Source organism: Actinoplanes sp. TFC3 (genome assembly GCF_001553785.1).
In the GTDB taxonomy this organism is placed as follows: Bacteria; Actinomycetota; Actinomycetes; order Mycobacteriales; family Micromonosporaceae; genus Actinoplanes.
The window spans coordinates 5,404,628-5,462,298 of sequence record NZ_LOJP01000001.1 but is presented as its reverse complement, the minus strand read 5'-3'; the positions used below and the strand labels follow the sequence as shown (position 1 = coordinate 5,462,298).

Below are 57,671 nucleotides of genomic sequence, written 5' to 3'. Positions count from 1 at the left end.
GTGAAGGTACGCGGGTTCCGGATCGAGCTCGGTGAGATCGAGGCGGCGCTCCGGCAGGACGACGTGGTGGACCAGTCGGTCGCCGTGGTGCGGGAGGACCGCCCGGGTGACAGACGGATCGTCGCCTACGTGGTTGCGGTCGCCGGCATCGTGGTCGATGCGGCGGCGCTCCGCGATCGTGTCGCGGTGAGGCTGCCGGACTACATGGTCCCGTCGGCCGTGGTGGTTCTGGAGGCGCTGCCGCTGACCGCCAACGGCAAGGTCGACCGCCGCCGGCTGCCGGCCCCGGTCTACCCCACCCTCGTCGGGCGGGCTCCGCGCACGGAGCAGGAAAGAGTGCTGTGCAGCCTGTTTGCCGAGGTCCTCGGGGTGGAACGGGTGTCCGTCGATGACGGCTTCTTCGACCTGGGTGGGCACTCCCTGCTCGCGACCCGGCTGATCCGCCGCATACACGCGGAACTGGGCACCGAGATCTCCGTGCGTGCCCTCTTCCAGGCCCCTACCGTCGCGGCTCTCAGCCGGCAGCTGCATCCGTCGTCGCTGCTTGATGCGCTGAGCCCACTGCTTCCCCTCCGGTCCGGCGGAAGCCGTCTCCCCATCTTCTGCGTCCACCCGGTTGGCGGTTTGAGCTGGTGCTACTCCGGACTGCTCCAGCATTTCGGCCCGGACTATCCGGTGTACGGGATCCAGGCCCGCGGGTTGAACGCCGGCGGCCCGCTCCCTCGGTCCATCGAGGAGATGGCAAGCGATTACGTGGACGACATCGTCGCGGTCCAGAATGCGGGCCCGTATCGCCTGGCCGGATGGTCGCTCGGCGGGACGATCGCCCATGCGGTGGCGCTGGAGCTGCAGAAACGCGGACACGGTGTGGAGTTCCTGGCGATGTTCGACTCCACCCCGTATCCCGTTGCCGAGCAGGAGGAATCCGAGAAGACCGAGGTGATGCTGAGGGGAATTCTGGAGGCGTTCGGTGTCGGGACGGACGGCTGGCTCGAGTCCGCCGGCATGGAACGGGTTGTCGAAGCTCTGCAGGAACCCATGAGCACGCTGGGATCCCTGCGCCGTGAACAGGTGGAGCGAATCCTTGAGGTGGCCCTCAACTCCGCACGGATCGGCGGCCTTCCTCGTCCGGCCGGCCGCGTGCGGGGAGACCTCCACTTTTATGCCGCGGTGGCCGATAACAAAGTCGCGCCCGCAGACGTCGTTGCGCGGTGGGCCGAGCATTTCACCGGTCAGGTGCAAGTGTACGAAATTGATTGCCGGCACGGGGAGATGATGTCCCCCGGTCCGCTGACGGAAATCGCTGAAACCCTCGTGGCCAGCGTGCACGACGTGGAGAGGGAACGGTTGTGAAGAATCCATTCGAGCGGGACGATATCCGCTACTACGCCCTGGTGAACGGCGAGGGTCAGTATTCGTTGTGGCCGACCACGAACGACGTTCCCGACGGCTGGAACGTGACGTACGGGCCGTCGGATCGGCAGTCCTGCGTGACATTCATCGACGACACGTGGACGGACATGCGTCCGCAGAGCCTGATCGACGCCATGGACAGCCCCGCTCCGTCGTCCTGAGCGAAATCTTTGTGGGTGTATCGCGTGTGTCCGGACAACATTAGGAGGTAGTCCGTGGGAAACATTCCGCCGCTGTCGGATCCGGGTATCGTTCCCGATCCGTACCCCGTCTATGCCCGCCTCGCGGAGCGTGAGCCGGTGCACTGGTGTGACAGTCTAAGCGCGTGGGCCATCACCAGATATGAGGACTGCACTGCCGCGCTGAGTGACCGCCGATTCAAGGCCGAGCGCATGGAAGAGATCCTCAGCGGCAAGTTCAACGGCCGGGAGTTGCCGGCGGAGAACATTTACCACCGGTTTACCAAGAACGTCATGATGTACACGGACGGCACGCGTCATGCCGCGCTGAGAAGGTCCACGACCGCGGGCTTCACCCATGAGGCCCACGGCCTTTACAGCAAGCTCATCGAGCGGGTGGCCCGCGACCTGGTGGCCGGCGTGCCGGAGGGCGTGACGGAGATCGATGCCGTCTCTGGACTAGCGGAGAAGCTTCCTGTGCAGGCCGCTGTCCACGCATTCGGGGTTCCCGAGGAGGACCTCGATGACGTGGTACCGAATGTGAACAGGGTGATGACCTACTGGTCGGGTCCCCAGGAGCAGCCGCTGGAGCTCGACCAACTGCTCGATCATCTCGCGGAGCTGCACGAGTATGCATTCGAGCTCGTCGCGGGTAAGCGGGGCAAGGTCGTCCCGGGCACCGTGATCGCCCGCCTGGCCGGCAGTTTCAGCGACCAGACCGAGGTCACGCCAGAGCAGACCGTCCACCAGCTGGTTTTGCTGCTGATCGCGCTGTTCGCCCCCACGACCCCGGGTTCCCTCGGCAGCGGCACGCTAGCGTTCGCCACCAGTCCCGGCCAGATCGCTCGCTTTCTGACGGATCCCGCGTGCGTGGACAACACCGCGAACGAGGTGGTGCGCTACAACGCGTCGAACCAGTTCACCTGGCGGGTCGCGACAACGGACGTGCACGTGCGAGGCGTCCGCATCAAGAGCGGACAACGTGTCGCTCTTTTCCTGGGCGCCGCCAACCGGGATCCGGCTGTGTTCGACGACCCGGACGAGTTCGACCTCGACCGGCCGAACAGTGGCAAGAACCTGTCGTTCGGATTCGGGCCGCACGCGTGCATCGGCCGGCAGATAGCCAGCCTCGAGATCAAATGGTTCTTCACCGCCCTGTTCTCCCGTTTCCCGGAGATCCGGCTGGCGGGTGTTCCGGAATGGAACAGCAACCTGGAATTCCGGTCCTTGCGCTCCCTTCCGCTGAGTCTCGGCTGACAGGGACGCACGCGGGGATGGGCGTCTCACAACCATCAGCAGGAAGGAACGGCAGGATGAAGATCAATCTGGTGAACATGCCTTTCGCTGACTGGGACCGGCCTTCGTTCGCCCTCAGCCAGCTGTCGGCGCTGGCCCGGCGGGAACTCGGTGACCGGGTCGAGGCGTCCGTCCACTCGCTGAACTTGGATTTCGCTCGGTACTTCGGCGCCGAGATGTACGAGGAGATCACCGGCCAGCTTCAACACCTGCTCACCGGGCTCGGCGAGTGGATGTTCCGTGGTCTGGCTTTCCCGAACGCTCCGGACAACCAGGGCGACTACTTCTCCCGTTACTACACCGGGCCTCGATGGAGTGGATTCCGGTCGAACATCCTGGACCTGCGGGCTGGGCTGCCGCAATTCCTCGACCGGATGTGCGACCGCTATTCTCTGGCCGACTCGGGCATCATCGGCTTCACGTCGATGTTCGCGCAGACCAACGCATCCATCGCGATGGCCCGCCTGGTGAAGCTTCGCAACCCGGCGGCGGTGGCGGTGCTCGGGGGCGCCAACTGTGAGGCGCCGATGGGCGCGGTCCTGGCCCGGAACGTGCCTGACATCGACGCCGTGTTCTCCGGGCCCGCCCTCCACACGTTCCCCGATTTCGTCCGGCTCTACCTGGATGAAGGGCTGGGCGCGGTCAACAACATCGTGGGAGTGGTCACCTCGGCGAACGCCGGTGACGCACGCCTGGCCGCGGGCGTAGGACGCGATCGCGACATCGACGACTTCTTCGAGCCGGACTTCGCCGACTACCTTGCGGCCTTCCAGAAGGTCCGCACCGAACTGAGCTCGGATCCGGAGATCAAGCCGGAGTTGATGTTCGAGACCTCTCGGGGCTGCTGGTGGGGTCAGCGCTCGCACTGCACCTTCTGCGGTCTGAACGGTCTCGGCATGGGCTACCGCGCGATGTCTCCGGAGGTGGCGCTGCGCCAGTTCGAGTGGCTCTCCACCCTCTACGGGCAGGCCAGAGGCTTCATGTGCACCGACAACATCTTGCCGAAGAACTTCCCCCGCGAGGTCTTCAAGCAGCTGCCGGCGCGCTCCGGCGGCCCCTCCATCTTCTACGAGGTGAAGCTGCCGCTGAGCAGTCAGGACATGGCCGCGATGGTGCGGGTGGGGGTGACCAGGGTGCAGCCCGGCGTCGAATCGCTCGCCACGGAGACCCTCAAGCTCATGGGCAAGGGGATCACGGCGTTCCTCAACATCCAGTTCCTGAAGAAATGCGTCCGGAACGGGATGAGCCCCGCCTGGAATCTGCTGATGGGATTTCCGGGGGAGCGCGAGGAGGTGTACCGCAAATACGTCGAGGATCTGCCGTTGCTGATGCACCTGCCTCCGCCGGGTGGTGCGTACCTGGTGCGGTTCGACCGGTACAGCCCGTACTTCACCGATCCTGCGAAGTACGGCCTGGAACTCAAGCCGATGGACTTCTACGAGAAGGCGTTTCCCTTCCCGGCGGAAGACCTCGATGAGCTGGCGTACTTCTTCACCGACCACGGGCCGGCTCCGTACCACGAGCTGGCGGTGGAATGGCTGGGCGAGGTGAACCTGCTCGTCGAGCAGTGGCGCGGCATGCGGGAGCAGACGGCCCGATCGGAGAAGCCGGTGCTCGAAGTGCAGCGCCGCGAGGACGGTTCACAGTGGATTGTCGACACTCGGTTCGGCTCGGCTCGCGAGGTCCCGGCCGACGAGGCGATGCTGCGTCTACTCAAGCGCCTGGCGGCGCCGGTCACCGAGGAAGCCGTGTTGCGCGCGGAGGGATCGAGTCCGGTTGCCGAAGAGCGGCTGAGGGTGCTCCGTGAGCACAACATGCTCTTCGAGGAGGGCGGGCGGATCATCAGCCTCGTCCTGCTCGACCTTCCCGAGGACGAGCCGACGGAGGATGACGGTCGTGTGCTACTCCAGGTGATGCCGACCGCCCCGGCACGGGCGTGATGTCGGCACCCGACGAGGGGGACGCGGTGTTGCGTCTGCATGCCGGTGAGAACCCGTACGGCGCCAGCCCTCGCGCGCTCGCGGTGCTGGCCGCGCAGGTGACGAGGGTGCACCGCTACCCCGACCGGCCGGACGCCGACCTGCTCGCTGCGCTGGCGCACCATCACCGTGTCGCACCCGAGCGCATCGCCCTCGGCAACGGCATCGACGAGGTAATCCTGCTCTTGGCGCTGGCTCTGGCCGATGAGGGGCAGCCGACAGTCGTCACCGCCGGCACGTTCCTGAGCTATACGGAGAGCCTGCGTGCCGCCCGTCGCCCCTTTGTCCCCTGTCCGCTCGAGGGATACCGGCAGCCCGTCGACGAGGTTGCCAAACACCTGCGCGATGGTGCCCCGCTGGCCTTCGTGTGCAACCCGCACAACCCGACCGGTGGGGTGCTGGACGCCCCTGAACTGACCGTGCTTCAAGACGCGGCTGCCGAGGGCGGCGGGTTGCTGGTCGTCGACGAGGCTTACGCCGAGTACGCCGGGCCGGACTTCACCTCCGCCGCGTCCAGGGCGGCCGAAGGATCCGGGGTCGCCGTGCTGCGTACCTTCTCAAAGGCGTACGGGCTGGCCGGGCTGCGGATCGGCTACCTGATCGCCGACCCGGCTGTCACTGCGGCGGTGGAGTGTGCTCGTGGCGCCCTGCCCTACAGCGTCAACCGGCTGGCCCAGCACGCCGCCCTCGCGGCCCTCGCCGACCAGCGGCACATGCGCGAGACAGCCGCGGCTGTTGTGGAGACACGCGAGCAATTCCGGAGCGAACTGCACGCCATCGGCCTGGAGTCGCCGCCCTCCCGCGGCAACTTCGTCCTGGTCAGGCTCGGTCCGCGAGCACCTCGGACCACTGCGCGCCTGGCGGCACTCGGCTGCCTCGTACGGGACACCGCCGACATGGGTCTGCCGGGGCACCTCCGGATCTCGATCGGCACTCCCGCGCAGATGCGCCGTGCCCTCGCCGCGCTGGCCCGGGCCGTGACCGCGGCCGACGGCCTCCGTCAGGAAGTCGGCTGACCGCCTGACGTCGCCGCCCGGAAGACGGCACCGACCGATGAAAGGAGACAGAGATGTCAGCTGCATCGCTTTTCAACGCGTACGTGACCACAGCCGCGGTGAGCGCGAGCTTCGAGATCGGGCTGCTCGATGAGGTGGCCCGGCACGGCAAGCTCGATGGTGACCAGTTCGCCGCGGATCGAGGCCTATACCCGCCGGCTGTGCACGCGGTCGTGACCACCCTGGCCGACGCCGGTGTCCTGCGTGTGGTGGAGACCGGGCCGGTGGTGCTGGCCGGTGGTCCGGCGTTCGACGACGTGTGGACCAACAAGGGCTACTTCCTGTGGCTGGTCGGCGGTTACGGCGAGATGCTCAGCCGGATGGCCCGCCTCACCACCGAGGCCACCCGAGCCGCCACCGACCCCGGGCACCGGGACGGCGGGGCGATAGCCCGTGCCGGCAAGGACTATGGCAGGCACTTCGTCGACCCCATCGTCGACCGGCTCTTCGGCGAGCACGACTTTGCCTTCCTGGCCGACCTGGGCTGCGGCAGCGCCAACCGCATCATCCGGCTCGCCACCACCTACCCGGACCGGCGCTTCCTCGGCATCGAACGCGACAGCGGGGCCATCGCGGTGGCTTGCCGGGCGGTGGCCGACGCCGGGCTGGCGGACCGCATCACGATCATCGAGGGCGATCTCCAGCGGCTGGCCGATCGCCCGGAGTTCGCTGAGGTCGACACGCTGATGTCGTTCTTCCTCGGTCACGATTTCTGGCCCCGCGACGCCTGCCTGCGCACGCTGGACGGCATCCGGCAGGCGTTCCCCAACGCCGGCACCTTCCTCCTCAGCGACACGTATGCCTCCCCCCGGCAGAGCACCGGCGACAAGCCGATCTTCACGCTCGGCTTCGAGGTGACCCACGCCCTGATGGGTCAGTACGTTCCCACCGCCGCGGAATGGTGCGCGCTTTTCGAAGAGTCCTCCTGGCGGTTGACCGGGCGCACCACGCTCGACATCGCCTACAGCGAGGTGTTCCACCTCGCGCCGGCTCCGTCCGGCCGCTGACCGCTCCCGCCGAACGATCACCTGCCAGAGGTGTGAGGGCTATGCGCAGAAAATCAGCAGTCGTGGCGAGCGTGGCCTCGGACTCGCATACGTGGAATCTCGTCTTCCTGCAGCTGGTGCTGGAAGAACTTGGGTGCGACGTCGTGAATCTGGGGGCAGCTCCACCCGATGACTTCCTGACAGCCGAATGCGCCCGGATCGCACCCGATCTGGTGGTGATCAGCAGTGTGAACGGGCATGGCTACCAGGATGGGCTGCGGGTTGCCGGCCAGCTGCGCAGCCACCTGGCGCACGCCTCCATCGTGATCGGCGGGAAACTCGGAATCTCCGGTGACCTGTCGCCGGCGGAAGTATCGTCCCTGATCGAGGCGGGGTTCGACGCGGTGTTCGACGATTCGGCAGAGCTGGCCGCCTTCACGTCGTTCGTGTGCGGGCTGCCCGTCCGGGTTGCTTCATGAGCTCCGCGCTGGACTCTGCCGGTCCCGTCCCCGCCGATTTCGGACGCTACGTGGCACAGACCAGCAGTGCGGGCAGACTTGTCGTGCAGCCCCGGATGGGTATGAGCGTGCCGAGCGTCATGCGCGAGGGACTCCTTGCGACAAAACGGGCTGCGGCCGTCACGGCGGGCACGATCACCCTGGACAGCTACACCCGGATGGGCCAGCATCACCTTGCCCGGCGGGCGCTGGCGGACGGGGTGGCGCTGAACGGCTATCCCCTGGTCGCGCACTCCCTGACCACCACGGAGAAAGTCCTGGCGGGGATTCCGGACGCCGGCTTCCAGGTCCAGGTCAGGCACGGCACCCCCAATCCACAGGACATCTTCCGCGTCATGGGCGCGGTCGGGCTGAACGCCAGCGAGGGAGGCCCGGTCTCCTACTGCCTGCCCTACAGCCGGACGCCGTTGACGGAGGCAGTCACCGGCTGGGAACGCTCCTGCGAGCTGCTGGCCGGGTCCAGTGCGCGCCCACACCTAGAGACCTTCGGCGGATGCATGATGGGCCAGCTGTGCCCGCCGGGCCTCCTCATCGCGATCAGCCTCCTGGAAGGACTATTCTTCGTCCGGCACGGGCTGCGCAGCATCTCGCTGAGCTACGCCCAGCAGACACACCCGGAACAGGACGCGGAGGCGATCCACACGCTGCGCCGGCTGGCGGGCACGTTGTTCCCCGACGTCGACTGGCACCTGGTGCTCTACACCTATATGGGGATGTATCCGCAGACCGCGGCGGGCGCACGGCGGCTGCTCGTCGACGCCGTCCAGTTGACCGTCCGGGCCGGCGTGGAACGGCTCATCGTCAAGACCGAGGCCGAGGCGAGCCGCATTCCGACCATCGCGGAGAACGTGGCAGCGCTGGAGCACGCTGACGCCGTCGCGCGCACTCACCGGCAGACCGGCCCGCCGCCGGCGGACACGGGCATCTACGCCGAAGCAGCCGCTCTCGTCGACGCCGTGAGGAACTTACATCCGGACGTGGGCCAGGCCCTGGTCATCGCTTTCCGGGCGGGCTACCTCGACGTGCCGTACTGCCTGCATCCCGACAACCAGGGCCGGACACGTGGCGCGCTGGCCGCGGACGGGCGCCTGGTGTGGTCCCGGGTGGGATCGATGCCCATCGCCCCGGACGTGGGGCGCCGGGAGGTGCGGATGACTTCTTCCGGCCTGCTTTCCTCACTGTCCTACGTCCGTCGCAAGTTTGACCACGGCGCACTTCCGGCTCCTGTGAGGAAGCGATGAGCGACAAGACCCGCGCCGGCCACCGGACCTACCCCGCGGTGCCGCCCGGCTCCGCCGCCGCAGCCGACGAGGCCGAGGCGGGGGAATTTCTTGATCTCCTGTACGCGGAGCTACCCGGCCAGCCGCACACCCTGATGGAACGGTTGCGCCAGGTGCGTGCCGAGATCCGGGACACGGGCACCTACACCCATACCGCGGATGAGCTGACCTTCGGCGCCCGCGTGGCCTGGCGCAACTCCAGCCGTTGTATCGGCCGCCTGTACTGGAACAGCCTGCGCGTGCTGGACCGACGCGACGCCACCACACCCCAGGCGGTCCATGCGCACCTGTGCGAGCACCTGCGCCAGGCCACCAACACCGGGCGGATCCGGCCTACCATCTCCGTCTTCGCGCCGGACACCCCTCGGCGGGCCGGCCCTCGGATGTGGAACGACCAGCTCATCCGCTACGCCGGCTACCCCCGTGAGGACGGCCGCGTCACCGGCGACCCGGGCTACGCCGGCTTCACCGACGTCGTACGCCGGCTCGGCTGGCAGGCTCCCGGCGGCCCCTTCGACGTTCTGCCCCTGGTCATCGACACCCCCGATGACAAACCGCAGCTCTTTGACGTCCCTCGTGAACTGGTCCTCGAAGTGGAGCTCACCCACCCTGAGCACTCCTGGTTCGCCGACCTGGGGCTGCGCTGGTACGCCGTGCCGGCCATCACCAACATGCGGCTGCGGATCGGCGGCATCGACTACCCCCTCGCGCCGTTCAACGGCTGGTACATGGGTACCGAGATCGGCGCCCGCAACCTCGTCGACACCGAACGCTACAACCTGCTGCCCGTGATCGCCGAACGCCTGGGCCTGGACACCAGAAGCGAGTCCACCCTGTGGCGGGACCGCGCTCTGGTCGAAATCAACGTTGCTGTCCTGCACTCCTTCACCGTCGCGGGAGTCAGGATCAGTGACCACCACACCGAATCGCGCCGCTTCCTCACCCACATCGCCAAGGAGGAACGTCAGGGCCGGACCGTGCCCGCCGACTGGAGCTGGATCGTGCCCCCGGTCTCTGGTGGCATCACCCCGGTCTTTCACCGCTATTACGATCAGGCGGACCTCCGCCCCAACTTCTATCTCGACGAGGACGCCCGGGCCCGGGGCCGCGGTAAGTGCCCCTACCCGCACTGAACACCTCACAGGCCGGCGTTGACCAAGGCCGTGTTTAAGACGTGCCGGTGGCAGTTGCCTGGTGGGGGTCACAGGCGGCGTGTCGGTGATCGAGAAGTAGGGAGGTCTCCGGTAGATCGCTCATCGACGAAGAAGAACATCTGCACGGAGACCTCGTGGAGGGCGTCAAGTCCGCCGGCGTGCAGCGGCAGTACTCCGGCACCGCCGGGCGCATCGAGAACTGCCAGCTCGGCGTTTTCCTCGCCTACGCCAGCAGCAAAGGACGGACCCTGATCGACCGCGAGCTCTATCTGCCGCAACGCTGGTGCGACAACCCCGCCCGGCGTACCGAAGCCGGTATCGGCGAACAAGTCAGGTTCGCGACCAAACCCGCACAAGGCCTGACCATGCTGAACCGCGCCCTGGACGCCGGCATGCCGGCGAAGTGGGTCACCGCCGACGAGGCCTACGGCAAGGACAGCAAGTTCCGTTTCGACCTGTAACCTGCAACGCAGGCAGGGCGCCTACGTGCTCGCCGTGGCCTGCAACCAGAAGATCCCCACCGAGACCGGCAGTTCCCGGGCCGATACCCTCGCCGTCCGCGTGCCGGACCCGGCCTGGAAGCAACTTAGGCTTAGACCGTGTGTCAGTTGGGGTTGTTGCTGGTCAGCAGGTTGAGCCGGGCTGCGCGTCGAAAACAGATCAGAGCACAGGCTAGGCGCAGGAATCCAAGGAAGTGGGAAGCCTTGCGCTCGTAGCGGCGGACCAGGCGCCGGAACCGGGTGGTCCATTCCAGGCAACGTTCGATGACGTAGCGGTGCCGGCCCAGGTGCTTCGACGACTCGATTCCCGGGCGAGCGATGCGCGGAACGATGTTGCGCTCATGCAGTAACTCACGGCATCCGGGATAGGCGTAGCCCTTGTCGCCGTGCAGCTTCGCCGGCCGTTTGCGTGGGCGGCCGGCGGGCTGACGGATCGGCCGGATGCCGTCGACCATGTCCTGCAGCATCTTGTGGTCGTTGAGGTTGGCGGCGGAGATGTCGACGTGCACGGGCAGCCCGCCGCGTTCGCTGATGGGGTGGATCTTGGAGCCGGGCTTGCCTCGGTCTACCGGGCTGGGCCCGGTCAGATTCCCCTTTCGAGCGCACGGATGTGCATGCTGTCGATACTCGCCCGCGACCAGTCGATCTGCCCGGCGACCCCGAGCACGTCGAGCGTTGCCTGGTGCAGGGCGGTCATCACCCCATGCTCGACCCATTCGGTGAACCGGCGGTGCGCCGTGCGCCAGTGCACGGGGAACGAGTGGGGAAGCTTGCGCCACGAGCAGCCGGCTTCCATGACGTACACGATCGCCGCGAGCATCGCCCGGTCGTCGGTGCGCCGCCGACCGCCGCCCTGATGCCTTTCCGGGTGCGGCGGCAGCAACGGCTGCGCGAGACGCCAGAACGCTTCCGGGCAGTACTTCTCGACGTCATCCACACTCGGTCAACGAATGACCTTGCGATTCAACGACCCCAACTGACACACGGTCTTAGCTGTGGCGACGGCGTCAAAGGTCCACGACTCTACGACTGGGCTGTGGCTACGTTGCCAGATACCGGCACCGCTGCACACGGCTATCGCCGTTGGCTGCTGATCCGGCGCGGCATCACCGATCCCACCGAGCTTGCCTACTACCTGTGCTACGGCCGGACAACACGGGCGGCGAGGAACTGATCCGCCTCGCCGGCACGAGGTGGGCGGTCGAGGAATGCTTCGAAATCGCGAAGAACGAGGTCGGCCTCGACGACTACCAAGTCCGCCGCTACGACGCCTGGTACCGCCACATCACCCTAGCCATGTGGGCCCACGCGTACCTCGCCGCCACCGCCGCAGCGTCAAGAGGGGCAGCGATCCCGAGCGGGACAAACTCGTCCTACCCCTCGGCGAGGTCCGACGTTTGCTGGCACACCTGATCACCAGCATCAGCCACGAAGATCATATCTGGCAGTGGTCAGGCTGGCGGCGCAGGCATCAATGCCGCGCCCGAACCAGCCACTACTAGCGCAGACTCCGAACCTGAAAGTGCGGCTGGAGTACTAGTCTGGTCTGGTGACTCACGCGGTCTATCCCGGAACCTTCGACCCCTTCACGCCGGGCCACTTCGATGTCGTCGGCCGGGCACGCCACATGTTCGATCACGTGACCGTGCTGGTCGCCGTCAACGGCAACAAGCAGCCGTCCCAGACGACCGATGCGCGAGCTACGGAGATCGAGCGCCTCCTGCCGGTGGAGTGGGAGAACGTCTCGGTGGCGGCCTGGCACGGGCTGACGGTGGACTACTGCAAACAGCACGGCTGCAGCGTGATCGTCCGAGGGGTCAGAAACTCGACCGACTGCCAGCGCGAGTTTGAGCTCGCCACGATGAACGAAACGCTGGGCTTGACGACCCTCTTCGTTCCTACCCGGCCGGCGCTGGCATCGATGTCGTCCACCGCGGTACGGGCTCTGCGCGCCTGAGCGGGGGCGGCCAGATTTTCTCGGCGTGGCCGGTTTGTCGACGACGGGCGAATGCTGGATTCGGCCGCCGTTGACACGGTTGACCGATCTCCTTTCTTGGCCAGTAGTTAGGCTCGTGCCTAACTGTCGCGACGAGCTCGACACCGTGCTCCGCGCTCTCGCGGATCCGACGCGCCGGGCCGTTGTGGGACGGCTGGCGAAGTCCCCAGCCGTCGTTTCCGAGTTCGCGGCGCCGTTCTCGATGACGTTGCCGTCGCTCATGCGGCACCTGCGCGTCCTGGAGAAGGCGGGCCTGGTCACGTCGGAGAAGCAGGGCGTATCCGCACGGTGAGCCTGCAGCCGGGCGCCCTGGACTTGGGACCCGGGGCGGTCGGCGAACATGATGCTCCGTATGAATCTCCTTCTACGACGGGTTCGGCGACAGGACCTTCCCGCGTTGACCGTCCTGCTGGATCAAATCGGCTATCCGACCACTGAGTCAGAGTTGGACGGACGACTCGACTACTGGCTGGAGGACCCCGCAAGCTGGCTGATCGGCGCCGAGGACGGCGGCGCCCTGATCGGCGTCGCGGCGCTGCACGTCCTGCCGATACTGGAAAAGACTGGGAAGTTCGGGCGGCTGCTCGCCCTTGTGGTCGAGGAGCAGTACCTCGGCCGGGGTGTCGGCCGGATGCCGGTGACGGCCATCGAGGACCAGGCGCGCGGTCGGCTGCCTCGCTATGGAGCTCAACAGCAGCCGTCACCGGACCGAGACCCATATCTTCTATCAACAACTCGGATATGAGGACGCCTGTGTCAAGAAGGCCCGGTTCTTAAAGAGCCTTACCGACGCATAGCTGCGAAACGGGCCAGCGAAGCTGGCGGTTCTCCGAGACCGACGCTCTCGTAGGCCTCGTCGGCAGGCATTGTGGGCCTGACCGATTCGACGGACAAGGTCGCTGTGTTGATCCTCAAGCTACCTTGAGGGCAGTCAGTGGCTGGACTTTGGTGCCGTTCTCGTAGGCGGCTGGGCTTTGGTAGCCGAGGCTGGAATGCCGGCGGCGGGTGTTGTACCAGCCTTAATGGCAACAGAGGACGCCCGTACCAGCCGTCGGCCTTTGAGCCTGGGAATCGAGATCGGCGCCTCGTTGTGGATCGTGATCGTCGCCTGACCCCTGCTAAATGTGAGGGTTTGACCTTGGAGTTCGTATGGGGCGGGCGGCGGTCACAGTGATCGACGAGGATGATCTTTGCGTGGTTCGCCGGCGGGCTGAGCCTTGGTTTGGTCGCAGGCCTGGAGCCTTGCGCGAGTGCGGGCGCCGCCGGTGGCGAGGTGAACGGCTCGTGAGATGTCGTGCGGCAAGCACTGTCCATTAGGGCGTCGCGCCTCGCTGTGGTCGAGACAGAGAGGAGCCGCGGTGGCGGCGGTGGCGTGTGGGATTGACTGGGCGCAGGATCATCACGATGTGGCGCTGGTCGACGAGAGTGGCGTGGTGGTGGCCTCGGTCAGGATCGGTGATGATGCGGCAGGGCTGAGTCAGGTACTGGCGCTGCTGGCCGAGCACGATCCGGTGGGCGGGAAGCTGCCCGTGGCGATTGAGACGAGTCAGGGTTTGCTGGTGACGGGTTTGCGTGCGGCTGGCCGGCAGGTGTTCGCGATCAACCCGTTCTCGGTGTCGCGTTATCGAGACCGTTACCGGTCCTCGCGGGGGAAGTCCGATGCGTTCGACGCGATGGTGCTGGCGAACATTCTGCGCACCGACGCTGAGGCGCACCGGCCGTTGCCGCAGGACAGCGAGTTGCTGCAGTCGCTGCGGGTGCTGACTCGGGCGCAGCAGGACGCGGCCTGGGACCAGGTGTCGGTGTACTCGCTCGAGTGCAGAGGTAAGTACGGCTGATCTTGCAGAGCGATGGATGCGCTGACGTGTCGTTCCTGCGGTTGGTGATGGTTCGATACGCTCGACGAGCCGGCGGCGTGGTCATGCCGTGGATCAGCTTTTCAGCGACTCATCATCCGGGAGACCTCATGAAGCCCTGGCATATCAGCGTTGTTGTGGTGGTCTTGCTGCTGGTTGTATTTGTCGGCTGGCTCGTCGCCTCTTATCGCAGAGGCCGTGATGGGCGTTGATGCTGGTCGGCGGCTGTGAGCCGCGGACGTTGCTGGGTGTTCAGGCGACGTTCTCGATCGCGGTTAGGCGGTTCTTGAGCCGGTAGCTGGGCCCGTTGATCGGGACGACGCCGCAGTGGTGCAGCAGCCGGTCGAGGATGGCGGTGGCCAGGACCTCATCGCCGAAGACCTGGCCCCATTCGCCGAAGCCTTTGTTTGAGGTGAGCAGCGTAGAGCCTTTTTCGTACCTTTTTGAGATGACCTGGAAAACCAGGTTGGCCTCGGGCCGTTCGAGGGGCTGGTAGCCGACTCCATCGATCACGAGGACGTGGGGGCGCAGGTAGGTGCGCAGTTTGCGGGTGAGCCAGCCGATCGCGTCGGCGGCTTTGAGCTGGCGGACCAGATCATCGAGGGTGGTGAAGTAGACGGTGAACCCGGCCCGGCAGGCGGCGACCGCGAGCGCGACGGCGATGTGGGTCTTGCCGACTCCGGGTGGTCCGAGCAGGGCGACGTTGGCTTTGGCCTGCACGAATACGAGGGTGGAGAGGTCGCGGACTTTGCGGGGGTCCAGGTCGGGTTGGTAGGCGAAGTCGTCGTCGTCGAGGGTCTTGTGGTGCGGCAGCTTCGACAGGCGCAGTCCGGCGCGGTAGCGGCGTTCATCTTTGACGGCGAGTTCCTCTTGCAGGATCAGGTCGAGGAAGTCGAGGTTGCCCATGGCGGCGGTGTCGGCGCGGCGGGCGAGCTCATGCAGCGTCTTGGCCAGGTGCGGCAGCCCGAGCTTGGTGGCGCTGGCTTCGATGCGGTTGCTGACCAGCTCAGTCACGAGAGAAGTCCTTCAGGTGTGGGCGGTTGGTGAACGGGCTGGCCGCAGCGATCTGCTCATAGACCGACAGAGGCCTGGCCTCGACGATGACCTGCGCGGCCGCCCGGGTGAGCAGGTTTTGCAGCGGTCCGCGGTCGCTGCCCGGGCTGGGATGACGGCGTGGCTGTGGCACCGGATCGAGGGGATCGCCGGTGGTGACCGCGCGGGTGTGGCCATCGGGCAGACCGTCCCAGTGCGCCTCGTCGACGATGCGGGCGCCGCGGCCGACCGCCCTGGAGTGGGTGGCCAGCAGGGTGGTCCGCTCTGGGCTGGCGGCGGTCGCGCGGATCTCGACCAGCTGGCGGTGGCGGACCTTGTGGGCCGGCACCGAGTAGAGGTTGCCGGCGTAGGCGACCAGGCAGTCCTTGCCGACGTGCCGAAGATGCCGGTCGGCGACGACATACGGCTTGGCCGGGATCGGCCGTAGTGCCTCGTGGTCACGGACCGCCCGGACCCCGATGATCTCACCGTGGGTCCGGTGCCGCAGTCCGCGACGCTGCGGCACCCACGCCATGAACGCGGCGTCGATCTCGGCCAGCGACGAGAACGCCCGCCCTGCCAGGACGTGGTCCCGCACGATGGTGACTTGCCGTTCCACCCGGCCTTTGCCGGTCGGCCGGTAGGCCGCGAGCACGTCGATGTCGAAGTCGTAGTGCCCGGCGAACCCGACCGCTTCGGGATGCAGCGGGACCGCCTGGCCAGGGGCGACGTGCCGGCGGACCACGGTCTTGGTCCGGTCGTAGACGATCGAGCCAGGCACCCCGCCGAAGTGGGCGAACGCCAGCCGGTGGGCGCCCCAGAACGCGGCTAGGTCCTGGCTGGTGGTGAAGCAGCAGAACGGGTCTCGGGAGTACGAGAGCACCATGTAGAACGAGTAGACCTTCGGGATCCCGACGTGGGCGAGGATGGCACCTTCGTCGCCCCAGTCGACCTGGGCTTGAGCACCCGGGATGACCTCGAACCGGCGGTGCAGCCCGGCCAACTGGTCCGGGCTGATTCCCAGCTCGGCCGCGATCCGCGGCCTGGCCTGGCCTGGCCTGCTGCAGATACAGCTTCACCCGCTGGTAGTCGCCGGTGAATCCGTACTGCTCGACCAGCCGTTCATGGATCACCGTGCCCTTGAGCAGCAACTCCGCCCGCAGCCACGCGTCAACGACATGCGCGAACGCGTCGATCACCTGCCCACGAGCCGGCCTGCCCCGCCGCTGCGGCGGCGGCGGCGGCGTCAGATCATAGCCAGATACTTCTTGACCGTCCGCCAGTTCAGGCCCGTCTCGCGGGCGATCTCCGAGACGCTCGCACCGGCCTGGTGCAAGGCCCGGAACCGGCGCACGTCCAGCCACCGCTGCTCATCCAACGCCCCCATCGCCAGCCGCCCAACATCTGCCCGACAACGACCAGGACAGCGTCACGCCCAGCATTTAACGTACGACGGACAACTTGTGCTCACCTCTGCACGTTCAGCCGTACGCGGCTCTGCACTCCTAGCCGTACGCCGACAGGGGGCCGTGCTGGCAGTCCGAAGCCAGCCACAACATCACCGGTGCCGCAGCCGAATCACGCCCTGACGGCCAGCCGTGGGGGTCATCGGTGGCGCTGGACGTTGTTGCGGCGGCCGCGTTGCTGACCGACGCCGGGCTGGATAGCGCTAACGTGGTCCGGACGCTGCTCGTGTCCGGGGCGTCGTCCGGGCTGGCCATCGAGACCTTGGTCCGCAGTGTGCTGGAGTCCGCGGCGCAGGTGTGGTGGCTGCTCGAGCCCGGCATCGGCGGGCGGGCGCGGATGGCCCGCTTGTATGTGTTGCGCCGGCAAAGCGCCTGTGCGCTGCAGGGCACCGCCGCCAAGCTGCAAGTGCAACTTGGCTCTGGATACGGTCAAACCGTCGACGACATGGTCGCGCTCTACGAGCGTGAGCTGGGCCTTCGCCCAGACCACAGCCATAAGGGCGTATGGGTTGGCTGCGAAGGCCAGCGGAAGACGGGCTACACCGACCGCGTCGCCCGGTTCATGGGCGACATCGGCCACGCGGAGGACAAGGGGCCCTACGCCTTCATCTGCGGCGCTTCCCACATGGAGTTCTGGCGACTCTCCTACGGCTATGAAGAGATTGAGAACCCGGACGGAAGCCGGGAATGGATGCCACGAACACCACGAGACTTCCTGCGGTTGGCACTGTCAGTGACCACCGATGCGCTCGTATACCCGGCGGCGCGCGCCTTCGATCTGCTCGGCCGCCAGGCGGCACTTCGTGAGTTGGTGGGTCTGCTACCGGGAGCACGGCGGGCCCTCACCGACTGACCGCGACCAGACTTCAGGTCGGCCTGATGTCCTGCGCTATCCGGCTACACCTTGCGCCATGAAGCGATGCGGAAGTTGTAATCCGATGGTTTGCGGGTGCTGTCGACCAGCGCCTAGATCATTTCCCGTTAGGACGCGGCACGCCCACTGTGGTCGTCGTGATCCATGGCTTATAACCGCCACGTCGGCAGGTCAACTCAACTTCCAGCTCATCGTCCGCGATGCCGATCAACCAGTCCCCGTCGGGTGGAGTAACCATGAAGCATCCGCGCCTTTGGCTGACCCTGATCTTGCCGATCCGCTCCTGGGATGAGTGAGGCCCTTTCGGCGGGTCTTGCACAAAGAGGAAGGGCCAGTTTTCTTCCTCGTACTCAATCTTGCCGTCGGCGTTCGGCACGGGCACCGCCAACGGCAGCACCTTCACATCAATTGAGTCGAGATACTCCAGCGCAGGCGGTCCCACAAGCTTCACGTAGAGAATCCTGGAGCTGTCATCACCGCCGTCCAGCTCACCAAGCGTCTCGGCGGTCACCTTGAGCTGCGGCCGCATTTCAGCGTGTCGACGATCTGCCTCGATCCGGGTTAGCGCCTCAGCAGCTCGCGTGGAACTGTTCGCAGTACGCCAAGCCAAAACCGCGATACCGAGTGCTACAACCGCCGTGCCAGCGCTGGAAATCGATCCGACAGCGCTCAACGTGTCCGCATCCACGGCTTCCAAGGCTAGCCCTAGCCTGCCGCGAGGCCGAGCATTCTGAATGCTGCACTGGCCATGGCCGTTCTGTGCGGGGGCTTGACGGCGCCCGGCCGCTCACTCCTCCGCTAGGGCGTAACCGAGCGCTTAAGCGGTGAGCGGCCGAGGATCAACGCCTGCAGGTCGAGATCGTCCAATCGACCGGAGGTAAACCATTGTTCGAGTCCCATGACGTCCTCGTCGCCCGGCGAGCACTTCACCGCCCGGTCGATCGCTGCGCAGATCAGTGTTGTGGGTGCGCCGTCATCCCGCAGGCGCTGCGCGACGAGCGTCCAAAGCGCGGCGTCTACCCGCGGGGGCAACTCGACGGGCTGGCGCCGGCGCATGTCCTCGTACCGTTGCTCGGCGAGATCACACAGGTCGTCGACGGACCATGGCGGGGTGCTGCCCAGCAGAACCCCGGCGGTGAACGCGAACATGCTCGGTTCCTGCAGTTCTGTAAGCGCCGCCGTGAGCACCTTGTCAGGCGCGGGACGGTGGAACTGGGCTTCCATTAGCCGGTGCCATAGCAGGTAGATCGCCAGCATCGGCTCGCGGACCACGCGCTTGCGGTGCGTGGCCAACGCGAGTTCGATTCGTTCGAGTACCGGGCGCATGTCGACGCGCAGATGCTCGTCGCGTCCGGCTAGGACCTCGATGATGTAGCCGAAGAACTCGCCGGCCCTGGCGCCAGCGGTGGACTTCGTCATCGCTTCGGGGTGTCCCAGGTAGAACTCCGGAGCCAACCGGACCTGGATGACGTTGGGCAGGTGATCACGCCACCGGTAGGCGCGGTCGACTTCGGTCGAGCCTCGCTGGACGAAGGTCCGGACCACGTGCCGCGCCAGCCGGTTGAGGCCCTCGTGGGTGAGCATCAGCCCGACGTCCGGCACATCGACAGTGTGGGCGCCACCGGCATGCAGCCAAGTCTCCCGGCGCAGTTCCCTGAGCTCGTGGACGCTTTTCGAACGGGTGGTGTACGACTGGGCGACCAGCAACGGCAGGGCGGCCCCGGTCACGGGCCGAACCACACCGACGGCTTCCTCGCGGAAAAAGCTGGGGCGAAGGTGGCTATCCATAAACGCCTTATATCGGGCGGCAATGCCCGCCTTATCAGCCTTCAGGATCGCCGAGCGCATCTCGGTGGTTTGTTCCTCGGGCAGCTTGGCGAGCACCGGGTCGAGGATCTTCTTCTTCTCGTGCGGGTAACGGTCCCACCCTGAATCAGGGACCACGGTGTCCGCCGACAAGGATTCCAGCGCCGCGACGTAGTCGGTGTAGGCGAGTGTGGGGTCTTCGGCGATGCGCTCGCTGGCGGTGACGATGCGGCGCATCGCTCGCATGGCCTGCTCATAAACTTTACGGTTGAGCGCGAGCAAGCTCGTTGTGAAGGCGAGCAAAGCCTCGACGTCGGCGGCGCGCAGGACGAGACGCGGCGTGAACGTACTGGGTAGGACGTCTGCGGGCACCAACCGTCGGGTTGACTCCGAGGGCTTTTTGATCAGGCGGTCGGCCTTCTCACGAATCGGGGTGAACGTAGCGTTCAAGGCGAACGACAGCACAACGGCCAGATCGTCGGCGATCTCGTCTCCACCAGTCGAGATCATGAAGTCCTCGGTGCCGTCGGGCAGGACGGCTTCCAACCGCTCGGTGTACTCAAGCAAGACAGTGTTGACGACCTCCGTGTCGGTCGCCGGTGTCAGGCTGCCCACGGGCAGGTCGACCGGCCCGACCACCGAGAGTCCGCGTTGGTGTAGAGGGTTCGGCGATGCTCCGTCGCATTCAGCGCGACGTCACCGAAGTACATCCCCGTGATGACCTGGAGCACCCCAAGATGATCGCATGATGCCGCTGAGGCCGAGTGTCACACACATGGTGACGACGCTGGCCCAGGCGGTAGTGGGTGAGCATCATGTAGCTTGCACTCAGATCAATTACTGCCCGATTGCCGGACATCGTTGTATGTCTGTGAGGTGTCCGGCCGGGGCACCAACCTGCGCCAGCCTGGGATGCGGTCGCTGCGCGGCGGTGGGCAGCCCCCGTTTACCCCCCGAAAATTCCTACCAATGACTGGTCGGCGATGACAAGTGATGATCACCTTCTTGCGGCGTTCGCGCAGGTCAACGCGTAGGGCCGACAACTGTTGACAGCCCAGGGATGGCGATAGTCGAGGAGCGTAGGTTGTCGACTCTTGTCATCGTTACGCAGTCGTCAAGCGCGAAGGTCTCACGAGCATCTTCTTCGCTGAGCCTCCCGGCTTCTTGAACGGCTTCTCTGTGACGCCCAAGCTGCGGCCTGCGTCCTTAGGCATGTCATGCGACTGTCGCCCGAGGATCGGTGATGAATGCGAGGAAGGAGGCGGCGTAGTCGTTCGTCGCGACGTTGAAGGCGGCGTTGCCCGACATCATGCCGGAGATGCCTCCACTGACGAGGTCCCAGCGTTCGAGGTCGCCGTAGAACCGCTTGATCATGTCGTCACCCTTTGCGGCCAGCTCTGGCATCCCGGCCTGCACCAATACCGTGCGATTCGACGACATCGCGAACTGCGGGCGTTCCAGGCCTGTGCGGTCGAACCAGCCCGGCGGATCGCTGAGAAGCGTCAGCAGCCGCAGATGAGTTGGGGTCAGGTCATCGATCAAGGTGAAGAAGCGATGCTGATCGTCCTCGTCCGGAGCCCCGGGCATAGCGGCATTCAGCACAGCGTTGCGCAGCGCGTCGAGCTTCTCCCGCTGGGAGTTACGCGCCGCAATCCGTGTCGCTGTCATCACGGCGTCGACGAAAGTGTCGTTGTCTGCCAGGTCATCAGGGTCGAACCCGTCGAACCGCTCCCGGAGTTCCTCCAGCCCTGTGGCAAGCTCGCCCAGCCACTCGTCACGCCGGCGATCCACCTTTGCGTTCAAGCGCTGTTCCAGAGCCACGGCGAAGGCGCCACCGATGACCGGCACCAGGTTCAGCACCATCTCCGTCATGGTCTGCAGGGCTTCTCGACGTTCGCTGTGCGCCGGAGGGGTCGTGTCCATCCCGCCATCATGGTTTAGCCCACTGACAGAAACTGGACCTGAGGTGCGACTCCGCGTCGGCAACGCGGGCAAGGCTGGACACCTGAGACAGCAAAAGAGCGCCCGGGGTATCGAGATCTCTGGCACTGCCCGCGCGCTACAGGGTGCTCGTCCGATGCAAGGCGGCTTCCCCGGGTTTGGTGGAGCCGTTACGCCGGCCAGGAGATCGCCCCGTTCGGGTTCGCTAATAGGACGGGCAACAACGAATCGGCTAGGTTTTCGGTGACTGCGACGATCTCCCGATGTACCGCAGCCTTGTCACCCAGCGCACCCAGGATGGTGCCGATCCTCACCTGTTCTTCCTGCGGCGGGACCAGCACGGGCAAGGTTCGCAGCGTACTCAGCGTCAGTGTCGGTACGGTGGCGGTGGAGGAGTGCCGACTGATCCACTCTCGGATCACTGGATGCGCCAGATAGTGCAACAGGTAATGCGAGTCGAGCCTTGGACGTAGCTTGAAGCAGGCGTTGCCGACGACCCATCCTTCCTGCTCAGAGTCGACCCGCGCCTGCTTGCTGAGGTCTCCGGTCCGTACACAGATAAGGTCTCCCGGAGCGACGCGATAGCGGTCCAGTCTGCTAGACGCCTCATCCGTCACGTGTACGGTTACGCTTCCGGTGACACGGCCATGTTCTAGGTTCTTTGGCGCGACTACCTTGACTGGTACGCCGTCTTCAGCAGGTCGCATCAGGTTGGCCGACGGGCCGGCAACAACATCGCACACTTCGACGAGTGGCACTTCCCGCCAGTTGTCCGGCACGGGACCGACAAGAGCGTTCACAGTGACAGCTCCTCCAGGTACGCCTCGATGACGCGGTCAGCGTTGCCAGCCTGCTCTGTAAGCCGTCGCAGCTGTAGCGCCAGCTCGCGCACCCGTACAGTCTGCTCATGGATGTCCGGCGACCCGTCCATCGGTACCATGTGGGCACGAGGGTTCAGCTTGTACTCGGAGTCACGGAGCTGCTCGATGGACACTGCGGCCGCGAACCCCGGGACTGCGTTAAGCCGTAGTTCCCGCCAGGCGGCGTATGCCTCCACGATCCTTTCGATATCGGTGTCGGTGAGAGAGCGTCGGGCCCGCTCCTGCATAGTCCCGAGCTCGGAGGCGTCGACAAACAGCACAGCATCAGGTCTAGCGACGGTGGATCGCTCGAGCAGCCACATCGTGACAGGGATGGCAGTGTTGGCGAACATCTGGCCGGGAAGTGCGATGACAGCAGAGATCACACCGTCCTCGACCATCGCACTTCTGATGCTGCGCTCTTGCGGGTTCTCTGAGAATCCGGTTCCCCCCGGCATGACGACCGCCGCACGACCGCCGTCAGCTAGCGAGGCGACAACGTACTGTAACCAGGCGTAGTTGCCACTGTGTTCCGGTGGCAGCCCGTACTTCCACCGCCCCTCTACGCCTTGATCGAGGTTCCAGTTGGTGAGGTTGAACGGCGGATTCGTCGTGACAACATCAAACTGCTGGTTCGCTGCCCCAGCCCGCAGGCTGACAGCCGGACTCGGTAGGACCTCGGGGGTTACGCCTCTCATGCGCAGATTGAGATATGCCAAGGCGCACGAGCGGGCGGAGTAGTCGGAGATCGACGCCATCGGCGGCTGGCCTTCATCCTCCCGCTCGAACGTCATCCGGTCGAGCATTGCCGCGAGGAATCCACCCCCTTTGCAGCATGGATCGAAGATCCTGCTGTTCGGGGCGGGCGTGAGCAGCGCGGCGGCTAGGTCGGTAATCGATCGAGGCGTGTGAAACTCCCCAGCCCCTTTGCGTCCGCCATCCAGAGCCATCCGGTCCAGCAAGGTACTGAAGACCTGGGCGAAGGACACGGACGCCAGGTTGTATCGGCCAACCAGGTGAAGGAGCGCTCCTAGCTGGCGCGCATCCGAGGTGCGGACTAGGTCCAGGACCGGGCGAAGGATTCGAGGACCGTGCTGGTCCGCCGACACGTCCGCGTAGATCGCCTGTTCTATGTCGAAAGTCCCATCCGCGAGCGCGTCCCACACTGGACGGCTCCGCAGATACACAAGCACAAGAGCGACGGTGCCCAGGTCGGTTGCATCGAGAACTCCGCGGTGACGGCTCAGATCACGCCAGATCGTGTCACTGACCTGCCGTACCGGATCGCTCGTGGCGCCGGTACTCAGCCGTTCGCTCGGAGAGTCACTCATCTTCTGTATCCATCTTCCTCTTCTTCGACCGGTTGTTCCTAGGCGGGATGATGCGGAGCCAGAGGGTCAGTAGGTCCTTGGAGGCTTGGGGAAAGATTCGATGCACCAACACGAGAAGTAGTACGCAGAGGACTACCCACCATTGCATATCGGCGAGAGCGGGCACGACGGGTGCTGCCAAGCCGGCCCACGTACCGACCCATGACCGCGGGCTCATCGGTACAACTCTTGGCTAGTGAGACCGGCAAGTCGGTAGGTGGTTGGCGGGCCGGGGTCATTCCAGATCAACGTCGCCCCTCTCTTAGGATGCCTCGAGAATAGCGCGAGTATGCGACTACTCGCAAGGAGCAGGCGTATACTCGTCGGGGCAGCGTCCCTCGCGAAGGTGTCGACGACCCCCAGCATGCGAGCAGAACAGCACGCTCAGGTCCTCGCGTTTATCTCGCAGTCCCTTTCGCCCGTCGGCGGTACCGTGACGCCGTGACCGACTGGAACGACAACCCGTGGGGCGAGCCCGCCCCGGGGCTACCCCCTGCATCGCCGCCGGTGTCCGCGTGGGTCCCGCTGAGTCGACGCGCCGCCGGTCTGGGGCCGGACCCGACCCTGTACGAGGCGGTGCCTGATCACCTGCGCCCGGCGTTGCGCAGTTGGGTGAGCGATCGGTGGTCCACCAACCAGCCCGCCCGAGAAGAGCTGCAGTGGCGGCTGCGACTCGCCTTGGACGAGGACGACGTGAACCGCTACCTCGACGGCGAGGATCTTCTCGATGTCATCGACGGCATTCTGCGCTGGTGGCCCAAATCCGAGCTCGACGACGTGGAGAAACGCGACTGGATTAGCGATCCAAAGATTATTCCAGGACCTCGCTCACAACTCAGCGATGCCCTGAACGGCGGCGGCTCAGCCTGGCGGATCAACACCGGCGGGGGCGGGGTGGAGCGACGGGGCGACGAAACGATCACCGCCGCGACCGCCGCGACCGCCGCAGCGGCCAGCCCTGAGTCTGGGGGCCACCTCAGTGCGGCCTGGACCGCCGCATACGGCCGGCACCCCGACCCGGACAAGGCGTACGCCGAGGCGGTCAAGGCCGTCGAGGCCGCCGCCTGCCCGGTTGTACTGCCCAGCAATGGGACCGCCACCCTGGGAAAGGTGCGTGACCATCTGCGGGACGCGTCGGCCAAATGGGAACTCGTCGTTCCCGGCAAGGACGGAACGCCAGGTCCGGTAACACCGGTCATCGCCCTGATGACGACGCTGTGGGAAGGGCAGCGATCCCGACACGCGGGCACACCGACCTCCCGCCGCCAGCTCCAGACGGAGGCGGAAGCGGTGATACATCTGGCTGCCACGCTGGTGCAGTGGCTGCACAGCGGTGCGCTGCGGAGGAAAGCATGACCGACGCCGCCATTCCCACTCGTCACCGGCGCGGCATCGCCAGCTCGGCGGTTCGCGCGTCGATGGCCAGGTAGGTGTCCTCGGTCGCCGCTTCTAGCACATTCTGTTCAGGTTCCGGGGTGAGTCGCGCCGGACGGTCGATCAGCGACCACCAGTTGCGGCTCTGCGCCGATTCGAACGCTTCGCGCGTACGGTTTCGTGCCTCGGACCTGTCCACCTCCTCATACAGCAACTGCCTCCGGGCAGCATGGATCCGATCTGCGACGTCTTCAGCCTCGTCGCGGTCCGGCCGGGGAATCTCCTGATCCACCATCACCGCGATCTGCTCCTGTTCGCGAGCGAGTTCTTCACAGGCGGCGTACAAACGCCGAGACATGCCAAGGACGAGATCGGTGCCGGGTACGGTGCCAGTGAGCATGTCGAGCCGATGCTCGCCGGGTCGCTGCAGATAACTTGGATCCTGGCGGGCTGCCTGGCGCTCCACCCGTGTGGACTCGTCGTCCTCGAGGAGCGTGACCGTTGCAGCGCCGCCGCGTCGGCTGCGCCGACTCTCAACGCCCGGCCCGATCGGTAGAATCCGCAGCGAGTCCGCTGGCAACGCTCGCAACGAAAAATACGTCAGCATGCGTGACTGCGCCAGCATCAGAATCCGATCGGTCTCTGCGGCCTCGGCCTGCTCCGGCCACGGGGACATCGCAGGATCATGATTCTCGACGTCGATCGTCATGAACAATCGATCGGTGAGGCTGGTGCCGCACAGAACTTTGACGTGCGGCCCCGTCATCAGACCGGGCCGGCAGAGTTGCGTCGCACCTTCGCGTAGACGAGGCAGACCGAGCCGGCGGCCTCCTTTGGCCTCGACGATCCAGGGAAGTCCTGTCGCGGGGTGATATCCGACGAGGTCTGGCAGGCCCAACGACGGGATCCACGCGGGTCCGTGACCGACGGGGGGCCGAGCCTCCGCGTGTAGCGTCGGCCCCAGACCCATCAGGCCGCGGCAGGCCCACTCTGCCATCGTCATCCCGATGCGATATCCGAATGCAGACTGGGCTGTGTCCTCCGTACCGCTGGTGTAGATGACGTTGGGTTCGACGATATGCCGGGCAACTGCCCCTGCGGACAGAATCTCGCTGCGGCACAGATAAGCGACCAGCGGCGATCTGCGAGCCACGATCTCGGACCAGGCAAGCGCCGGTACTGCGGCGAGCCATGCTGTCGGATCCCGACCTACGGACAGCGCCGCGTCCAGAACATCCCGCCAAGTTGTGGTGGTGCGATAGTCGCCGCTAGCCGGAATTTGCGGACTATGGCCCGGCCAGGGACGCCAGGCGCCAGCAACCCGCGAGGGCATAGGCCGACGCACCGGTTCAAGATCTGGCCCGGACCAGCGTACGAAGACCGGCACGTCAAACGAGTCCTTTACGGCGATGGGACTTCCCGAGGCTCCCGGCGGCGGCAACATCCCCGCATGATCGCAGAAGCTGACGGCCGCGAGCGAAGTCTCGTTGTTTCAAGCGGCCTTGTGGTGGTCTACGTCGGCCGCCTCGGGGATGTCGACGGGGTTCGCCAGGGCCGACTCGGAGTAATTGCGGGAAGCCGGCGACACGCGGCGTTGTAGAGAGAGCCCTATTGGGCCGTCGACCTTTTTTCCCGTATGAAGGCCCGGACAAGATCGTGGATGAAGTACTTCCCGCGCTGGTCGGGGCCGCTGATAAGACTAACGTTGCTCAGCTCGTTGACCAGCCGCTCGCTCACGGAGCCGTCTGCCCCGAGGAGCGTCTGCACAGCCTCAATTTCGAATTCCTCGGGACCTCGCATGGAGAGCTCCCTCAGCAGGTGGGTTGCGGCGGATGAGACGGCGCTCAACGAACCTTCCAGAAGCACGCCGATGTCGGCCAGCGGATCGTCGAGGGACAAAGTGTCAATTCGGGCATCTGTGAGTCGCCTTCGGAGTTCTCGAAGACTCCAGTTGGGGTGCACCGCCAATTGCGCCCCAGCGATCCGCAGCGCCAACGGCAGGCCACCGCATAGCTCGACGATTGCATCCGCATCGGCGGGTTCCTGGCGTACACGATCTGCTCCGATGGCAACAGTAAGCACTTCGATCGCCTCGTCATGCGGGAGCGAAGCGAGGGCCAGAGTAGCGGCGCCTTCGCGCGCCGCTACTCCATGCATGGCCCTGCGCGTCGCGACCAGCACCCGGGGCCCCGGGACGGCTGGCAGCAAGGGACGCAGTTGTTCGGCGGTATCGGCGTTGTCGAATGCGACCAGCGTCCGTCGTCCTGTGAGTAGCGCTCGATAGAGCGACACGCGGTCCGGAAGCTCCGGCGGTATACCGGTCGGAGCAACGCCGAGTCGGCTCAGCAAACCTCCTAGAACATCCGATGGGGCCCGGGGTAGCTGCTGCCGGTCGTGCAGATCGGTGAGCAGGATGCCATCCGGAAAATCCGATCGCGACGCCTCGACGAACCGGTTGAGCAGGGCGCTCTTGCCAACACCGGGGCTGCCGGTGATAAGAACGATGGGCTTCTCGTCATGTGATATCCAGTCTTCCAACTGGCGGAGGGCGTCGCGTCGGCCGACGAAGTGGTTCTCCGCGGCGGGCTTCGTGCTGGAGACCGATGCGGGCGGGTGCGAGACCGGGCTTAGGGAATCGCCCTCCGGAGAGGACTCCCGAACGTCTTCTGCCCTCAGCCAGAGTTGGTAGAGGTCACGGAGGACCCGCTCGCCATCCGTTTCACCGGCGCTCCAGTCGGCCAACTGCCGTGCCACGCTCTCCGCCTTGGACCACCTCGGCAGATTCCTGCCGCGGAGCATGGCACTCATGGTTTCGTGGCTGACGTGATCACGCATGTCATTCCGTGCGTGGATCGCCCTACTGACCATGCGCACGCTCGGTTTGCCGGCTGCCGCATATAGCTCATGCAGGGCCATGACGAAGTCTCTTAGTGGACCCTGAGGTACCTGATCCTCGGGAGGAACAGCGATCGGCACGTCGACTTCTCCGTTGTCAGGGTTGTCAGAAACCGTCAGAGTCTGACACTATCGTAGCAGGAAGGGTCGCCCGAGATCCACACCGGCAGACGGAGTCGCCATGCCTATCTCGATAGATCAAGCACTCGTCATCGGCGCGGCATTGGTCGTCGCCCTCATGGGGTGCGCCAGGGCCTCGTGTTCGGATTCGACCGCACTCGTGCGGCTCGCGCTCGACGTCTGGTCAGGCTGGACGATGCTGGACGGGCATTGCGGCCGGATGCCAATGATCGTCCGTCATAACCGCGCCGTTTAATGTCTGCTTGCCCCTGTTATGTCATCCCTGCAGCTGTCCTGAGCATCATTTGAGTGTGACGACACGTCCTCGAACGTCTGCTCAGCGGATCGGGCAGTTCGATAGGCCATCCTCGCCCCATTTACTAGGACACCGCTGGCGTTGCGAGGCTGAGTGGGAGAAGTCCGATACGAGGCGACATCAGTAGGAGAGCAACCGTGGCGTTCCAAGCTCCGTGGATGAAGCAGCGTCCGACCTCTGTGCTTGCTGGCGGGACTCAGGCGCCCGGCGGTGGTGAGGAGCCCGATACGGTGGGGGTCCTGGTTGCCAGTATCGGCTGCGTGCCTGGTGACGTGGCATCCTCGGGGAGGATGTCATGACCATTCAACTCTCCGCGGCACACACGTGGGCGCTCGACGGTGTGACCAACGGTGACTGGCTCGCCGTCGCCGCCGGGATCGTGATCGGCATCGTTGGAATGACGGTCGCCGTTGCGATCGCTCGCTGGCAACGCCGGCACGAGATAGACAAGGAAGGCAGCGATCAAGCTGAGCGAAGCCGGGAAGGAGCGCGCCAAGCTGAATACCAGCTCGAACTGCAGAATCAGCAAGCACGACGGGACGCCCGCCAGCACCAATACATAGAGACAAGTGAGTTGCTTCGGCTGGGGCAGCAGATTGAGTGGCGGATCCGGCACGACGGCCCGTTCACCGCGACTGGACTCGACGCCTTGCGGCTTGGCGAATTCGCCAGGGAGACGGAACAGCTGTCGGCTCGTGTCCCGGACCGTCTGCGCCTACCTCTGCAACGTCTGGCCGCTACTGCCAACAGGCTGCAGCAGACGGCGATGCGTGAGGGTGCGGGGCGCCCGGCGCTGCTGTCTTCCGGTAGTGAGCCGGACCTGACCGTAACCGCCAGCCATGCCGACTTTCGCCTCGCCGTTGAGCAGGAGCGAGTGGCGCAGGAAATGCACCGTGAGGTGGCCGGGGCTTGGGCAGAGTTGACCGATGAGTGGGGAAGCTAACGTCAGTCGAGGACCGGCCGCACCGCGGAACAGACCGGTCCGGCGATCCGCCCTGCCACAGCGTACGTGTTACCCAGGCGATCAAGATGTTGCTGAGCAATTGTCCTGGCATGAGCCGCTGAGGCACCGGATGTCGGCTACAGCGCTCGAGGCGGCCCGGATTGCCGTCAGCACGACCGGCCCACGTTGGCATGGTGGCGCCCCCGTTTACCCCCCGAAAACCCCTGCCAAGGGTTGACTATCAGCGACAAGAGACGATCACGTCCGTACGGCGTTCGCGCAGATCAACGCCATGATCTGACAGGCAATGACAAGCTCTGGATCATTGCATTTGGTAAGCGTAGGTTGTCGACTCTTGTCAACGTTACGCAGTCCTCGACGAGCGTAGCTAGGCAAGAACGACCTCAGCGCCATGCCAGGGTGCAGATAAGAAATTGCAAGATGGTGTTCGAGTTGTCTTGCACTTCACGAAGTCGAGCGGGGCCGCCACTGGCTGGTCGGCACGTCGAAGTAAAGGACGCTGCCAGGTGCGAAGGGCGCGGTGTCGAGTGTTCGGATCGCCTCGATCGCCTCGGCGGTGTGTTTCTCGGTGGCCTCGGTCCACTCCAGGTAGAGGTCGTGGTCGGTGAGGTGGATTGTTCGGGGTGCACGCCGGCCCAGCGCCCGTTTGAGGAAGGCAGCCAGTTTTGGCGCGGCGGCCTGGGCTGCCACTTTGAGGAACGGAGTGAGGACCGTGATCACCACCGGCGCGTTCTGAAAGAAGTCTTCGGCGTTTTGGGTGACGGAGAGCTCCTCCAGCTCAGCGCCAAGGGCGGCGGCCGCGGCTTTTGCTGCGTCTACCTCGTCACCGGTCAGGCCATCAATGTCCAGGTGGATGGTGTTTTCGCTCAAGGTCGGTCTCCTGATGAGTGGGTAGTGAGGTATCCGCTGCAGGTAAATCCGGCCCAATGCGCCGGGTGAGAGTACGGTCTCAGCGTGCCGTCGGCGCTGAGCATCTGGTAGCCATTGGGGTAGGTGTCGGCCAGTTCTCGGCGGGAGGAAGTCCGTAGCCAGTTTTGGGCCTGCGTCAGTGCTTGTGCGGGATGCGCGCCGTCGGCGAGATTATCGTGTAGCCGCCGCATGAGCAGCCCGGTAGGGATGTCGTCTACCGGCCACTGTCCAGCGATGACTGCGTCCGTGCCGGCCTGGTGAAGAGCAAGGGGCAGGCCGATGATCTCGTCAGACATGCGCAGGTCAAATCGCTGGCCCTCGCAGGCGGCGAGGATGGCCAGGCGGGCGCCGATGCGGTCTTCGCTCAGGAGATCACGTACGGTCAGTTCGCCATCGGTGAGGCATAAGGCGCTGTCCAGCGGGGTGGCCGGTTTCGACTTACCGTGGCATAGCAGCTCTACGACGTCGCCCTCGCGCAACGCTTCGATGCCGTCGTCACGTGTTGCGTCGGGTGCGGCGCGGATGTGTGTGCCATAGCGTTCCTGCAGCCAAGTGATGTCCCTGTCGGTGCGCGGCAGCCGGCGCAAGAGGGGCACTTGGGGGGCCGCGCAGATCCGTACCTTCCACGGCGGCCGTAACGGCTGCCGGTCCGTTGTCAGGGTTCGGGCATAGGGCAGGTGCCACACGGCAGGACCATCCTGCTGTAGCAGCGCGGCCGCGATCGGAAGCGCGCCAGTCACGCCGACGGCCACGAGACCGATGGGACCGGTCCGAAGCACTGGGCAGGCACGAATCCAGTCCGCTAGTGGCACCAGAGCGGTCTCGGCGAGCCACCGCACGGTGTCGTCGACCGAGCCGAGCAATTGCGGGCGAGTGTTGGGTTCCTGCAGCTCACTGACCCGTCTGGTGGCCGCGTGGGCAGTGAGCCCCGGTAGCCAGACAGGTTGTGGTTCGGCCGTGTCGGTGACGATCAGGGCATACCCGGAATCGTTGGCGGCGGCCAGGTAGATTACCGGCATAGTGGCGACCGCTGCCTGCACGAGGTCATAGGTGATCGGCTCTAACGGAGGTATCGGCTGGCCGGTCACCTTCTCGATGTCCTGCTGAAGCCGGTCGACCTCTGCGGCGGCGGCATGCAACGCGGTGGTGTGCCCTGTGGCGTAGTGGCGGCCTTCAACTGTCATGCCGGGTTGGAGGGCCGGTTGCCGGGTGTACTCGTCGCGGTAGCCGTCGCTAAGTGCCGCAAGGGCCGTCGTGTAGCGGCCCAAGAGCCGGGCGTGGCCGGTAGCGTGCAGTGCGGTAAGGAGGGTCGGGTCGAACCATCCGGTCAGCCGGTCATACAAGACCGCCCGAGATGTCTCAATGGCGGTCACAGCGTCGCGGGTCCGCTGAGTACGGGCTAGCCAGTAGCCTGCCTCGGCGGGGATACCTTCGTTGCTGATTAGTAGGCGTTCGCGTTCGGCGAGCGTGACCGGGTCGCGGGCGCGCTGGACGAGGGCAACCGTGCGGTAGTGGAGGGCCTCCGCCCGGTCGTCGTCGGATCCATGGTTCATGGCTGCGGCGAGCCAGTCGTCCACGGCGCCGACAAGATTAAAAACGCTGTCATCGACAGCTTCGTCGATGAGGGAGCGGTAGCGTTCGGCTACGGTAGTCGGTCGTTTGCGGCGGGTCGGCCATCTCATATCAAACCGTCCAGATCGACGAGAATGCCTTTGGCGCGGATGCCGAGGGGGCCTGGGCGGCGGGCGAGCGGTTCGAGGATGGATCGGGCCTCGGCGATACACTGGCCAGATCCGGGTATGCCACCGGCCGCGCAGAAATATAGACACTGGGCCAGCTGGAGCTTCGAAACTCGATCGCCGTGAGACTGAGCGACTGCGTCTCGGCAGTGTTGGATGGCATCCACCGATCGGTCTTGGCCAGTGACGCCGTAACTTTGGCTGAGGATGACGCCAAGGGTGCCGACGTGATCGGCAGACGGCGGCCGACCGATATTCACCGCCTGCTGTTGCGCGGCGAGGGCGAGCCAATAGTGGCCGGCATCTCCGTCTCTCGCGAGAAACAGGTGGAAGCCTGCCCGATGCGCATGTACCCGCGCTTCGGCCTCGACCTCCGGCGCTTTGTCCGACCAGTACGCCAGAAGTTCTCTCGCTTCGGCGTATCCCTGGGGGTCCCGGGTTTGCTCTGCCGCCAAACTCATAGCGTTGACCAGATCATCGGCGGCCATGACCGCCCATACCGGATCAATGGTCGAGTCTTGCAGGACTTGGCGCAGGGTGGCGAGCGCCGCTTGAAGCTCGTGGCCGTGGCCGCGTCGCAGGGCAAGCATAGTCCGGGCGCGGGCCTGGTTAAGTTCGGTGAGTAGGCGTCGGTCGTTGGGTAGGTCCGGCCGTTCCAGGGCGACCGAGCAGTCGCGGATCACGTCCTGTGCTTCGGCCGGCGATTCGATTCGCATGATTGACAAGCTGACCTGCATGGCGTTGATGGTTCGTGGGCTTTGTCGGCCGTAGACGACGCCAGCGGTGAGGGCCGCTGTCAGCCCTGCGGCTACCACGACCGCCCAGGGCAAGGTGAGCCACAGGCGCAACCCCAATGCGACGCACAGGCCAACGGCAGTGGCCCAGATGGTGACAATAACGCGTCGACGTCTCCCGGTTGGGGTATCCGACCACACCGTATCCGTGTAGAGGACCGCACCGAGGCCTGAGACGGCGGTCAACAGGGCAGCGGATGCAACCGCGACGCGAAACGACCCGAACAGGGAGCGGCCTAGCAGGAGGAAGGCGGTGAACTGGGCCGCCTGAAATAAGGCAAGCCGGGACCAGAATCGTCGCCACCGAAGGTCTTGAAACAAGCGCGTCCCCTCCCACCTCCATACATTGCTACCCACAGTGGAGGACCGCTATCCAAGTCACACGGTTGGGTGGCGGGCGACTGTTGCCAGTCGGTGCCTGAAGCTCAAGCGTCGAATCGGCGGAATCGTCGCCAGCGCGGGCAGATCCTCCCGCTCATGCTGCGCCGCCGGAAGGCCGACGTCGTCATAGAACTGCCTGCCAACCAGCAACAGGTCATCGAGCTGGACCTGAATACAAGGCGTCGCCGGTTGTACCAGACTTACCTAAAGCGGAAATGACAAAAGGTCCACGGCCTGCTCGGCGACTTGCAGAGGAACCGGTTCGAGCTCCTCCGCTCACTGACCCTGCTCCGGCAGGCCAGCCTCGACCTGACGCTGGTCGGCCTGAAGCACCACGCCCGAATGGTCGACCGACCTGCACGCCGACGCGGACGCCGCACGGCAGGCCAGCGACTGGGGCACCCTGAAAGGTGCCTTGACCGTGCCGGTTCCCAGCGGTTCGACAACCCTGGGAGTGCTTATCTGCTACAGCGCCAACACTGAAATCCCCGACGACACCCGCACTGCCGTCATGACCGGTATCGCCGCGCACGCCGGGGAATTCCTCGAACGCCGCCGGGCCGAACAGTACGCCGCCGAACTCGATCAGAGCCGCGACGAATACATCGCCCTGGTCGGTCACGAGCTACGAACCCCGTTGACCAGCATCCAGTCCTACACCGACATGCTGCTCACCGAACCCGGCATGACCATCGCCGACCGCACCCAGATGCTTCAGGTCATGAACCGCAACACTGATCGCCTGCCCGCGCTGATCGCCGGTTGCTCGACGTGGCCGGCGCCCGCTCGGGGCAGATCGCCTTGCACCCCCGGCGCATCAATCTTGCCGACGTGGTCCGCACCGCAGTTGCCCGAGCCACTCCGCGCCCCACGATCACCATCGCGGTGAATACCGGACCCGAAGTGATGATCGATGGCGATCCCGACCGGTTGCATAACGTCGTCAGCGAACTGCTCAGTAATGCCCTGACCTGGGCCCACGAAGACAGCACCATCGGACTCACCCTGCACGCCGACGGACACACCGCCGTGCTCGCCGTCACCAACACCGGCACCCGCATCCCCGCCGACGAACGCAACCGCGTCTTCGACCTGCTCTTCCGCGGCGAACGAGCACAGCACAGCGGCCTGCCCGGCATCGGCCTCGGACTGACCTACGCCCGCGCCATCATCGAGCAACACGGCGGCACCATCACCATCAGCGAACACGACGAAGCCGTCACGACCTTCATCGTGCGGCTGCCTTCGCACCCAGAAGTACCAGGCGCAGCCACACCAGAATCAGCCGACAGAACGGTTCAAGAAGGCTCGGACGCTATGCGCGGTGCCGGAGTCGGCGTATAGAAGTCGACGGCCGGCGTCCATTATCGTAGGCGAGCCCGACGAAGCTGTCACAATCTTCGTCGTCCGGCCGCGGTCGTACCTGGACACCTTCACAACGCCGGCTAGTTTCCGTCGACTCAGCCGTCTGAGCTGGGTATACAGCGAAGCGCGGCACCGAAAATCCTGTGCAGAAACCGCACCCCGTTGTGGAGCCTCGTATGCCGACGGCGCGACCTGGTGACTAAAGCAATCGCTTCAGGCGACGCACGAGTTCGGTCACGACTCGGGCTGACCACAGAGCTGGTGGCCTAACCAGCGGACAAACGCCACCAGGCCTAATGCGGCAGCCCGGTCGTCCCAGCGCCAGCGATTGCGCCCCCCGTTTACCCCCCCGAAAACCCTTGCCAACAGACGACGGTCGGTGACGAGCAATGACTAAGTTGATCTGGCATCCTCGCAGGTCAGCGGTCACTCTTGACAACCACTGACAAGCCGGGAACCGCGGTGATCGAGCAGCGTAGGTTGTCGACTCTTGTCATCGTTACGCAGTGGTCGAGTGCGAGGGACGCATCGCGGTCCACAACGAACCGACTTGCGCGTCAAGACCGCCTCCCACTTTCGGTTGGATCGCGCCACCGGCCCGGCTTCCCGGCCAACGCCCGGCTACAGTGGTCCGCCCGGAGCCCTCCAACTTCCGGGGGCGACGTGGGCCTGATCGAGATCGTCGGCGGACTCCTCGCCAAGACGTCCGCTGGACCGTTAGATGATCGCGCTGGGCGCCCGCAAAGTGCGATGATCTGATAGCCGTCGGTAGTGACCGGAGGTGTCTCGTGACCGTCCCACCCATAGTGGAGCCTGAAAAGGATCTACCGACCTGCGACTGTGGTGCCCCTGTCTCGGAGTCGGCCGGGGGCCGGATTCCGGCCGTCGTGGTGCACGACACCGATGGGCGGCACATGAACGCGCTGCTGCGCCGCGACCTCGACCACGTGCGCTGCGACGCAGGTTGCAGCCTGCCCGACGAGCGCGTGCTGTTCTTTGTCTTCCTAGATCCCACCGGTGACGAACGCATCCTGATGTGCATCGGTGACGATCCTTCCGCACGGCCGGTGGCCAGCTTCTCCGCCGCCATCGAGCAAGCGGAAATGACGTCTCACGATCTGATGATGGCGCGGGGACGCGACGAGTTCTTTTACTTTGTCAAGCAGGTGATCCGTCCGCGCTTTGAGGCGATTGCCGCGTTCGCAGCGGCTCCGCCTGAGGAAATGCCCTCTATGTGGGGTGCGTTTACCCGGCGGAACTGGAGCGCCTACCGCGCTCTCGCGCTCGGTGGCATTCCCGGTTCACGGCTCCTCGGGGTCAGCGACCCGATGGCAACCGCTTCGTACGCGCAGACCTGGACGTGGCAGCTACTGTACCTGGCCCTCACCTACTCAACGGCTGACAGCGGGCTCGATCTGGAGGAATTCCTGACCGCCTACCTCGACGATTGGGATATCCTCCCGGGAGCCGTGGATCTGTTCGCGGAGCTCTCCGATCAGGACGTTCAGACGGAACCGCCGGAGAATCGCCTCGTCCCGCTGTTCTATCGGGAGCTGATGCTGGCGGCCCTGCGCTATCGCGACGTTGAGACACCGGAACTCCAAGCGCGCAACCTCGCAAAGAAGTGGCTCTATCTGCGGCTTCACATCGACGAGTTCGCCGCGGCCGGCCGGCTCAACCCGGAACGGATCACGCTCACGCCAGAGCGGATGGCAAGCGTGATCAGCGCCCGCGGTCTAATCCTCGGCGCGCAGGACTACGTTCATCACTTCAGCCGGACAGCACGCGACGACGGGCTTCCCGGATCGTTCGAACTTACGGACACCCTTGCGGAGGTGCTGGCGCCATACCTGACCGAGGAGCAGCTTGCTGAGATCTGGGCGACGCTGCAGCTGAACTTCCAGACACCGGAGGACGCATTCGCCTTCTTGAAGGAATTGCAGTGGGCGGGCCCTCATCGCTTCGAGCACATGGTGACCGCTGTCTCCCGCAAATGGTTCGAAAAGCGTGATCTTATAGCCCTGCACCGCTTGTCGGACTTGGTCATCGGGGAATTACCGGAGCACATGGCCGAGGTCGGCGCGCACGCGCTCGGGTATGCGTTGAGCAACTCGGGATTGCCCAGTTCGGCCCTTCGCATAGTGGAGGCAATCACTCGCCGACTCCCGAACATGGACATCGGTATGCGGTTGTATTTCCTCATGCTGGAGGGCCAATCCCTGCGCCGGCTCAGCCGCCACCAGGAGGTGCTGAAGCGCATCGAGGCCATCGAGAGTTGGGAATCGGTGACCGAGGATGCGAATTGGGAGGGTGTTGCGGTCATCAAAGCCAGCGTTCTCCGCGAGATGAATCGCGTCGGTGAGTCGTTGGCGGTGTTTGAGCAAGTTGCGGGCGACGACGCGGGGATCGGCACGCACGAGGCGTTCGCGACAACCTTGATGCGGGTGGGACACTATGGGGCTGCCCTAAAACAGTTCCGTTACGCCTATGACAAAGCCCTGCGAGTGGCCGTCCGCTATCAGTCGAGCCGGTTCGCCGCTCAGATGATGCACTGTCGCAGCCAGATGGGTCTGCCTGCCGACGGCGAACTCGCAGAGCACATCCTCGGCTTCAGCTTCCGATTCGAGCCGCTGTCCTACGCGATCGGCGCGTGCGCGCTGCTGGTATCCCCGCCGTATGACGACCCCCGATGCACGGTGCTCGCGGAGACAGTCTCAGAGCGCGGATCCGATGCCTTCGAGCGGGCGGTCGCCGGGGGAGACATGATGGAGGCGGTCATTTGGGGCACTTATCTGTGCCTGCGCGCTGAGCGCGACGATCCCGCGACGGCGAACGTCACGTGGCGGGTGGTGACCGCCGCGATGGGGGCCATGGCGAACGGCTTCGAAGAGCGTTACCTGCCGTTTCAGATACGCCGTGCCTTCGAGGAGACCGAGGTTGGAACGGCTCGGGTCCAGCACTGGTTCGACCTCACGATCCGAGCGGTCGGCGAGGTCGACGAGAAGTTCGTTCCGTGGGTATCCGCAGGCAGCCCTAACGCGGTCATGCGGAACGCCTGGAATGAGGCGGTGAAGGTCGCTACGGCCTCCGATCTCGGTGACGCGGAGCTACAGTTGATCGCCGAGATGCCCCGGTCGCGACTGCTGTGGTCGGCTGCCGGTGCCGCGATGGAGGGTGATCTCGTCGGCGCCTTCGCCGCCGACCAGGCATGGCCAGTGTTGCGTCAGGCGGACGGCTCTCTGCACGTCATCGAATGGCTGGGCGAGGACTCCGGCTGGTCGATGCTCACGACGGTGCTGCCGGAAGGAACGGTGGCACGAGTGCGAGTGGCCTGGCCGACCGGCGCCGGGCTCGACGCGGTGAATGCGCTCCTGCGGTATCGGCTAGCCACTTGGCGTCCGGCCCGGCGCGGCAGCCCGTTTGAGACCCCAGGCTGGCTGACCTGGGAGTCCTGGCTGCGCGAGCTGCTCTCCACGCGGGGGGCCCCAGGGGATCACGTCGTGGTGCTGCGTTCCCCCCGGCACTCGTCCCTGCCCTGGCACCTCGCTGTTCCCGAGAATTTGACGGTGTCGTACGAGTCCGGCTGGCCCGGCGTCTTCCTGTCCGCAGTCGACGTGGCCGTCCGAACCCCGCCCGAGGTCACCGGCGTCGCGGTGGTGCCGCGCGCCGGTGAGGACCAAGCCACGATCGACGCGATGTGGAAGCTCGCCGAAGAGGCCGGCAGGGGCGCCGCGGTCGTGCTGCGCGGTGTCGAGTGCGACTCACAAAGCCTGTCGGAACTACTCACCGGAGTTGATCTCGCCGTCCTCGCGGTGCACGGCTATGTGTCGCCGGCAACCGGGCAAATGGCCTACATGGTCGCTGATAGCGATCGCCTTCCGCTGGCGCACTCGGTGGCGAGCAGCAGCGAGTTCGGCAGGCGGCACCGGTTCGACGTCCAGCAGATGAGCAGGCTCGCCTCCGCGCCGGCGACACTGCTCTCCGGCGCCTGCAGCTCCGCGCTGATGTCCGAGGCGGCAATCGGCTACAACACCGGGGTGCTGGCAGGGATGCGGTTCGTAGGGCTGTCGACGCTGGTGGCTCCGCAATGGGACGTGATCGGGGCCGACATCTTCCCGGTGCTGTCCCGGCTGGCGCATCTCCTGCAGACGGGCGTCGCGCCGAGCGCTGCCGTCCGCATCACGGCCACGTACCTGCGCAACAATGGCCTTCCTGACTGGCGGTCACAAAGTTTCATCGTCGAAGGAGCCTGGTGATGCCGACCTTTACGGATTTTCTCGCCCAGCAGCACGCCGACAACGACGTGGTGCAGCAGGCGCTGCGCTACTACATCGCCGACCGATTCCCGGATGTGACCCCCGAGGACATGCACGCCGCCCTCGTCGGTGAGGACCGGCTCGACGCCGTCTCGGCGAGTCTGGCACGCCTGGAGCAGGATCCCGGCGTCGTCGACGCGGTGGCGCTGTTCGTGCTTAGCGCCGGGTGGGACGAGGACGGCGAAGCGCGCGAGTCGGTGCGCGACGCTATCCTCGAGGCCAAGGGAAAGATGCCGCTCATCGAGGTCGCCGTGGTGTCGGTCAGCTGCGTATACGGCGTCTATCTGCTAGTCACGAGAAACGTGAAGCGTAGCGAGACCCGTGTCGTGCGGCGTAAGGACGGCTCGTTCGAGACGCGCACCGTCACGGAGTACCACGATCCTCAAGGGGCGCTCGGCGCCATCGTCGACGTCTTCCGGCCACGGCGCCGCAACGAGGAACTCAGTAGCGGTGAGAATCCCGAACCCTAGAAGCTGGCGGGTGTCGGGGGACGGCGAGCCGTTCCTGGCACCCGGGTTCTTCAGGAAGGGAATATTCTCGAGGCGACGCACGATTCGGGTTACGCCGCGGGCTGATCGCGGTGCTGGTGACCGTCCCGGCGATTGGGCGCCACCAGGGCTGATGCGACGGCGTGGTCGTCCCAGCATCTACGATTGCGCCCCCCGTTTACCCCCCGAAAACCCCCGCCAACAGACGACTACGGGTGACGAACAATGACTAGTTCGATCCGGCATCTTTGCAGGTCAGTGGCTACTTGTAACAATCATTGACAAGCCGGGAGGCCCGGTGGTCGAGCAGCGTAGGTCGACGGTTCGATTCCGTCAGGCGGCTCCATGTAATGCCCTGATCAGCGGAAACGCAGGTCAGGGCATTTTTCCTCGATGAGGATTTGAGTCGTCCCTCCGTAAACCGCTGCGGTCATGGTGAGTGGCATCAAATCCGGCGGTGATGCGTGAGCGTTGTCCGGATTCAGATAGTGCTGAGAGGCTCCGGCCGGGTCCGGGTCGATGGCCTGTTGTTCGGCTCTGCGTCGTTGTCGCGGATCACTGGCCCGTCGCCAAGGCGTTCGGCGAGAGCTCGACTCGCCTTGTGGAAGCGCAGCAGGCTCCGGTAGCCGCGACCTGGTCATCTGTCGGAGCTGTCTGCCAACCCGCTCCCTTGCCGGCGCCGGCCTTGGTGCCGCCCTCGCTGGTGGCGGTGTGCGCTTGGTGGACCGTCCGCTGCCGGGAAGTGTTACCGCACCTTGAACTGTGCGGACGCCGTCGGTGTCGGTGTCACAGGAGCGGTGCCACCGGCGGGTGCGTCTCCGACGGCTCTGATGATGGCGGTGTACGTGTTGTACGTCGAAGTGGGTTTCGGCGAGCCCCAGGTGATCTGGATGAGGGCCCGCAGCGGGTTCTTCAGGTTGGTGGCGATGTCGTTCTCGGGCTCGTCGCGGCCGGGCTCGCCCCAGAGGCTCAGCTGAGAGCCCAGCAAGTGCGGGTCAAGCCTTGCGATGGTGGTGTTGCCGGTGTCAAAGGCGAACTGGTTGGGAACGAACGATTCGTAGATGGCAGCAGGGTCGGGCCGGCTGATGCCGATGATGTAGTACAGCTGGTTCCAGTTGGCGTTGATGAGGTCGTGGCCGCGATCGGCGAGGGTCTGCGGGGTCATGTCGGTCGTGCCGTACCAGTGTGCAATCTGGACGGTCGGCGCGACGTCGACGACGGTTCCCGGGACGAGTTGGTCGTTCCAGATCCGTAGGGTCTTGCCGTTGGCCCGTACCAGGTCGTTGACCTTGTTGATGAAGTCGTATTGCAGGTCCCGGCCGGTAGCGGAGTCGCCGAACAGTTGTTGGGCGCGCTGGTCGAGCTGCGGGAACTGGGAGATTTCCGCGGTGCTGAGCCATTCGTCGGCGCCGAGATGCCAGTAGGGGCCGGTGAAGAGAGGTAGGTACTCGGTGATCAGATCGCGGGCCAAGGGCCAGGCCTGGTCGCTGGACAGGTCCAGGCTGCGTGTGCCGTTGTTGCGCACCAGGCTGAGGCTGGGTTTGTCCCGCAGGATGCGGGTCATGTGCCCAGGCATGTCGATCTCGGGAACGATCGTTATCTGGTACTGGGCCGCATATGCCACGAGGTCGGCGATCTGCGCTTTGGTGTAGTGCGTTGCCGACACGACCTCGGGGTGGCTGTTGCTCTCGATGCGGAATTCCTGGTCGTCGGTCAGGTGCAGGTGCAGCCGGTTGTACTTCAGGTACGCCAGTTCGCGTACCCGAGCGCGTAGCCAGTCGATGGTGTAGAACTTGCGGCCGGTGTCGATCATGAAGCCGCGATCGCGGTAGACCGGCGCGTCGGTGGCGGTGCCTTGGGGCAGGGATCGGTCCTGCTTGAGCATCTGCAGCAGGGTCTGGGTTCCGTAGAAAACCCCGGTGGTGCTGCCGCTGATCGTGGCGGTGCCGGCCAGAGCGAGCCGATAGCCCTCGTCGCCGAAACTGCCTGTGGTCAGGAGGACGTCACCGTCGGCTGGGGTGCCGGACGCGATCGGCACTGGATAGCCGGTGATGGCCCGCAGGTCCGCGGCGAGCAGTCCCGCAGCGGGCTGCAAGTCTGCGGTACTCGTCACGATCCGTGATGCCGCGGTGAAGGTGTAGTTCCCCGAGGCGGCTGTCCATTGCTGGATGGACGGGATGGTGGCCGGTGGCGCCGAGGCGGTGGCTCGTGCGGATGCGGATGTCAGCGTGCATCCTGCAGCCAGCGTGCATCCTGCAGTTAGAAGGAGGACTGCGAGGAGCCTTCCTTGTCCGGGGCGCATGGCGTCACTGCCTTTCCTACGCGAGCCAGGAACGGAACCGAGGGGGTCTGCGAGTCAGGTGATGCTGAATACGGCCGCCCAGGAGTTCGCCGGGGTTGTTCATGGTAACCGTGAAGACGGCGTAGTCGCTTGATCCACCAAAAGCCTCGCTGGCCAGCAAACCGGCCACCAGCGCGGCTGCCGTCCGCCGGCCCAGCCAGCCACGCGCCTCTATCCGAGGCACACTCCACCTGCGGCGTCATCCCGGCCGGGTTCGCTTCCGGATCGGCGACCACTCGCTCAGCCTATGCGCCCACGCGCAGCCGCATGGAGCGCCCGACCGGTCGCAGCCAACGCCGGCCTGTTCGCGGTCGAACAGCAACTCTCGGTCGGCAGCGGCGTCAGTAAACCGGCGTTGAAGTCCCCCTGCCCCCGTACCGAAGCGCCCCTGGGGCCATCGCCTGCTGATTTTTGGATACAAGAGGTATCCAGGTCAGGCCGATGGTATAGCTGGCCCCCACCACTCCAACCCTGCGTAGGTGACAAGCCCTCCACGGTCATGCATGCCGCTTTGGCCTGATCAGGAGCAACTGCGGGGTCACGCTTTATCGCAGGGCGATTGTGTCGATGTAACGCCTGTGGAGCGTCGATCAAGAATGCTGCCCGGTGTGGCGATAGTGCTGATCGCTGCGGTGGTGGCGGGACAGGCGATAGCACTCATTGATGCGGAGCTGCGGCCGGCCGTGTTGAGAGTCTCGCTGGTGGTGCTTAACGCCGTCGGTGTCTTCTTCAGTGTGAAGGCGGCGCGACATGCGGCGGGGCCGTTGACGTGGCGCCTGATCGCTGCCAGCCGGGTGTTGTCGCTGGTCAGTGGAATCTGGTACGCCCTGTATTCGATCACCGGGAGCACCGGGTGGCAGTGGGCCGGCGCTCTCGGTGGGATGGCAATGTTCGTGTGCCTCGCGATCGCTGCAACGACGGTGTCAGTCGCCCGAGTGCGCGGTGCCCAGCGCTGGGGTTTCGTGGCCGAGGTCGCCACCGTGTTCTTCAGCGGCCTGATGCTCGCCTGGTACTTCGTCCTTGCCCCTGCAGCAGCCCGACCGGGCCTCCGATGGCTTCTCGACCTCGGGTCGGTTGCGAGTCAACTGATGGCGTTGGCTGCGGTGACCGCAGTGCTGCTGCGGGGGGCGGTGACCCGGCTGACGCAACCACTGACCGTCCTGTTCGCCGGCACTCTGCTCTACGCCGTCAGCTATTCGGCGTTCTCCGCCGCGACCCTTCATGGTTCGCGGGCACAGAACTCGTTTCTGCTTTGTGCAGCTCTGATCACCGCGTCACTGTTGATGACGGTTGCGGCGATACTCGCCAGCTCGCCCGCCACTGCGGTACCCCCTGACCGGACACGGATCCTACGGATACCGCCGTGGCTGACCCACCTGCCCTACGTCGGCGTAGGGCTGGGGAACACCCTGATGCTGGTGGTCACTGTCCGTCAGCATGCTTTGGCGTTGTGGGGTGGGCTGTCCATCATTCAGACGGCGATGACCACGGCGCTGGCCGTGCGGCAGATCATCTCGCTGCGGGAGAGCCGCCGGCTCAATGAGACCGACCCGCTCACCGGACTGGCCAACCTGACCGGTCTGCATGATGCCCTCCAGCAAGCCCTGCAGCGCCAGAAGCAACCCGCGGTGATGCTGCTCGATCTGGACGGCTTCAAACAGGTCAACGACCGCTACGGCCATGACGTCGGTGACCGCCTGCTCATCGAATTCGCCCGGCTGCTGCGTGACGAGACCCGCCACGGCGATGTTGCCGCCCGCATCGGCGGCGACGAGTTCGTCGTCGTACTCGAAGACGTCAGCCAGGACGATAAGGCTGTGACAGTCGCCGAACGGATCCTTGCCTCGCTGGATGCCAATCCGGTACCCGCCGGCAGTGACACGATCACCATCAAGGCCAGCATCGGACTGGCCACAGCCCGTCCCGACGACACCGCTGAGGACCTCAAGCGTCGTGCCGATCTGGCCATGTACGAGTCGAAACGCTCCGGCAACCACGGCTGGAAAGTCTGGGACCCGGCGATGACCGACCGGCGCACCCGCGACACCATGGTCGGCGACGCCCTGCTCCAAGCGGTCGGCACCGATCAGTTCACCGTCGTTTACCAGCCGGTCGTCGACCTGGGCACACGCCGGCCCGTGGGCATGGAGGCACTGCTGCGCTGGCAGCACCCGCAGCTCGGTGCAGTCTCGCCGATGGAGTTCATTCCGATCGCCGAACGCATCGGCGTCATCCACCAACTCGGCATGAGCGTGCTTCGCGAAACCTGCGAGCAACTCCAGCGCTGGCGCACCGAAAGCACCGAGCGCGCCGACCTGCACGCTGCGGTCAACATCTCCGCGATCCAACTCAAGGAGCCGCTGTTCCTCAACGACGTGCTCAGGGTCCTGACCCAGACCGGCCTACCCGCAGAAGCGCTCAATCTCGAGATTACCGAGTCCGCGATCGTCGACGAGGACTTCGCCATCCCGGTACTGGAGGAGTTGCGCCGGCATGGCATCAAAATCGCCATCGACGACTTCGGCACCGGCTACTCCTCTCTGCACCAACTCACTCAACTACCCGTCGACGTCCTGAAAATCGATCGCAGCTTTGTGGCGAAACTTGACAGCACCACCCGCGGCGCCGCCGTCGCCGAAGCCATCATCCGGCTCGCCCAGGTCCTCTGCATGAACACCCTCGCCGAAGGCGTCGAAACCGCCGCGCAAGCCACCGAACTGCAACTCCTCGGCTGCCACCTGGCCCAGGGCTACCTCTTCGCCAAACCACTGACCGCGCAACAACTCACCACGTTCCTGAACCAGGGCAACACCACCAGTGCCCTGTCCCCAAACCCACCAGCGAATTAGCCATCCACGGGCTCAGCCGAACAAGCGAAGCGCCGCCCGGATCTTGCGCCGCTGCAGCACATTCGCCATCGATAGCTCGCCGCGGCAGAACTCCTGGAACGCGCGCCAGCCCAGCGAAGTCGCGAACGCCGCATGCACAAGAGCCCGCCGCCTTTCGAAAACGTCCAGCATGGTGCGGCCGGCCGCCATTTCAGGCGCCAATTCGGTCAAAATCCTCTGCTCGTACGTCCGCAGCTCACTCACCGTCGTCGCGCGCGCCGCCACCTCGCCGGCCCAGGTCCCCGAGCGCAACGCGTAACTGATCCCCTCGCGGGTCCACGGCTCCAGCAGCCCCGCCGCGTCACCGACCACGAGCACCCGGCCCTTGCGCAACGGTGCATCGACGGCTCGGCACCGCGTGAGGTGACCCGAGTCGCGCACCACCCGCCGGCCGGTCAGCCCGAGCTGGTCGAGAAAGGTAGCCAGGTACTGCTTGGTCTGCGCGCCCTGCCCCTTGCGCATGATCACGCCAACCGTCAGCTCGTCGTCCTGGGTGAGGCACTCCTTTGACCGGCAGCCCGGCGGGTGCAGTTTGCAGTCCTTCATTTTGGGGAACACCCAGCCGTATGAGCCCGGCGCAGCGCCCCAGTCGAGGTGCACCCGGCCGCGCCAGGCCACCCGGTCGGCTTCGGTGGCCGCGAGCTCGACTTCCAGCCCCAGGTCCTGCTGGTCGAACGTGACGCCGACGTGCCGGGAGCTGATCGCTGCTGACCCTTCGGCGCCGATCACCGTACGTGCGCTGATCGTCTCACCGCTGGCCAGGGTTACCGTGGCGGTGTCGTCGTCCTGCTCGATCGCGCGGACCTGGGCATTCTGCTGGACGTGGGCGCCGGCTGCGACTGCGGCTCGATACCAGGCGAAATCGAAGTCGTCACGACGTACCAGGGTCAGCACTGGCTTTTGAGCCGTACGCCGGAAGCCTCGCTTGCCCCGATCGGAAAATGTCAACGCAGTGATGGTGTCGCGGACCGGGACGTCGATCCGCGACTCGGCGATCGCCAGCGAAGGTCCGATGAGCCCGCCACCGCAGGTCTTGTAGCGCGGGTGCTCCGCGCGTTCCAGCACGATCGTCCGAGCCCCGCCCGTTGCCGCCGCACAGGCGGCCGCCAGGCCCCCCGGTCCGGCACCGACCACGGCCACATCCCACTGCGCTGTCACGAACGGGAAGTCTAAAGACCAAAGATCTCAGGGACGGCGCGGCCAGGGCGACCACTGCACCGCGGCGGCGAAGCCCGCACGCCGGGCGGCCCGCGCCTCGGCCGCCTCCACCGGGGCGTCCCGGCTGACCTTGATCTCCGGACCGATCAGCCGTGTCTCGCGTACCGACGTGCTCAGCCGCCGGTGGATGCGTTCCCACAACCCGCCCTCGATGTGCGCGGTGACCAGCTTGCGCAGCTCGGCGGGATCGTCGTCGTAGCCCGGCAGGCTCTGCACGAACCACCGCCCGAGCCGCAGCACCACCCCGGCTCCGGAGTCCGGAAACGCCATGGCCAGCGGGCCGGCAGCGGGGTTACGCGGCAGCAGCCACACGGTCCGGGCGACCTCCGCGTACGGCTGCGACCCGAGCGGCTCCTTGGTTTCCCGCCGGTCCACGACATACCTGCTGGTCAACTCGTCGAGCAACGCCTCGGCAGCCTCAGCCAGGTCCGGAAAGCGAGCGGGCCCGCCCATCGTGGCCGGATCGACTTGTGCCTCGAAGTCACCCATCTGCGCAGTATGCCCCCCTCGCAGGGGGGTAGCAGCGTCGTTGAGTTAAGTACGCGCTATCCGAACTCGCCGGCTTTGACCGCGGCAACGAATGCGTTCCAGGCCGGCGCGGGGAGCCGTAGTGGCGTCCCAGCCGGGTTCTTGCCGTCCCGGATCAAGTACTCGTCGCCGGTCCTGGCGACTTCTACGCAGGTGCCGTTCGCGCATCTGCTGCTTCTGTGCCACATCGGTTCATAGGAATCAGCCATGGCGCCCCTCCGTACAAGTTCCCGAGTCCCAAGGTAGGTGACGGCGCGGGAACATGGCAGGAGTGAACAGCGAGTGATCGGGAACTACCCGATGATTTGCCCTGAAATAAACCTATACGGACACATTGGTTTGTCCATCCTGCGCGCTTTTGGCTTGTCTTCCATGCGCAGTGCGGCTGATGCGGTGAATCACGACAGCACGCTTGGTATACAAATGGCCGCCCGGAAGCCCCCGGACGCACGCCGGGAACGGCCGAACGGCCATGGCATCACTCGAAGGTGAATTCACCCTCGTTGACACCGCGGACGAAGGCTGTCCACTCATCCGCAGTGAAGCGCAGCGGGGACTGAGCCGGGCTCTTGCTGTCGCGGATCAGGAATTCGCCCGCGACCTCAGCAACCTCAATGCAGGTCCCGTTGGTGCAGTAGGAGCTCTTACGCCACTCGGGCGTCTCGTTGGTAGCCACTTCTTTCTCCGGTCTCTCGCGCGCCGCCGTTGGCGCACCGTGACAAAGCAATGATCATGATCTCAACGTGTCTTATGATTGTGTCTCCAACTCCTTGATTCGCTCGTCAACGAATCCGATTGTGTCGGACTCGCTGGTCGACTGGGACCAAAGCTCTTCGAATCGATCGCGATACCGCTGGGTGATCGTCCGGTCTTCCAGGACCTCGTCGGTGAAGCCGTTCTCGCGATACATGATCTCGCTGTCAGCCGCACTGCCGCTCAGCAGCAACAGGTCATAGCTGTTGGTGGTGGGGATCGAGTAATCCAGGTCGAATGGAAGCATGCGCAGCAGAACATGGCCCTGCTCGGCCACGGCCTTCAACTGCCGTAGCTGCTCGGCGAACACCTCGGCGCCACCGATCGGCCGCATGAAGACCGACTCCTCGAGCAGCAGGACGATTTCGACCTGGCTGAGCCGCGCGAACAACGTCTCATGGCGCAGCTGGCGGGCCTTGAGAAGGGTGCGGATCCGTTCCTCGCCGATGTCACCGCGAAACTTCCCGGTCAGCGCCGCGGCGTATTGGGGCGTCTGCAAGAAACCGGGAATGTAATAGATGGAGTACGACCGCAGGGCGACCGCCTCGGCCTCGTACTCGATGTGCCGCAGTGTCGCGTCGGACAGCCACTCTCGGAACTCCGGCGCCTGGTACCACGCCTGACGCTGCCGAGTGCGCGCAATCTTTGCAGCGGTCAACAGGTCACTGACGCGTTCGCGGTCCTTGATGCCGTACATGGACAGCAGTGGGCGAAGGTCATTGGGAGCGATTGTCACGTCGCCGTTCTCGATGCGGATGACCTTGCTGAGGCTCCACTCCATCTCCTCAGCAACTTGCTGCTGAGTGAGCCCGTGGGCTTCCCGCGCCTCGCGCAGGGCCAGACGCACGCGTCGGCGCGCGACGGTTGGCGAGACTACCTCAGCCATAAGTCCTTCATCGTCAGACGGACAGAACCTTGAGGACGGAACAGAACGCACGAACGCAACAGAGCACCGAGGCCTAATCTGCGACCTCGCAAGGTGCCAGGGCGCATGTTATCCAACGTCCTACCATCACGGGCCTTGGCCCCGCACACATTTCACCTAACTGAAACGGTTGGTGGGTACGGGGCCGGGGCATCGATCAAGCCGCAGCGAGGCCGTAGCCGTCGCGTGACTGGTCCCGGGACTCCATGGAGCGTCGCAAAGCGCGGGTGACCTGGTTGAACACCCGCTCATCGGAGGATGAGTACAGCGTCACCCGGGCACCGCGGAACAGCGCCTCCACCCGGCGTTCCTTGGTCTGCTTACGACGGGGCGATCGGACGACGAAGGCGGCTATCAGGGTCACCGCGCCGGCCAGGGCAAATCCGGCTGTGCGGTCCAGCAGCGCCCAACTTGCCCCCGCCAGGGTGACAAGGCCGGCCGTGGTGGCGACCATGGCGACGAGTCCGACGCGGCCGGCATCGCCGCGGACGAGGCGGACGTCGCGGAGCTCGGCGACCGGGAAGATGCCGCCGGTTGTGCGCCACACGAAGTATTCGTCGGTCACAAGCGCTTCACGACTGCGGTAGTAGGTGCGCATCGGTGAGCTCCTTTCCTGGCCAGCACTGCAGTGCGAGCAGAGGAGGTGCTGAGAGATTCCGGCCTCGCGTTGCCGGCCGCTGGGGCCGCCGGGGCGGAGAACACAACGGCACCCGGTTGCCGCCGGGTGCCGTTTTCCCTCGATGAGACACCGCCCTTACCTTGCGTAGCCAGTACAGCATGGCCACCCGGCAGTCCGCTACCAATCTACCTGCCACCTTGCAGATTGCGCATAAGCTACCGGCTATCTCGATCAAGGCGGGGTGTCAAGCAAGGTGGCGGAGAAGGGGAGAGAGGTCAGGCGGCGGACAGGCCGTTGGAGGCGCGCGGCGGGCGCCCGTCCTCCATGGCCCGGCGCAGGGCGCGGCTGACCTGGCTGAACACCCGGGCATCGGTGGACTCGTACAGCGTCACCTGGTCACCGTGGTAGGTCGCTTCCAGGAGCCAGGGCTGCGGCTCGGCGCGCAGGAACAGGGTTGCGCAGGCGGCGGCCAGGCCGGAGCGGGGCTGGATGATGCAGGCGTCCCGCAGGTCCTGGACCAGGAAGGCCCTCGTCGTGGCCGGGGAGCGAGAAATGAAGTAGTCGCTGGTGACCACCGCGTCGTAGGACCGGTAGTAGATGCGCATGGCGAATGCCCCCTCCCGGTTTGCTTGCGAGGAGAAGGAAGGCGAGCCGCCATTGGCGCAGAGAGATTTCCCGCCTCGCTCGGATGCTCCATGAACGATTACGGGCACCTGACTGAGCGAATGAGGCGACAGCGGCACCCGGTTGCCGCCGGGTGCCGTCCTCATTCCCGTACCGTCGGTCAAGCTGGCCCGTACCCTCAGTGAAGCATGCCATGGTGGCACTTCGCCACACATCAATCTGCCATATTGCAGATTGCGTACACGCCGATTGCCGCTCAGCGGGCCAGCAGCACCAGGGCCAGCGCCGCGGCACCCGGGATGACCTGCACGTACAGGATTTTGCGAGTGGACGTGATGGCGCCAAAAATTCCGGCGATGATGACGCAGCTCAGGAAAAATATCTGGAACTCGGTGTTGCCGGTGACGAGGCCGTAAATGAGGCCGGCGGCGAGGAAGCCGTTGTACAGACCCTGGTTCGCCGCCAATGGCGCGCTTTCGCGGGCGAACTCCGCGGTGATACCGAAAGTGGCGCGAGTGCGTTCCGTACGCCAGAGGAACATCTCAAGCACCAGAATGTAGAGGTGGATGAGGGCCACCAGACCCACCAGGATGTTCGACGCGAGCTGCATGGTCAACACCCTAAACGTGGTGATGATCGATGGAGTTTCGTGGGCTGGCGGGTCGGGTAGGCCTGATGCGACCGCGTGTTGCAGCAGGTAGGGGAGCGTGACGAACAGCATGGAGAGCCGACTCAGAATCGCCGGGCAGGCGGTGCAGCCCGTGCTGGTGATGTTCCCGCTCGGACTGTTCGCGATGGCCCTTCTCTTCGACCTCGGAAACCTGCTCGGCGGCCCGGACATCCTGGGGGCACTCGCCTACTGGAACATCGTCGCCGGTCTGGTCGGCGGGGTGCTCGCCGCGCTCGCCGGTGCGATCGACCTGATGTTCGTGCCCAACGGCACCTCGGCCAAGCGCATCGGCGTGCTGCAGGGGCTGGCCAACATGGGCGTGCTCATCCTGTTCGCGGTCATCTTGATGGTGCGGATGAGCTCCAGCGACCGGGTCGCCGGCGGGGGCCTGTTCACGGTTGAGGTGCTCGCCCTGGCCGGTGCCGTGTTCGGCGCCTGGTTCGGCGGCGAGCTGGTGAACCGGCGGACGGCCTTTGCTCGCACCCGCGCCGCTGCCGACCGGTAGGGCACACGTTTGGGACCCCCTCTTCCGGGCACAGCCAAAGTGCCGAGCAAAAGGGGAATCGACAATGGCAACCTCCATCAAAGGCAAGCGCGTCGCGTTCCTTGCGACCGACGGTGTTGAGGAAGTCGAGTACACCGAGCCGCGCAAGGCCGTGGAAAACGCGGGCGGCGAGGCGGTGCTCGTCTCCATCAAAAGCGGTGAGATCCAGGCCGTGAACCACCTGGACAAGGCGCGGACCTATCCGGTTGACGAGCAGGTAAAGGACGCCAGCGCAGATCGTTTCGACGCGCTCGTCCTGCCCGGTGGCGTAGCCAACCCGGATTTCCTGCGGATGGACCCGGACGCGGTTCGCTTCGTGCGGGACTTCTTCACCGCGGGCAAGCCGGTGGCGGCGATCTGCCACGGTCCGTGGACGCTGGTGGAAGCCGGCGTGGTCGACGGCCGCACGCTGACCAGTTGGCCGAGCCTGCGCACCGACCTCGCGAACGCGGGGGCGACGTGGGTCGACGAGCAGGTCCATGTGGATCAGGGGCTGGTGACCAGCCGCAAGCCCGATGATCTCCCAGCGTTCTGCGACAAGATGCTCGAGGAGATCGCCGAGGGCTCGCACCAGAAACAGCACGCCTGACGATTGTCATTCAGCGGCGCACGAGCTCAGGTTCGTGCGCCGCTGACGTGTTCCTGCCACGCTTCATCGGCCGCTTTCTTGCGGGCCGGCCCGTCTTTGCCGTCGTACCGTCGAATTGCCGGCAAGGCGAGGGCCAGGGTGGCCGTACCGGCAACGCAAAGAATGCCGATCCACAGTTCGGCCGAGGCGATCAGAAGCCCCGCCAGCGCCGGACCGCCCAGCTGAGCGATTCCGTGGCCCAGCGCGCTGCCAGCGCAACGCTATTTCAGCACCAGGCGTCCGGTTGCTTCGAAGGAGGCCAGGTCGGCCAGGGTCTCCTCGACCACCGGGGATTTGTCGCCGGGTAGCGCGTCCAGCGGGAAGAAGCCGGCGTCCACCGACTCCTCGGTCTGGCGCAGCAGTTCACCCTCCCAGGTGTGGATCCGGAAGGACATCAGGATCTGCTGGTACGAGTGACCGAACTGGTTGGTATACGTCAGCGCTGTGTGGAACGAGAACGGGGTCAGCGAGGTCGCCCGCAGTCCCGTCTCCTCCCACACCTCACGAATCGCGCACTCCTCCATGCTTTCGCCCAGCTCCATCGCGCCGGCCGGGATGGCCCAGCGATGGTTGTCGGAGCGCTGGATCATGCACAGCCTGTTCTGCTCGTCCAGGATCACGCCACGCGCCCCCACGAACAGCAGGGTGTCGGCGTCCCCGACGCTGCTGCGTACCCGGCCAAGATAAGACTCGTCCCACGTCAGTGCCACGGGATCAAGTCAATCACGCGGACTTCTTGGTCGCCTTCTTTGCCGGTGTGGCCTTCGCTGGCGTCGTCTTCTTGGTTGCCTTCTTTGCCGGGGCCGCCTCGCCGCGGGCCTGCTTTGCCCGCTCAACCGAGGCTTTCAGCGCGGCCATCAGGTCCACCGCGGCCGCGGGGGCCTCCTCGGTCTCTTCCGGGGCCACCACCTCACGGCCTTCGACCTTGGCGTCGATGACCTCCTGCAGCGCCGCCCGGTAGTTGTCGGTGAACTCGTCGGGCTTGAAGCTGCCGGCCATCGAGTCGATCAGCGAGCCGGCCATCGCCAGCTCGGCCGGGCGGGTCTCGATGTCGTCGTCCAGGAAACCGAAGTCGGGCGTACGGACCTCGTCGGGCCAGAGCATCGTGTTGAGCACGAGCACGTCGTCGTGGACCCGCAGGGTGGCGAGCTGTTCGCGCTGGCGCAGCGCGATCTTGACCACGGCGACCCGGTCGGACTCGATGAGCGCGTCGCGCAGCAGCACGTACGGCTTGGTGGCTTGGCCCTCGGGTTCCAGGTAGTAGGCCTTGGCGAACAGCAGCGGGTCGATCTGCTCGGCGGGGACGAACTGCAGCACATCGATCGCCCGCGAGGTGGTCAGCGGCAAGTCGGCGAAATCCTCGTCGGTGAGGATCACCATTTCACCGCCGCCGATGTCGTATCCCTTGGCGATGTCGTCGTAGCTGACCACTTCACCGTCGACCGAGCAGGTGCGCTGATATTTGATCCGGCCGCCGTCGGTGCGGTGCACCTGATGGAAGCGGATGTCCTTTTCCTCGGTTGCGGAATACAGCTTTACGGCGATCGACACCAGGCCGAACGAGACCGCACCCTTCCAAATCGCCCGCATGGCGGCCTCCTACCCCGTTGTGAGCTGCCCTTCGATCAAGGATGGCATCAGCGGGGCGGTTGCGTAAGGTCATGGTGCTTTTGTCGCCCTGGGTGGATCATTGCCGGTTTTCCGGCTCACACGAACGCGGCTGCCTATGGTGATCATGTGCCGGGAGCTCCCTTGTCGCCGATGCTCGCCACCGCGGGCCGATTGCCGCTGGGCTCGGCCTGGAGTTACGAATTCAAGTGGGACGGCGTGCGCGTGCTGGCGTCCTTCGACGGCAATTCACCCCGGCTGTGGGCGCGCTCCGGCGCTGCGGTCACCGCCGCTTACCCCGAAATTGCGAGCCTGGAGCTGCCGGCCGGCTCGCTGCTCGACGGGGAAATGGTGGTGCTGAATGCGCTGGGCCGCCCGTCGTTCACCTCGCTCGCCGAGCGCATGCACGTGCGGGACACCAGTAAGGCGGCGCGGCTCGCGGTGAGCCTTCCGGCGACCTACATGATTTTCGACCTGCTGCGGCTGGGGGACCGGTCATTACTTGATCTACCGTACGTCCAGAGGCGCGCCCTTCTCGAACAGCTGGACCTGGGAATGGGTCGTTGGACCGTACCCCCGGTATTTCCGGATGGAAGCGCGACCGAGGCGGCAGCCCGCGAGAACAACCTCGAAGGTGTGGTCGCCAAGCGGTTGGAATCGGTGTACGTGCCCGGCACCCGCTCCCCGGACTGGGTCAAAGTCAAATTCGACCGCACCGGCGACTACGTCATCGGCGGCTGGCGACCCGGCGCGCGCAAAATCGGCGGATTGCTGGTCGGATTGCCCGGACCCGGCGGCACGCTGCGTTTTCGCGGCCGGGTCGGCGGGGGCATCGGAGCCGCGGCCGAGCGTGAATTGCTGTCCGCGCTCACCCCGCTGGTCACCGAGCAAACGCCGTTCACCGCCGGAGCCGTGCCCAGGGAGGATGCTCGCGGCGCGCATTGGGTAAGCCCGGATCTGGTGGTCGAGGTGCGTTACGGCAACAAGACCCCGGACGGTCGGCTGCGATTCCCGCGTTTCCTGCGGCTGCGCCCCGACAAGTCGCCCGAGGAATGCGTGGAGGAGGACGACAGTGGCTCCTAGTCGCTTCGCCGTTCAGATCGAGGGAAGAGACGTCGAGCTGTCCAACCTCGACAAGGTGATGTACCCCGAAGCCGGGTTCACCAAGGGCGAGGTCATCGACTACTACACGCGCGTGGCCCCGGTGCTGCTGCCGCACTTGCAGGGCCGGGCGCTGACCCGGATCCGCTATCCCAACGGGGTGGCCGGTGCCCATTTCTTCGAGAAGAACGCGCCAGGAGGAACCCCTTCCTGGGTACGGCTGGAAAAGCTGCCGGTGCCGGGTTCCACGAAGTCACGAGAAACGATCGACTTTGTTGTGGTGGACGAGTTGGCCACCCTGGTCTGGGTTGCCAATCTGGCCTCGCTGGAGCTGCACACCCCGCAATGGAGAGTGGGTAAGGCGCCGGATCTGCTCGTGGTTGACCTGGATCCGGGGGCGCCGGCCGGGCTGCGGGAATGCTGCGCGGTCGCGATGCTGATGCGCGATCAACTGGCCGAGGACGGGCTGCGGGCGTACCCGAAAACGTCCGGAAAGAAAGGGATGCAGCTCTGCGTGCCGATCTCTGGCAAGCAGGACGCCGACGTTGTTTCCGGTTATGCCAAGCGGGTGGCCGAGCAGTTATCGGCGCAAGTGCCCGGGTCCATCACGGCCAAAATGGCAAAGGCGATCCGGCCGGGAAAGATTTTCATCGACTGGAGCCAGAACGCGGCGGCCAAGACGACGGTGGCGCCGTATTCGCTGCGCGCTCAGGAATCGCCTACCGCCTCGACGCCAATGACCTGGGATGAGGTCGAGGCTATGGCGCTGGGGGAGATTCAGGCGCGGCAGTTCTCGGCGGGGGAGGTGCTTGACCGCCTCGACGAGTATGGGGATCTGCTCGCGGATTTGCTGGAGTTGGGGCCTCGGGTGCCGGTTCGCTAGCTGTTGCTTCACCGGCGCCTTGCGGTTGGTGGATGCGGCCTTGAGGTACCTTGTGGCGCAAGGTACCGTGTGCCGCATGGCGGATGTGGCGCAGCTCTCGACCGGCTTGCGACGCGGAACTCTCGAGTTCTGCGTGCTCGCCATGGTCGAGGACGAGGACCGGTACGGCACCGAGATCGTGCGCCGGCTCGGCGATGAGCCCAACCTGGCCGCCTCGGAAGGCACGATCTACCCGCTGCTGTCCCGCCTGCGCCGAGCCGGCTGGCTGGACAGCAAATGGAGCGAGTCCCCCTCCGGACCGCCGCGGCGCTACTACGCCCTGACCGAGAACGGTCGCTCGGCGCTGGAGCACTTCCGCACCGAGTGGACCGCGTTCCGCCAGACCGTCGACCGTCTCGTAGGGACCGGTGAGCAATGAGCACCGACAAATGCGACACCTTAGTCGCCGAATACCTGCACGAGCTGGAGCACCACCTGCGCGACCTCCCGGTGCTCCAACGCCGCGAACTGGTCCGCGACCTCGAAGCCCACGTAGCCAACGAACGTGCCGACCACCCCGAAGCCGGCGAGCCGGAGCTGCTGGACATCCTCGAACGCCTCGGCAGCCCGGAAGCGATCGCCGCGGCGGCCTATGAGGAAGCGGGCCTGGGCAAGACCGGCCGGCAACCGGCCTTGGCTGCGGCTGCCGGGGCGGCCATCTTTGCGGGGGCTGCGGCTCGCTTTTCCGGGCGGGCTGCGGTTACGCCTGATGCTTCGGCTGTTCCGGCCGGGGCAGTATCGGCGTTGTCGGCTGCTACGGCTGAGGTGAAGCCGGTTTCTGCGCCTGCGCCGCCGGTTTCGCCTTCCGCGCCGGTTTCGCCTGCGCCGGACGCTGCCGAGTCGCCCGCGCCGCCTGCGTCCTGCATACCGGACGCTGTAGTGCCGCCTGTCCAGTTTGCAGTAGGCAGGAGCGCGTCGGCGTCGGTTACTCCGCCGCCTCCCACGCCGGAGGCTTACGTGCCCCCGGCCGCTGCGCCTGTTGTTCCGCCGCCGGCCGATCGGGTGGTTGGCTCGGTTGCGGGCGAGGGGAATGTCTATCGGGCCGGGAGGGCTTCCGCGCGAAGTCGGCCGGGACCGTTTCCGCCCAGGGGGCCGGGTGCCGCCGGTCGCAGCTCGTTCTCGTCGATACCGCCGGTTGCCGGTCCGCCGATGCCGCCCCCGACGAGCGGTCAGGGTGGCCCGCCCTGGCTCGGTGCGGTGCTTGCCGGCGGAATCGCGCTGGCCGTCGTGCTGCTGCTCGGCTGTCTTGGCGGGGCCCTCATGATCGGGCGCGGGGAAAGCGCGGAGCCCGTTGCGGTGGTACCGCCGGACGCGGTGGTGTCGGTCGAACCGGAAGCGCCGGTCAACCCAGCGGACCCGGTCGACCCAGCAGATCCGGCCCGCACGGCCGGCGAGGGAGTCGCCGTCGACCCGCCGGGGTCCACCGAAACCGCCGACGCCCCGCAGCCAACCGATTGAACCCGGCTCCGGCCCGCCCGGCTCAACCCAAAACCGAGCTCAATCCACCTGAGGCAGCGCCGGCCCGAGAATGTCATCAGCGTCCACAATGGTGTACGCGTACCCCTGCTCAGCGAGGAAGCGCTGCCTGTGCGCGGCGTACTCCGTGTCGATCGTGTCCCGTGACACCACCGTGTAGAAATGCGCCTGGCGGCCATCGGCCTTGGGGCGCAGGACCCGGCCGAGGCGCTGGGCTTCCTCCTGGCGGGAGCCGAACGTTCCAGAGACCTGGATCGCCACCGCCGCCTCGGGGAGGTCGATGCTGAAGTTGCCGACCTTCGAGATGACCAGCGTGCGGAGTTGGCCCGATCGGAACTCGTCGAACAGGCGCTCGCGTTCCTTGTTCGTTGTCGAGCCTTGCACGATGGGGGCGCCCAGGTATTCGCCGAGTTGGTGTAGCTGTTCGATGTAGCCACCGATCACCAGCACCTGCTCATCGGGGTGCTTCTCGACGAGCGCCCGGACGACAGGCAACTTGGTGCGAGCCGTGGCTGCTACGCGGTAGCGCTCCTCGGCCTCGGTCACGGCGTACGTCATCCGCTCGGCATCGGTGAGGGTGACCCGGACCTCGGTGCACTGAGCCGGGGCGATCCAGCCCTGCGCCTCGATGTCCTTCCACGGGGCGTCGTAGCGCTTGGGGCCGATCAGCGAGAACACGTCTCCCTCCCGGCCGTCCTCGCGCACCAGCGTCGCCGTCAAGCCCAGGCGGCGGCGGGCCTGCAAATCAGCGGTGAACCGGAAGATCGGCGCGGGCAGCAGGTGCACCTCGTCGTAGATGACCAGGCCCCAGTCGCGGGCGCCGAACAGGTCCAGGTGGGTGAAGGCGCCGCCGCGGCGGGAGGTCAGCACCTGGTACGTGGCGATGGTGACCGGGCGGATCTCCTTGCGCTCACCGGAGTACTCACCGATCTCTTCCTCGGTGAGGCTGGTGCGGGCGATGAGTTCGCGCTTCCACTGCCGGCCCGCCACCGTGTTGGTCACCAGGATCAGCGTGGTGGCCTGCGCGGTGGCCATCGCGGCCGCCCCGACCAGCGTCTTTCCGGCCCCGCAGGGCAAGACGACCACACCCGAACCGCCGGCCCAGAAACCATCAACGGCCTCCTGCTGGTACGACCGCAGCGTCCAGCCGTCCTGGGCCAGCGAGATCTCGTGCGCCTCGCCGTCCACGTAGCCCGCCAGGTCCTCGGCCGGCCAGCCCAGCTTGAGCAGCGCCTGCTTGAGCCGCCCCCGCTCGGAGGGGTGCACCACGATCGTCTCGTCGTCGAGGCGCGCCCCCAGCATGCCGGCCAGCTTCTTGCTCTTGGCCACCTCGACCAGCACGATTTTGTCGAGTCCGCGCAGCACGAGCCCGTGCGACGGGTCGTTGACCAACTGCAGGCGGCCGTAGCGGTCCATGGTTTCGGCCACGTCGACCAGCAGCGCGTGCGGCACCGGGTAGCGGGAGAACTTGATCAGCGAGTCGACCACGCTCTCGGCGTCGTGGCCGGCCGCGCGGGCGTTCCACAGGCCCAGCGGGGTCAGCCGGTAGGTGTGCACGTGTTCCGGGGAGCGTTCCAGCTCCGCGAACGGGGCGATGGCCATCC

55 protein-coding genes and 3 pseudogenes (2 of these 58 running past the window's edge) are annotated in these 57,671 nt (G+C 65.6%); 31 read left to right on the top strand and 27 right to left on the bottom strand.

The annotated features are described in order from the left end of the window. The 10 genes and pseudogenes from TFC3_RS24580 to TFC3_RS36210 form a co-directional block, all read left to right on the top strand. Positions 1-1,353, top strand: partial view of a non-ribosomal peptide synthetase gene (locus TFC3_RS24580; protein WP_082772276.1) — the 3' portion only. The gene continues 8,577 nt to the left of window position 1, outside the view; 1,353 of the gene's 9,930 nt are visible here — the last part of the coding sequence; the start codon falls outside the window, past its left edge; its stop codon occupies positions 1,351-1,353. Next, entirely contained in the window at positions 1,350-1,574 is a 225-nt protein-coding gene (locus TFC3_RS24575; protein ID WP_067504349.1) for an MbtH family protein, read from the top strand. Before TFC3_RS24580 ends, TFC3_RS24575 begins: the two co-directional genes overlap by 4 nt. A gap of 54 nt (positions 1,575-1,628) precedes the next feature. Further along, positions 1,629-2,849: a 4-nitrotryptophan synthase gene (gene txtE / locus TFC3_RS24570; RefSeq protein WP_067504347.1), complete on the top strand. Its 1,221-nt coding sequence runs from the start codon at positions 1,629-1,631 to the stop codon at positions 2,847-2,849. A gap of 56 nt (positions 2,850-2,905) precedes the next feature. Next, on the top strand, positions 2,906-4,828 hold the full coding sequence (locus TFC3_RS24565) for a RiPP maturation radical SAM C-methyltransferase (RefSeq protein ID WP_067504344.1): 1,923 nt from the start codon (positions 2,906-2,908) through the stop codon (positions 4,826-4,828). Between the two features lie 26 nt (positions 4,829-4,854). Further along, positions 4,855-5,883 (top strand): histidinol-phosphate transaminase, encoded by a 1,029-nt coding sequence (locus tag TFC3_RS24560; RefSeq protein WP_161952672.1) that lies wholly within the window; start codon positions 4,855-4,857, stop codon positions 5,881-5,883. Between the two features lie 53 nt (positions 5,884-5,936). Continuing rightward, a complete protein-coding gene (locus tag TFC3_RS24555; protein WP_067504338.1) occupies positions 5,937-6,929 on the top strand; it encodes a methyltransferase domain-containing protein in 993 nt (330 codons plus the stop codon). 62 nt (positions 6,930-6,991) lie between these two features. Further along, positions 6,992-7,387, top strand: a complete 396-nt coding sequence (locus tag TFC3_RS24550; RefSeq protein ID WP_236718296.1) for a cobalamin B12-binding domain-containing protein — start codon at positions 6,992-6,994, stop codon at positions 7,385-7,387. Then, positions 7,384-8,667: a methylaspartate mutase gene (locus TFC3_RS24545; protein ID WP_067507457.1), complete on the top strand. Its 1,284-nt coding sequence runs from the start codon at positions 7,384-7,386 to the stop codon at positions 8,665-8,667. Before TFC3_RS24550 ends, TFC3_RS24545 begins: the two co-directional genes overlap by 4 nt. Then, positions 8,664-9,839, top strand: coding sequence for a nitric oxide synthase oxygenase (locus TFC3_RS24540; protein WP_082772275.1), 1,176 nt, complete (start codon positions 8,664-8,666; stop codon positions 9,837-9,839). Before TFC3_RS24545 ends, TFC3_RS24540 begins: the two co-directional genes overlap by 4 nt. Before the next feature lie 146 nt (positions 9,840-9,985). Further along, a pseudogene (locus TFC3_RS36210) lies at positions 9,986-10,367 on the top strand (transposase); the annotation flags it as partial. Between the two features lie 97 nt (positions 10,368-10,464). Here the strand turns inward: TFC3_RS36210 and TFC3_RS36205 are convergent. Further along, positions 10,465-11,297 (bottom strand): IS5 family transposase gene (locus tag TFC3_RS36205; RefSeq protein WP_201787212.1). Its coding sequence is split into 2 segments (ribosomal slippage): positions 10,465-10,956 and positions 10,959-11,297, totalling 831 coding nucleotides; the frame shifts between segments, so codons are not numbered across the junction. 51 nt (positions 11,298-11,348) lie between these two features. Between TFC3_RS36205 and TFC3_RS24520 the strand changes: the two are divergent. The 6 genes and pseudogenes from TFC3_RS24520 to TFC3_RS37320 form a co-directional block, all read left to right on the top strand. Beyond that, a pseudogene (locus tag TFC3_RS24520) lies at positions 11,349-11,773 on the top strand (IS701 family transposase); the annotation flags it as partial. 136 nt (positions 11,774-11,909) lie between these two features. After that, positions 11,910-12,317, top strand: coding sequence for a pantetheine-phosphate adenylyltransferase (gene coaD / locus TFC3_RS24515; RefSeq protein ID WP_236718295.1), 408 nt, complete (start codon positions 11,910-11,912; stop codon positions 12,315-12,317). Between the two features lie 115 nt (positions 12,318-12,432). Next, positions 12,433-12,648 (top strand): helix-turn-helix transcriptional regulator, encoded by a 216-nt coding sequence (locus TFC3_RS39605; protein ID WP_236718294.1) that lies wholly within the window; start codon positions 12,433-12,435, stop codon positions 12,646-12,648. 105 nt (positions 12,649-12,753) lie between these two features. Next, on the top strand, positions 12,754-13,101 hold the full coding sequence (locus TFC3_RS24505; protein ID WP_201787210.1) for a GNAT family N-acetyltransferase: 348 nt from the start codon (positions 12,754-12,756) through the stop codon (positions 13,099-13,101). Positions 13,102-13,714: 613 nt separating this feature from the next. After that, positions 13,715-14,161, top strand: a pseudogene (locus TFC3_RS24500) (transposase); the annotation flags it as partial. A gap of 59 nt (positions 14,162-14,220) precedes the next feature. Further along, positions 14,221-14,424, top strand: coding sequence for a hypothetical protein (locus TFC3_RS37320; protein WP_153040371.1), 204 nt, complete (start codon positions 14,221-14,223; stop codon positions 14,422-14,424). 40 nt (positions 14,425-14,464) lie between these two features. Here the strand turns inward: TFC3_RS37320 and istB are convergent, their stop codons facing one another. From istB to TFC3_RS39600, 3 genes are all read right to left on the bottom strand, one after another. Further along, positions 14,465-15,226 (bottom strand): IS21-like element helper ATPase IstB, encoded by a 762-nt coding sequence (gene istB, locus TFC3_RS24495; protein ID WP_067504322.1) that lies wholly within the window; start codon positions 15,224-15,226, stop codon positions 14,465-14,467. Continuing rightward, entirely contained in the window at positions 15,219-16,247 is a 1,029-nt protein-coding gene (locus tag TFC3_RS24490) for a DDE-type integrase/transposase/recombinase (RefSeq protein WP_236718293.1), read from the bottom strand. The genes istB and TFC3_RS24490 overlap by 8 nt, the downstream gene beginning before the upstream one ends. A gap of 243 nt (positions 16,248-16,490) precedes the next feature. Further along, the gene (locus TFC3_RS39600) at positions 16,491-16,631 is read right to left on the bottom strand and encodes a helix-turn-helix domain-containing protein (RefSeq protein WP_236718292.1); all 141 of its coding nucleotides are present in this window, start codon (positions 16,629-16,631) and stop codon (positions 16,491-16,493) included. Positions 16,632-16,855: 224 nt separating this feature from the next. Here TFC3_RS39600 and TFC3_RS24485 point away from each other — a divergent pair, with 224 nt between their 5' ends. Beyond that, complete coding sequence (locus tag TFC3_RS24485) at positions 16,856-17,563, top strand: hypothetical protein (protein WP_067504319.1); 708 nt, start codon at positions 16,856-16,858, stop codon at positions 17,561-17,563. 118 nt (positions 17,564-17,681) lie between these two features. On the opposite strand, the gene TFC3_RS24480 is transcribed toward TFC3_RS24485, so the two are convergent. The 5 genes from TFC3_RS24480 to TFC3_RS24460 form a co-directional block, all read right to left on the bottom strand. Continuing rightward, positions 17,682-18,272, bottom strand: a complete 591-nt coding sequence (locus tag TFC3_RS24480; protein WP_153040370.1) for a hypothetical protein — start codon at positions 18,270-18,272, stop codon at positions 17,682-17,684. 110 nt (positions 18,273-18,382) lie between these two features. Then, positions 18,383-20,029, bottom strand: coding sequence for a hypothetical protein (locus TFC3_RS24475; RefSeq protein WP_067504313.1), 1,647 nt, complete (start codon positions 20,027-20,029; stop codon positions 18,383-18,385). Positions 20,030-20,605: 576 nt separating this feature from the next. After that, positions 20,606-21,313: a hypothetical protein gene (locus tag TFC3_RS24470; protein WP_067504310.1), complete on the bottom strand. Its 708-nt coding sequence runs from the start codon at positions 21,311-21,313 to the stop codon at positions 20,606-20,608. Between the two features lie 188 nt (positions 21,314-21,501). Continuing rightward, on the bottom strand, positions 21,502-22,131 hold the full coding sequence (locus TFC3_RS24465; RefSeq protein WP_082772273.1) for a restriction endonuclease subunit S: 630 nt from the start codon (positions 22,129-22,131) through the stop codon (positions 21,502-21,504). Further along, on the bottom strand, positions 22,128-23,522 hold the full coding sequence (locus TFC3_RS24460; RefSeq protein WP_082772272.1) for an N-6 DNA methylase: 1,395 nt from the start codon (positions 23,520-23,522) through the stop codon (positions 22,128-22,130). The genes TFC3_RS24465 and TFC3_RS24460 overlap by 4 nt, the downstream gene beginning before the upstream one ends. A 732-nt stretch (positions 23,523-24,254) precedes the next feature. Between TFC3_RS24460 and TFC3_RS36200 the strand changes: the two genes are divergently transcribed. Beyond that, the gene (locus TFC3_RS36200) at positions 24,255-24,917 is read left to right on the top strand and encodes a hypothetical protein (protein WP_161952671.1); all 663 of its coding nucleotides are present in this window, start codon (positions 24,255-24,257) and stop codon (positions 24,915-24,917) included. 22 nt (positions 24,918-24,939) lie between these two features. Here the strand turns inward: TFC3_RS36200 and TFC3_RS37315 are convergent, their stop codons facing one another. Together TFC3_RS37315 and TFC3_RS24445 are read right to left on the bottom strand one after the other, a co-directional pair. Further along, complete coding sequence (locus TFC3_RS37315; RefSeq protein WP_153040368.1) at positions 24,940-26,322, bottom strand: hypothetical protein; 1,383 nt, start codon at positions 26,320-26,322, stop codon at positions 24,940-24,942. A 221-nt stretch (positions 26,323-26,543) separates the two neighbouring features. Next, a complete protein-coding gene (locus TFC3_RS24445; RefSeq protein ID WP_067504298.1) occupies positions 26,544-27,851 on the bottom strand; it encodes an NB-ARC domain-containing protein in 1,308 nt (435 codons plus the stop codon). A 710-nt stretch (positions 27,852-28,561) separates the two neighbouring features. Between TFC3_RS24445 and TFC3_RS24435 the strand changes: the two genes are divergently transcribed. Then, complete coding sequence (locus tag TFC3_RS24435) at positions 28,562-29,209, top strand: hypothetical protein (protein ID WP_067504292.1); 648 nt, start codon at positions 28,562-28,564, stop codon at positions 29,207-29,209. 465 nt (positions 29,210-29,674) lie between these two features. Here the strand turns inward: TFC3_RS24435 and TFC3_RS24430 are convergent, their stop codons facing one another. Genes TFC3_RS24430 through TFC3_RS24420 form a run of 3 tightly spaced genes read right to left on the bottom strand, consistent with a single transcriptional unit; the run spans position 29,675 to position 32,993 of the window. Next, positions 29,675-30,100: a hypothetical protein gene (locus TFC3_RS24430; RefSeq protein ID WP_067504289.1), complete on the bottom strand. Its 426-nt coding sequence runs from the start codon at positions 30,098-30,100 to the stop codon at positions 29,675-29,677. After that, positions 30,097-31,821: a CHAT domain-containing protein gene (locus TFC3_RS24425; RefSeq protein ID WP_082772270.1), complete on the bottom strand. Its 1,725-nt coding sequence runs from the start codon at positions 31,819-31,821 to the stop codon at positions 30,097-30,099. The genes TFC3_RS24430 and TFC3_RS24425 overlap by 4 nt, the downstream gene beginning before the upstream one ends. Beyond that, the gene (locus TFC3_RS24420) at positions 31,818-32,993 is read right to left on the bottom strand and encodes a hypothetical protein (RefSeq protein ID WP_067504283.1); all 1,176 of its coding nucleotides are present in this window, start codon (positions 32,991-32,993) and stop codon (positions 31,818-31,820) included. The genes TFC3_RS24425 and TFC3_RS24420 overlap by 4 nt, the downstream gene beginning before the upstream one ends. 69 nt (positions 32,994-33,062) lie before the next feature. Here TFC3_RS24420 and TFC3_RS40540 point away from each other — a divergent pair, with 69 nt between their 5' ends. The 5 genes from TFC3_RS40540 to TFC3_RS24400 all read left to right on the top strand — a co-directional run bounded on the left by TFC3_RS40540 (position 33,063) and on the right by TFC3_RS24400 (position 39,204). Then, entirely contained in the window at positions 33,063-33,272 is a 210-nt protein-coding gene (locus TFC3_RS40540; RefSeq protein ID WP_369819646.1) for an SNF2-related protein, read from the top strand. A 202-nt stretch (positions 33,273-33,474) separates the two neighbouring features. Then, positions 33,475-33,942: a sensor histidine kinase KdpD gene (locus TFC3_RS24415; RefSeq protein ID WP_201787208.1), complete on the top strand. Its 468-nt coding sequence runs from the start codon at positions 33,475-33,477 to the stop codon at positions 33,940-33,942. Beyond that, complete coding sequence (locus TFC3_RS24410) at positions 33,939-34,397, top strand: sensor histidine kinase KdpD (RefSeq protein WP_153040366.1); 459 nt, start codon at positions 33,939-33,941, stop codon at positions 34,395-34,397. Before TFC3_RS24415 ends, TFC3_RS24410 begins: the two co-directional genes overlap by 4 nt. A 935-nt stretch (positions 34,398-35,332) precedes the next feature. After that, positions 35,333-38,674: a hypothetical protein gene (locus tag TFC3_RS24405; protein WP_236718291.1), complete on the top strand. Its 3,342-nt coding sequence runs from the start codon at positions 35,333-35,335 to the stop codon at positions 38,672-38,674. Further along, complete coding sequence (locus TFC3_RS24400) at positions 38,671-39,204, top strand: hypothetical protein (protein WP_153040365.1); 534 nt, start codon at positions 38,671-38,673, stop codon at positions 39,202-39,204. Before TFC3_RS24405 ends, TFC3_RS24400 begins: the two co-directional genes overlap by 4 nt. Positions 39,205-39,967: 763 nt before the next feature. Here the strand turns inward: TFC3_RS24400 and TFC3_RS24395 are convergent. Beyond that, complete coding sequence (locus TFC3_RS24395; protein ID WP_236718290.1) at positions 39,968-41,524, bottom strand: family 20 glycosylhydrolase; 1,557 nt, start codon at positions 41,522-41,524, stop codon at positions 39,968-39,970. A 647-nt stretch (positions 41,525-42,171) separates the two neighbouring features. Between TFC3_RS24395 and TFC3_RS24390 the strand changes: the two genes are divergently transcribed. After that, positions 42,172-44,412, top strand: coding sequence for a bifunctional diguanylate cyclase/phosphodiesterase (locus TFC3_RS24390; RefSeq protein WP_161952670.1), 2,241 nt, complete (start codon positions 42,172-42,174; stop codon positions 44,410-44,412). 12 nt (positions 44,413-44,424) lie between these two features. Here TFC3_RS24390 and TFC3_RS24385 read toward each other — a convergent pair whose 3' ends face one another. The 8 genes from TFC3_RS24385 to TFC3_RS24355 all read right to left on the bottom strand — a co-directional run bounded on the left by TFC3_RS24385 (position 44,425) and on the right by TFC3_RS24355 (position 49,839). Next, positions 44,425-45,609, bottom strand: a complete 1,185-nt coding sequence (locus TFC3_RS24385; RefSeq protein WP_067504264.1) for an FAD-dependent monooxygenase — start codon at positions 45,607-45,609, stop codon at positions 44,425-44,427. A gap of 27 nt (positions 45,610-45,636) precedes the next feature. Next, positions 45,637-46,158 (bottom strand): DUF6226 family protein, encoded by a 522-nt coding sequence (locus tag TFC3_RS24380; RefSeq protein ID WP_236718289.1) that lies wholly within the window; start codon positions 46,156-46,158, stop codon positions 45,637-45,639. A gap of 56 nt (positions 46,159-46,214) precedes the next feature. Next, positions 46,215-46,385: a DUF397 domain-containing protein gene (locus tag TFC3_RS36195; protein WP_369819689.1), complete on the bottom strand. Its 171-nt coding sequence runs from the start codon at positions 46,383-46,385 to the stop codon at positions 46,215-46,217. Positions 46,386-46,675: 290 nt separating this feature from the next. Further along, positions 46,676-46,873 carry a DUF397 domain-containing protein gene (locus TFC3_RS24375; RefSeq protein WP_067504255.1) on the bottom strand — a complete coding sequence of 66 codons (198 nt, stop codon included), beginning with the start codon at positions 46,871-46,873 and terminating at the stop codon, positions 46,676-46,678. 72 nt (positions 46,874-46,945) lie between these two features. Further along, positions 46,946-47,836 carry a helix-turn-helix transcriptional regulator gene (locus tag TFC3_RS24370; protein WP_067504252.1) on the bottom strand — a complete coding sequence of 297 codons (891 nt, stop codon included), beginning with the start codon at positions 47,834-47,836 and terminating at the stop codon, positions 46,946-46,948. A gap of 196 nt (positions 47,837-48,032) precedes the next feature. Beyond that, the gene (locus TFC3_RS24365) at positions 48,033-48,473 is read right to left on the bottom strand and encodes a DUF6232 family protein (protein ID WP_067504247.1); all 441 of its coding nucleotides are present in this window, start codon (positions 48,471-48,473) and stop codon (positions 48,033-48,035) included. A gap of 296 nt (positions 48,474-48,769) precedes the next feature. Continuing rightward, positions 48,770-49,099: a DUF6232 family protein gene (locus TFC3_RS24360; RefSeq protein ID WP_067504245.1), complete on the bottom strand. Its 330-nt coding sequence runs from the start codon at positions 49,097-49,099 to the stop codon at positions 48,770-48,772. Positions 49,100-49,374: 275 nt separating this feature from the next. Then, entirely contained in the window at positions 49,375-49,839 is a 465-nt protein-coding gene (locus TFC3_RS24355; RefSeq protein WP_236718288.1) for a DUF1304 domain-containing protein, read from the bottom strand. On the opposite strand from TFC3_RS24355, the gene TFC3_RS24350 reads away from it, so the two are divergent. After that, complete coding sequence (locus TFC3_RS24350; protein ID WP_236718287.1) at positions 49,826-50,293, top strand: DUF2231 domain-containing protein; 468 nt, start codon at positions 49,826-49,828, stop codon at positions 50,291-50,293. The genes TFC3_RS24355 and TFC3_RS24350 overlap by 14 nt on opposite strands. 64 nt (positions 50,294-50,357) lie before the next feature. Continuing rightward, positions 50,358-50,921 carry a type 1 glutamine amidotransferase domain-containing protein gene (locus tag TFC3_RS24345; protein ID WP_067504241.1) on the top strand — a complete coding sequence of 188 codons (564 nt, stop codon included), beginning with the start codon at positions 50,358-50,360 and terminating at the stop codon, positions 50,919-50,921. 260 nt (positions 50,922-51,181) lie between these two features. Here TFC3_RS24345 and TFC3_RS24340 read toward each other — a convergent pair whose 3' ends face one another. Then, on the bottom strand, positions 51,182-51,670 hold the full coding sequence (locus TFC3_RS24340) for an NUDIX domain-containing protein (protein ID WP_067504238.1): 489 nt from the start codon (positions 51,668-51,670) through the stop codon (positions 51,182-51,184). A 13-nt stretch (positions 51,671-51,683) separates the two neighbouring features. Next, positions 51,684-52,550: a Ku protein gene (locus TFC3_RS24335; protein WP_067504235.1), complete on the bottom strand. Its 867-nt coding sequence runs from the start codon at positions 52,548-52,550 to the stop codon at positions 51,684-51,686. 147 nt (positions 52,551-52,697) lie between these two features. Between TFC3_RS24335 and ligD (TFC3_RS24330) the strand changes: the two genes are divergently transcribed. The 3 genes from ligD (TFC3_RS24330) to TFC3_RS24320 all read left to right on the top strand — a co-directional run bounded on the left by ligD (TFC3_RS24330) (position 52,698) and on the right by TFC3_RS24320 (position 54,970). Continuing rightward, complete coding sequence (ligD, locus tag TFC3_RS24330; RefSeq protein WP_067504232.1) at positions 52,698-53,651, top strand: non-homologous end-joining DNA ligase; 954 nt, start codon at positions 52,698-52,700, stop codon at positions 53,649-53,651. Continuing rightward, entirely contained in the window at positions 53,641-54,552 is a 912-nt protein-coding gene (gene ligD, locus TFC3_RS24325) for a non-homologous end-joining DNA ligase (protein ID WP_067504229.1), read from the top strand. The genes ligD (TFC3_RS24330) and ligD (TFC3_RS24325) overlap by 11 nt, the downstream gene beginning before the upstream one ends. 76 nt (positions 54,553-54,628) lie before the next feature. Next, positions 54,629-54,970: a PadR family transcriptional regulator gene (locus TFC3_RS24320; protein WP_067504226.1), complete on the top strand. Its 342-nt coding sequence runs from the start codon at positions 54,629-54,631 to the stop codon at positions 54,968-54,970. A gap of 20 nt (positions 54,971-54,990) precedes the next feature. On the opposite strand, the gene TFC3_RS24315 is transcribed toward TFC3_RS24320, so the two are convergent. Further along, positions 54,991-55,218: a hypothetical protein gene (locus TFC3_RS24315; RefSeq protein ID WP_067504224.1), complete on the bottom strand. Its 228-nt coding sequence runs from the start codon at positions 55,216-55,218 to the stop codon at positions 54,991-54,993. A 522-nt stretch (positions 55,219-55,740) separates the two neighbouring features. On the opposite strand from TFC3_RS24315, the gene TFC3_RS24310 reads away from it, so the two are divergent. Further along, the gene (locus tag TFC3_RS24310; RefSeq protein WP_153040364.1) at positions 55,741-56,049 is read left to right on the top strand and encodes a hypothetical protein; all 309 of its coding nucleotides are present in this window, start codon (positions 55,741-55,743) and stop codon (positions 56,047-56,049) included. Between the two features lie 39 nt (positions 56,050-56,088). On the opposite strand, the gene TFC3_RS24305 is transcribed toward TFC3_RS24310, so the two are convergent. Continuing rightward, positions 56,089-57,671 carry the 3' portion of a DNA repair helicase XPB gene (locus tag TFC3_RS24305; protein WP_067504221.1) on the bottom strand. 79 nt of this gene lie beyond the right edge of the window, so only the last 1,583 of its 1,662 coding nucleotides appear in the window; its start codon lies beyond the right edge, outside the window — the gene reads right to left on this strand; its stop codon occupies positions 56,089-56,091.

Excerpts from the sequence above, each read along its gene's own strand:
- TFC3_RS24565 (WP_067504344.1), top strand. The coding sequence starts at position 2,906 with ATGAAGATCAATCTGGTGAACATGCCTTTCGCTGACTGGGACCGGCCT.
- TFC3_RS24555 (WP_067504338.1), top strand. The coding sequence starts at position 5,937 with ATGTCAGCTGCATCGCTTTTCAACGCGTACGTGACCACAGCCGCGGTG.
- TFC3_RS24545 (WP_067507457.1), top strand. The coding sequence starts at position 7,384 with ATGAGCTCCGCGCTGGACTCTGCCGGTCCCGTCCCCGCCGATTTCGGA.
- TFC3_RS24540 (WP_082772275.1), top strand. The coding sequence starts at position 8,664 with ATGAGCGACAAGACCCGCGCCGGCCACCGGACCTACCCCGCGGTGCCG.
- TFC3_RS39600 (WP_236718292.1), bottom strand. The coding sequence starts at position 16,631 with ATGGGGGCGTTGGATGAGCAGCGGTGGCTGGACGTGCGCCGGTTCCGG.
- TFC3_RS24470 (WP_067504310.1), bottom strand. The coding sequence starts at position 21,313 with ATGGACACGACCCCTCCGGCGCACAGCGAACGTCGAGAAGCCCTGCAG.
- TFC3_RS24460 (WP_082772272.1), bottom strand. The coding sequence starts at position 23,522 with ATGAGTGACTCTCCGAGCGAACGGCTGAGTACCGGCGCCACGAGCGAT.
- TFC3_RS24445 (WP_067504298.1), bottom strand. The coding sequence starts at position 27,851 with ATGGCCCTGCATGAGCTATATGCGGCAGCCGGCAAACCGAGCGTGCGC.
- TFC3_RS24435 (WP_067504292.1), top strand. The coding sequence starts at position 28,562 with ATGACCATTCAACTCTCCGCGGCACACACGTGGGCGCTCGACGGTGTG.
- TFC3_RS24425 (WP_082772270.1), bottom strand. The coding sequence starts at position 31,821 with ATGAGATGGCCGACCCGCCGCAAACGACCGACTACCGTAGCCGAACGC.
- TFC3_RS24405 (WP_236718291.1), top strand. The coding sequence starts at position 35,333 with ATGAACGCGCTGCTGCGCCGCGACCTCGACCACGTGCGCTGCGACGCA.
- TFC3_RS24395 (WP_236718290.1), bottom strand. The coding sequence starts at position 41,524 with ATGCGCCCCGGACAAGGAAGGCTCCTCGCAGTCCTCCTTCTAACTGCA.
- TFC3_RS24380 (WP_236718289.1), bottom strand. The coding sequence starts at position 46,158 with ATGGGTGACTTCGAGGCACAAGTCGATCCGGCCACGATGGGCGGGCCC.
- TFC3_RS36195 (WP_369819689.1), bottom strand. The coding sequence starts at position 46,385 with ATGTGGCACAGAAGCAGCAGATGCGCGAACGGCACCTGCGTAGAAGTC.
- TFC3_RS24370 (WP_067504252.1), bottom strand. The coding sequence starts at position 47,836 with ATGGCTGAGGTAGTCTCGCCAACCGTCGCGCGCCGACGCGTGCGTCTG.
- TFC3_RS24365 (WP_067504247.1), bottom strand. The coding sequence starts at position 48,473 with ATGCGCACCTACTACCGCAGTCGTGAAGCGCTTGTGACCGACGAATAC.
- TFC3_RS24360 (WP_067504245.1), bottom strand. The coding sequence starts at position 49,099 with ATGCGCATCTACTACCGGTCCTACGACGCGGTGGTCACCAGCGACTAC.
- TFC3_RS24355 (WP_236718288.1), bottom strand. The coding sequence starts at position 49,839 with ATGCTGTTCGTCACGCTCCCCTACCTGCTGCAACACGCGGTCGCATCA.
- TFC3_RS24345 (WP_067504241.1), top strand. The coding sequence starts at position 50,358 with ATGGCAACCTCCATCAAAGGCAAGCGCGTCGCGTTCCTTGCGACCGAC.
- TFC3_RS24335 (WP_067504235.1), bottom strand. The coding sequence starts at position 52,550 with ATGCGGGCGATTTGGAAGGGTGCGGTCTCGTTCGGCCTGGTGTCGATC.
- TFC3_RS24320 (WP_067504226.1), top strand. The coding sequence starts at position 54,629 with ATGGCGGATGTGGCGCAGCTCTCGACCGGCTTGCGACGCGGAACTCTC.
- TFC3_RS24310 (WP_153040364.1), top strand. The coding sequence starts at position 55,741 with ATGCCGCCCCCGACGAGCGGTCAGGGTGGCCCGCCCTGGCTCGGTGCG.